The sequence below is a fragment of the Chryseobacterium taichungense genome, assembly GCF_900109935.1.
Taxonomy (GTDB): Bacteria; Bacteroidota; Bacteroidia; order Flavobacteriales; family Weeksellaceae; genus Chryseobacterium; species Chryseobacterium taichungense.
Genome location: NZ_FOBV01000011.1, coordinates 57,672 through 108,355, shown reverse-complemented (window position 1 = coordinate 108,355; position 50,684 = coordinate 57,672). Strand labels below are relative to the sequence as shown.

Genomic DNA, 50,684 nt, shown 5'->3' with positions numbered 1-50,684 from the left:
TACAAAAAAGTAAATAATTTGGGATACAAAACCGCAAAAAGGAGAATAGCTATGGAACTTCGAGATATGATTACTGCTATTTTAATCGTATTTGCAGGAGGGGATCCCACAAAAGTTTTCAAAACATAAAAAGGTCGGAATTTCTTCCGACCATGACTAAAATTGTATCGGTCTTTTTCTTTTTAAAGGGTTCTTTGTTTTTGTATAAGATTTCCCTGAATAACCAAAGCTCCCAATCCGATAATTACTTCCGCAATTCCTAAAATTCTCACAAGATTCGGTCCGCAGACAAGACATTCCGGTTCCGGAAAAGGCTTTTTGCCTGCAACGATGATCAGAACTCCGCCAATGATGATGATGACTACGATAAATGCTCTTAATAATGCTTTCATGATAATATAAAATTAGTTTTTAATGCCTACTTTTTTAGGATTTCGGCTTTCCCTTTCTGTCTTCCAAAATTGATTATAATTACCAGAAAATCAATACGTAAAATCACTATTTTACTACAGTGATTCTACGATATTAATCAAAGTAATTCCTCAAAATGGGCTTGTGTGATTTTAAGAGCTAAAAGATAAGCTTGAAGTTTAAATCATATTATTAAAAAACACTTTTGGGTCTCTTTTAAGTGAAGCGGCTTCGTGAAACTTATACACTAATAAGATCCAAAAAGCTTTGCGTGCTTTGTGTTCAAAAAACAATCAGTGAAAAACTTCCCCTTTATTACAGGCGCTTTAAATTTAAATAAAGAGATTTCACAGAATTTTCATTTTAATGTTGACCGTCTTTGTTTAAATTGTAATTTTGTGTACTCACAACGCAAATCTGGCAATGAACACTCCAAAGAAATTACAGGATATAAAAGTAGCGGTAGATGCCGTCGTTTTCGGATATTTTGACAAAGAAGACTTACATATTCTTCTTATTAAAAGAAATATTGAACCATTTAAAGGCGGATGGGCACTTCCGGGCGGACTGGTTCTTGATGATGAAAACTTGGATGATGCTGCAAAAAGAGAACTGCATGAAGAAGCCGGCATTACACCGGATTTTCTTGAGCAGCTCTACACCTTTGGAAATGTCGGTCGTGATCCCCGGAACAGGGTAGTTTCTGTAACCTATTTGGGACTCGTAAATCCTTCTTATCACCAGCTCACTGCCGATTCAGATGCCGATGATGCCCAATGGTTCAGCGTAAATAACCTTCCGGAGCTGGCTTTTGACCACAAAGACATAATTGATCTGGCCTTAAAGAGGCTTCGTACCAAGATCCAATATCAGCCGATTGGTTTTAATTTATTGAATGAAGAATTCCCGTTTTCAGATCTCGAAAATCTCTACAAAACCATTATCGGACAGGAAATAGACCGTCGGAATTTCCGGAAAAAAATCATGAGCTATGGACTGTTAAATGAAACTGAAAACGTCAAAAAAGAAGGGAGCGGCAGGCCTGGAAAACTATTTACCTTTAACCAGGAAAAATATAAAGAACTGGAAGAGCAGGGATTTTATTTTGAAATTAAATAAAAAATATTCAGCGATCAGGAATATTTTAAAGATTTAAATACATCGTATTCGATTAAAAAAAAGTAGTCACACTTAGACTACTTTTTCTATGACAAATGTAAACAAATTCTCATTACCTCCAAATAATAATCCTTTGTTTTTTAATAGGTTAATTCATTTCGAATAGTAAATTCCCTTAAAAACTGGCCGTTTCAGAGGAAAAGAAACTGCCCTCGCTTTTACCATAAAAAAAGCAATTTATATTGATTCTTAATTCATTGCTCTTAAAAGTAGTCTAAGTGTGACTACTTTTTTAAGCACAATGAAACTACAAATGATGACCCTTTCCCAGCTCCCTCATTTCCTGCGTTTTAGCGTAAGGATGCTGTGCTTGCAGGTATTTTTCATTGCTAGTTTCATCAATTCTCAGACTTCTTTTTCTTACTCCGACTCAACACTTTTTGTCTCTGAAGATTCTTATCTCTACATTGAATCACCGGTTGAGATCTCCAATACTGTGTTTCTGTCAGAAGACAATCAAGCAACAGTAAGACCGTATAATACGACTAAACATAAATCTTTTTTAAAGCTAAAATCTTCTTCCATAAGCAAAAATACTTTTACCGAATCAGATCAGGTGAGCTTTACGGTTCCAAAGAGTTCACATTATCTTGGGAATTCAAAAAATTCTTTACAGGTAGCTGTTTTAGGAAGTTCTTTTCACGTAAAACAACAACACAAAATGTGGGACTCGGCTCAGAGAGTTTTCTTAAATATCAATCTTTCCAGAAAGAAGCTTATATATCCCCTTATTAATCATATTAATCTCTTAAAAATTATCTACAATCAATTCAGCCGCCCTCCGCCCATATTTTCGATATTTTATTAAACACAAATGAACACAAATATCTAAGCACAAATAACACGAATGCTTTAATCTACATAAAATTTCACACTCCATTTGTCATCCTGAAAGGATCTCAGCAAAGAATTTTCACACAAGTATTTGTGAAATTAGTGTTTAATCCATTAGTGTTAAAAGAAAAAAACAAACAAACCCATAAATACAACAAACAATGAAAAATATAATTACACTGGCTGTTCTACTCATCAGCCTCATTATTAATGCTCAGGTGGGGATTAATAACACTTCGCCCAAAGCAACCCTCGATATTACGGCCAAAACAAATAATGGTACCAAACCCGAAGGATTGATTGCACCCAGATTAAGTGGCGACCAGATCCAGTCAGGTGATGTGCAGTATGATACCGCTCAAAAAGGAGCGATCATTTATGCCTTGTCTGCTGCCACTTCTCCAAGTACTAAAACAGCTAATATTAACGCAGAAGGATATTATTATTTTGACGGAAGCTTATGGCAAAAGCTTTCTAATTCTTCAGTACCAGCGGTAGTTGTAACTTCATCAGCCCTTAATGGAGTTTATAAAGCAGGAACCGCCATGACTGTATCAAATACATTCACCGTTACTTTGACCAATAATTCTTTCAGTACAGCTACTATTGCATTCAGCACATCAGATCTGGTGCTTTCAGGGGTTACGGGACTTTCAGTCGCTTCGGTGAGTACAGCTTCCAGTACGCTGATTGCAGGAGCAAGTGTGACGGTAACTTATACTTTATCAGGCACTCCGGCTTCTTCAGGAACATTAGCAGCAACATGGACTAAACTTAGTTTAAGCTCAGTTAAAACCGCAATGGTTTCTCCCAATGCAGTATGTGCAAGCGGACAATGGAGCAGCGTAAGCCCTGCAATAGGAACTAATGGCCTACGTACAGGAACAACATACAGTGCAGTTTATTCAATCCCTTATACAATGGGAGCCGGAAATCTTCCTGCTGAATCTTATACGTCTAATGGACTAACATTTACGCTTACCAACACTAACCCTATTTCTTCATCAGGCAATCTGACCTATTCCATTTCGGGTACTTATACCGGTACAGATAAAGGGATGATATCGTTTACGACTCAGGCAGGATGTACCGTTAAATTTGGAGTAACATATACGGCTTCCTATTCATTTAACATTTCGTCTTATAATGGTGTTAGCAATGGGACATTTAATGTTTATCAAAGCTACTCAAGTAATGACCCGAGCCTTAATTATGCCAGTACAGTACCTAAATCCGTATGGGTTCCTTTAAATGGAAATTATATTACCACAGGGTCAGCATCTTGTACTATAACAGGTTACAATCATGGTTATGTAGATTTCTTTGGCCAACATTTACTGAGCGGGCAAAATGCCAATTTTAATAATAGTTCAAATCCTTTAACACAGAATACGTATGGTACATGGATTGAGGCATGTTATGGTTGTTCACCTATTACTACAACTAATGGTTCAGGAAGTTTGACGCTTACGTATATTCATCCATAAGAATTTAATGACAAATTTTAACAACCATTTAAAACCAATACAATGTCAGCAATTCTTCACCACATCAAAGCGTATCTGTACGATAACGTTTTAATCAAAGACAAGCCCAATGATTCACGGTCCGCACAGCCAGCGAGCGAAGCCTCAATGTTCAACAGATCTGTCAGGCAGCGGTAACAAGAGGCTTGCTTCGGTGCAAGCAAGGTGATTGTTAGGTAGCAAGCAAGGGTCTTACTTCGAGGCTAACAAGGTGCTTGCTAGGGAGCAAGCAACCGGCTTGTGATAAAATGCAATAATTTGCTGGAATTATGAAAGGTAATCATTTTAGTCAGTGAAAAGGATTCCTAATGAAAGAACTGACAATCCTTCTTTTAGTATAATGGTGCTCCGGTTTGGGAAAGATTCCCGGCCGGAGTTTTTGTGCCTTCGACTCAAGGAAAGATGACTTCCGTTCCGCTCAGCCGGCTTGAGTGGGAGGGTAGAAGGGTAGTTGTGTTTTAGAGTAAATGTGCGATTTATAGGGAACGACAAAAAGTAGTCGGCTGTCGGACCTGGGGCTCTCGAAGGGTCGCGGTACACTGCCGGCTTCGGTTCCACTTAGCCAACATTGTTATTTAAGTCATGTGAATAAGACTTACATCATAAAATCAACATTCATAACAGATAATAAATTTTAATCTCAGGAAATCAGTTGCTTATCTATTTTTAGTGTAAAATTAACGCAAATTAATTTGGAGATTAAAATCATATTGCTTTAAATTTGTGTAATAATAACACAATTAAAATCAGTTCTGATTAAAATGTTATTATATACTAAGTCTTTAACTAAAAATCTAAGTTATGGGAAGTACAAGATACGACATGGACGCTCGTTTCGACAGAGCAAGAAAGATGGGATATGCATCAAAAAGTGCAGGTGAAATTTTCACTCAGAATGCTAAAAGGAGGGCACATGAATCGATGAATCCTAACGGTATTTCTTTCCTTGAAGCCAGGGATTCATCCGTACATCCAAACTCATTCCCAATAATTTTAGGACTTGATGTCACCGGAAGTATGGGACATATTCCTTACAACCTGATTCAGGAAGGGCTTCCTAAACTAATGGGTGGCATTATCCAAGGCGGTGTTCCTGATGCAGCGCTTCTTTTCATGGGAATCGGAGATCATGAGTGTGATAATTATCCTTTGCAGGTGGGCCAGTTTGAGTCTGGTGATGAAGAACTGGATATGTGGCTTACCCGAACGTATATCGAATCCGGAGGTGGCGGAAATGCCGGAGAAAGTTATCTTTTAGCTTGGTATTTTGCCGCTTTTCATACCCGAACCGATGCTTTTGAAAAAAGAAATCAGAAAGGGCTGCTGTTTACCGTAGGTGATGAACCTTGCCTGAAAACACTTCCTGCATCTGTCATCAGAGAGATTATGGGAACAGGTCAGCAGACATTTACGCATAAAGAACTCCTGGAAGAAGCAAGAAAGAAATACGAGGTGTATCATATCAGTGTTTTGCATTCAGATCAGGCGATCCGGGCAGATCGCGGCTGGAAAGAACTTTTAGGGCAATATTGTGTTTCTATTACCGATTACAGGGATGTTCCGTATGTAATTAAGGAGATTGTCTGTAAAAGGTATAAAGAGGACGGATATGGAGATCAGCAGGGATGGAATCAGATTCAGATATTTTAAAATGAAAACAGCAGATATTGTTATAGGACTGGGATTCGGAGATGAAGGTAAAGGGATCACTACCGACTTTCTGGCAGCGAAAAATCCCGATGCTATTGTCATCCGGTTTTCAGGAGGACAGCAGGCCGCACATACTGTTATGATTGATGACCGTAAACATATACATTCAAGTTTTTGCAGCGGTGCATTACGGGGATTGCCTTCTTATTTTACGGAACATTGTACCATTCATCCTGTTTTTCTGTATAATGAATATCAGGAACTGAAAAAGAAAAACGGCAACACAACCCTGTATATTCATCCGCTTGCAAAAGTAACCACTCCTTTTGATGTTCTATACAACAGAAAAGACAGCAGAAATACGGAGCACGGAACTTGCGGAAAAGGAATAGGAGCTACCATGAAACGGCATGAAAGTCCCTACAGGTTATTTGCAGCAGATATGATTGCGCCCAGAGCTATGCTGATTGAGAAGCTTAAAGGCATCGCCTTTTACTACGGTTTTACAGAAGGAGAAAAGATCCAGAAAGCATTGAATGATTTTTTATATGCCATTGATCAGATAGACTGGAAGATTCAGGGCTATGGCTTTCTCAATTCATTTGATCATTTTATTTTTGAAGGCAGCCAGGGAATTCTGCTCGATATGGACCATGGTGTATTTCCGAATGTTACGTATGCTCATACCACTTCAAAAAATGCACATGAAGTATGCAGGAGAATAGGCGTTGAGCATATTGAAATGTTTTATGTCACCAGAGCTTATGCTACACGCCATGGAAATGGCTGGATGAGCAATGAAAAGCAACTGTCGTTGAAAAATAATGAAGAAGAAACCTGTATATTTAATGAATATCAGGGCGCATTCCGTACGGGAGAGCTGGACTATGATTTATTGAATTATGCATTAACTGTAGATGAAGGATATGGAACTGCCCAGCGGAAAAATCTGGTGATTACCTGCCTGGATCAGATCGATGAAACATTGAATTGGAAGAAACTTGAAACAAGGTTTGATGCAGTATTCGGATCATACTCACCATATTCTAAAGATTTTAAAATATTGTCGAATAATATTTAAATTCAGAAGGAAATTTTAAACAATGATTTGGACAGCCTAAAGGTTCCGCAAGAAAGACCTTTGCCTGTTTGACGATGAAGATTTGAATATAAAATTGAGACTTAAATAGAATGAAAATTGAAATAATAAAAGCAGATATTACGCGAATTCAAGCAGACGCTATTGTCAATGCGGCTAATTCTTCTTTACTCGGAGGAGGAGGAGTTGATGGAGCAATTCATCGTGCGGGAGGAAAAGAACTTTTAGAGGAATGTATTAAAATTCGAAACAGACAAGGCGGATGCAAAACAGGTGAAGCCGTTGTTACGACTGCAGGAAATCTACCCGCAAAACATGTAATTCATACGGTTGGTCCGGTTTGGAATGGTGACAAAGAAAGATCATCAAAATTATTGACCCAATGCTATAAAAATTCGTTGAAATTAGCAGAAAGTCTTGAAATAAAAACCATTGCTTTTCCCAATATCAGTACAGGAATTTATAGGTTTCCGAAAGATCTGGCAGCAGCTATTGCTATAGATGTGGTGAGTAATTTTAAATCAGAAGTCATAGAAAAAGTAATTTTCGTGTGTTTTGATGATGAAAATGAAGAAATTTATAAAGAATTACTGAATAACAAAGATTAAAAATAAACCAATGAAAAAACTAACCATATTAACCGGCGCAGGAATCAGTGCCGAAAGTGGAATAAAAACCTTCAGAGACGGCGATGGACTCTGGGAAAATCACAGTATCACAGACGTTGCCAGTCCGGAAGGATGGCGTAAAGACAGAGCTCTGGTATTGGATTTTTACAACCAGCGCCGCCGCCAGCTCCATGAATTTGAGCCTAATGAAGCCCATCAATTGCTGGCAGAGCTGGAAAAGTATTTCGAAGTTCAGATTATTACACAAAATATCGATGATCTTCATGAAAGAGTGGGTTCCACAAACATTTTACATCTGCACGGTGAATTGTTCAAATCCTGCTCATGTAATGATAAAACTTTGATTTATGAACAGAAACAAGACATCAAAATAGGTAATAAAGCGGAAGATGGAGCACAATTAAGACCTTTTATCGTTTGGTTCGGAGAAGAAGTCCCTTTAATGGTAGAGGCCACAAAACTAGCCAAAGAAGCCGATATATTTTTAGTCATCGGAACATCTCTGCAGGTGTATCCCGCAGCAGGATTGATTCATGACATTAAAGATGATTGTCTTTTAATTGTCATTAATCCCAATGAAACAGGCTTCGGCTATGGAGAAAGAGCCGTTGTAATGAAAGAAATCGCTACCAGAGGCATAAAGCTGTTGTTTGATAAGCTTTTCAGTCTTGCGTAAGAATTGTTGTAAAAGATAAAGATAAATCGCATTATCAGTTATAAAAGTATAAAAGACATTTCACTTAGGAAATGTCTTTTATTATGTTGTCTATTATAGTTTATTTCGGTAGTCCTCTTTTCAAAGCAATTTCTGCTCTTTTCACGGCGATTTTCTCTTTCCAGTCCATGTACTTCTTTTTGAAGTTCTTCTTCATGATATCATCAAATTTACGCTGAACGGTAAGGTTCCATAAGGAGTGTGCTTTTACGGCCCACGATTTGTCCCAGGCTCTTAAGGATATTGAGAAACTGCCGTCAAGATATTTCATCCAGTGCCACCATCCGGTCGGCATAAATAACGTATCTCCATGCTCAAGGAAGCATTCTATTCCTTCTACACCGTCTAATGCAGGAAACTTTGTGAAATCAGGATTTTCGATATCATAATCTTCCAGGGCGTACGTTGCATAAGGAATCTGGTACAATCTTTCTTTCCATTTGTAATCGAAAAGAAGGATATGTTTTCTTCCGTTAAAGTGCGTATGGAAAATGTGTGCCATATCAATATCATAGTGAAGGAAGGTTACAGAACCTTTTCCTCCGAAAAACATCGAAGGATATTTATCTAGAAACCCACCCATTAATTCTTTTGGAGCAATATAGTCTGCCAGTAATTTTTTGGCATGTTTAATAGGGTCAAAAAAGAAAATTCTCAGATCGGTAGGCTCTCTTTTGATAAGGTCTATATAGTCTCCGAACTTCATTTTTGCTGCAGAAGCATTAATGGGAGCAGCGGGATCAGCCTTGGAACTGTCATACAACGGAACCTCCACATCTCCAACCACTTCCTTCATGTAATCCATAGTCCATTTCTGGTATGCGGGCCATTTTCTTGCCATATTTTTAATTACCACTGGCTTTCTTGGCTTTAGATACTTTTCAATGAATTCTTCCTGAGTAATATCATCAACAATATCAATAGGCTTTAAATTGATTCCCATTTGTTTTAAAATTTAATGTTACAAAATTATTAAATAAAAATGTATGTTAACGGTTTTAAGGTTTTTTTAATTTATGATTCAAATCATTTTTTACTATTTATTCTAAATAAAATTTAAATATATACAAAAACGCCCTGTAAAGTATTACAGGGCAAAAACACAATAATGAACAAAAAAGATTCATTTTCACGCTAATATAAAAACTTTATTTTATAAAGCTAATCGTTAAAAAGTTGATAAAATATGACGGAACTAATCATTTTTAAAATATTTTTCTTTATCCGAAATATATCATGATCGTAAAAAAACAGTGAGCTTCGTTTTGTATAATATTTTTCTTTTAAAAAATATTTTATAAGTATATAAAAACTAATCAGGATAAATTAATTATAACTATTTTTGTAGTGATAAAGAAGATTTTAACTTTTCTAAAATTAATCAATCTTTAAAATTGTGTAACAAAAAGCTTTAACCATTAACTAATTGAGTAAATAGTAAATTATGAAATTAAGAATTACTTTATTCCTGATGATTCTTTTCTCTACATTTTCTTTCGCACAGAAAACAGTTTCGGGGAAGATCACGGATGAAGATGGCGTGGCAATCCCTAGTGCGAGTGTTACGATCGAGGAGCCAGGCAAAGATGCTATTCTTGCCTATGCAATTACCAACTCCAAGGGAGAATACAAAGTTACTTTTACTTCTGCAGAGTCTAATGTAGACCTGAAAGTAAAGGCGTTCAATCAAAGGCCATTAACCAAGCAGATCAGCAATAGTGATCAGACCGTAAACTTTAAGATGGAGGGGGAAGCTACCGAAATCAAAGAAGTGCAGCTGAAAACAAAAATGATCACGGCAAGAGGGGACACCATCGCTTATGATCTCAAAGCTTTCGACAGTAAAAGCGACAGAACGCTGGCCGACGTCATGAAGAAAATCCCGGGAATAGAAGTAAATACCGATGGTACGATCCTATATCAGGGTAATGCCATCAATAAGTTTTATGTAAATGGTAAAGACCTTATGGAAGGCGGATACGGGACAATCAACAACTCTCTTCCGAAAGATGCGGTACAGAAAGTTGAGGTTCTTGAAAACCATCAGCCTGTAAAGATTCTTCAGGATAAAGTGCCTTCTGATCAGGCTGCCATCAACATTAAACTTAAAAATTCCGTTACCATGACGGGTAGAGGTGAAGTAGGAGTAGGAGGAAGTCCTCTTCTATGGAACGTTAAATTAACGCCAATGTTTTTCGGGCAGAAAAGCCAGTGGGTCGTTAATTACAAAACCAATAATACCGGCGAACAGGTAGAAAATGAAGGAAATATATTGGCATTCGGAAACAGATTTGAGGGAAGAAGGATCAACGCTTCCCAAAACGACTGGCTGAATGTGGAAAATGCAGATACACCCAATCTTCCGGTTAAAAGATACCTAATGAACAGCGTGCATTATGTGTCTGCCAATTACCTTACCAATATCGACAAGAAAAAAGAATGGGAACTGAAAGCCAACGCCAATTACACCAATAATGCAGTAGAAAGGGAGTCGTATGCTAAAACAGATTATTTTGCAACAACAAATGAACCAGCATCAACAGTTACTCAAAATATTTTTAACAATTTCTATACAGATAAAGCAAAAGGAGAATTAATATTTACAAAAAATGCTAAGAAAGGATTCTTTAAAAATACAACCAGTTTTTCCCAGTACTGGAATGCAGACAGGGGAATTGCAGACAGAACAAACACAGTAGCAAATTCTGACAGGCATGGAGAGCAAGCTGTTGAATCTCCTACGACGTCCTTCCAGAACTCATTGAGCACCATTGTTCCGTGGAAAGAGAAAATGGTGAATGTATTATCTTATATCAGCTATCAGAACGACAGGCAGACCCTGGAAGTATCGCCTGCTTCGTATCTGCAGATTCCGGGATTCTTTACACCATACACGTCGGGTCTCGCCACACAAAATATGAGACTGAAAACTTTTGAAGCCAACCATTCTGCGAACATTGGTTTCTCTACAAAAGGATGGACATTTACTCCGGAAATAGGATTTAATTTTAAATCAACAAATCTGGTATCCGATCTTTCTAATGTACTGACCAATCTGCCAGCTATTGATGATCCTAACCCGGTCTATACTCCGATTTCGGCTTACAGCAATGATCTTACCTATACTACAGCAACGCCTTATGCGAGTGTCGGCGTGAATTATAAAAATGATTCCTGGATGATTTATGCAAACTTCCCGGTAAATTCAAATAATATAAAGGCAGATGATCCTGCAAGATCCGTTTCAAAAGATGTGAATAAAGTGACTTTTGAGCCGAATATTTTTGCACAATATACATTTGCCTCATTCTGGAAAGCTTCCGTAAATGCGAATATAAACAATAACTTTGGAGAGGTGAATACCGCATATTCAGGATTTATGATGACTTCACCCAACGGAATCAATGCGATGGATGCAAACAATCCGATACCTCAGAATAACAATAAATCTGCAGGGACAAGAATAGAGTACAGAAACCCTCTGAACAATTTATTCTTTAACGTTAATTACAGATTTTCCGATGCAAAAAGAAATCTGATCTCTTCTCCGATCAGAAACAATGCCGGATATACCATTATGCAGTATATTGAGCAGGATAATCATGTCTTAAATAACGGTTATTCGGCAGAAGTTGGAAAATATTTCCCAAAATTTAAAACCAATGCTTCATTAAGCTACAGCAATAATACCTCAAAATCTGATGCGTACCAGAATGGATTTGCATATACGAGTAGAAATAACGCTCAATCATATGGATTCAAATTCAACAATACCTATTTCAGTTGGATGAGTATTGATTACAATTTTAATATTTCCAGAACAAAGCAGGTGAGTAAAAGTAGTACTCCACAGCTTAATAATGAAAATTCAAGAAGCGGATTCAATCATAATTTAGGAGTTTTCTTATATCCTATAGAAAATCATACGATTGGATTTAATTGGGATCAGGTGAATACAAGTGCTGCCGAACAGCATTACAACAATGGCTTCTATGATCTTTCTTACCAGTTTACATGGGCTAAAAAGAAAATTGATTTTGAGCTTAAATGGATGAACATAGCCAATAAAAGAGTGTTTGAAACATACAATATAAATCCTCAAAGTATTTCTTACACCAGAATACAGCTTCGGCCAAGCCAGGTAATGTTTACTGTAAAATTCAACTTTCAATAAAAAAGCAAAACCAATCTCAATGAGGTTGGTTTTTTTATGTTTAAAAGGGTTTTATTTAAATTTCATTGTTCTCCTGCATCGTGCTGTAAAAATTTGGGAAACGCAGTTGTACAGTCGTTCCCTGGTTCTCATAAGAGCTTACAATAAGTTCACCATGATGCATTCTTACGATATTGCGGGCTAATGGCAGGCCGATCCCGTAACCTTCATAATTATGGGTATTGGAAGCCCTGAAGAATGGGTCATAGATCTTGTTCATTTCCTGTTGAGGAATTCCGATTCCATTATCTTTAATAATGATATAGACATCATTGTCAGTAGCTCCAAGGGAAACTTTTACCTGCTGGAAATCTGAATATTTACAACCGTTCTGAATAATATTGGTGACAGCAAGATGGAGCAGTTGCTCATTACCCTGTACCTTTAGTTTTTTAGGATTTTCAGGAAGCATGCTGATGTCGAGATAAATATTATTTCTTGAATCTATCCTTCGTAAAGTCTCAATCACGTCCCAGAGAAGCTGGTCTATCCTTACCTTGTCCATTTTCTGGATTTTACCGTCGAATCCGGTTTGCGCAATCATTAGTAATGCTTTGATCTTTTTATCGAGTTTTTCGGCTTCATCCAGGATGATTCCAAGGGTTTCCTTGTATTCGCTGTTGGTTCTTGATATCGAAAGGGCAACATCCGCCTCTCCCATAATGGAGGTTAATGGAGTTCTCAGCTCGTGTGAGACATTTCCGATGAGGTGATTTTGAGTTTCAAACGAAGTTTCGATACGGTTCAGCATATCGTTGAATGTTTCTACCAGCTCGTTGAGTTCTTTATTGTCGGGTTGCGGTTCCAGTCTGAGGTGAAGGTTTTCGGAACTGATTTCCTTTACTTTACCTGTAATTTTTAAAATTGGTTTAAACAAAGTTTTAGATAAATAAAAAGAAAAGATCATACTGAAAAACAGAGAGAGAACGATGCATGTTATTAATGTTCTTTTCAGAAAGCCGAGATAATAAACCACATAATGATTTTTGGCCGAAGCAATCGCGATATAGCTTTTATCATCATGACGGAAGGTCTGGCCTATGTAATAAAATTCCTTGTCATTGTAATTGGCCTCTTTATTTCTTACAATATTCTTGAAAAAAGATGCCGGAATATGAATTTCCTGAGAGATTTTATTGAAATTGGAATCGGCAGGAACGGCGAAAACATAGTCGCGCTCCATGGGAAGCTCTTCATCATTCAACCCGTTCAGAATATAATTTTCCGGAAGATCCAGATCATCCTTGCTTTTTTCAACCTGAATGATGGTGGTGGTACGGATTTTTAAGAGTTCATAAAACCTTTGGTGAGAAAAGTTGACAATCGAAAAATACACCAGACCGCTGAACAGCAGAATAATGGCTGTAAAAACCAGCATCAGGAGTACCATGGTCTTGGTTTGATTGGTGATGACTTTATTGAACATCCGTTATGGTTTTTTTAGAACATACCCCATTCCGATGACGGTATGGATGAGTTTGTTATCTTCCTGATTATCCAGTTTTTTCCTTAGGTAATTAACATAAACATCTACGACATTGGTTCCCAGTTCATAATTGACACCCCATACGGCATCCAAAATTTCCGCTCTGGAAATTACCTTTTCGGGATTATTCAGGAAATACATCAGCAACTTATATTCTGTTGAGGTGAGTGAGATTTCTTCCCCATTTCGGGTAACCTTTTTGGTATAATCATTCAGGATAAGATCTGAAAACTGGTAAATATGTTCTTGATCTACTTCCTGCTCATGAATTTCCGGAGTACTTCCGTTGTTGCTTCTTCTGAGCAGCGATTTTATACGGGCTACCAGTTCAATGAATTTGAAGGGCTTTACAAGATAATCATCGCCACCACTTTCCAATCCCAGTACAATATTTTCTGATGCTCCTAGCGCAGTAAGGAAAAGAATAGGGACATGTTGATTGGTTTTGCGAATTTCTTTGCAGACATCAAGTCCGTTCATTTCCGGCAGCATAATGTCCAGAATGACGAGGTCGAAATCGCTTGACTGTACAAGCTGAACACCTGTTTTCCCATCAAAAGCAACGGAAACTTCATACCCGTTTTCCTGAAGTCCTTTTTTGATAAAGGATACTACGCTTGTTTCGTCTTCGATGAGAATAATCTTTTTCATTGGAGTAAGGAATTATACAAAAATAGAAAAAAGATCGGAACTGGGTTTTTGGATTAAAGTGTAAAAACTTTCCTTATTTCCTTGTGCCTAAAATAATCATCCCTACAATAATCCCCCAGCTTATAAATATAAAAGGTAAAAGGCTTGAAATTCCGTAAGCAATAATTTCGTAATATAAGAACGTACTCCAGGAAGCTTCACGGGTATCAAAAATATTGCTGTTTACCATTATTGAAAGAATTGTAAAAAATATTATAATAATTATGACTAAAGCTTTTTTACTTATTTTAAAGAATTTGATAGTTAATAAAACAAACAACATTCCAATAAAGTTTAATGAATTTGTATATAAAACCTCATCTAAAAATGAGCATTCCATACAAGAAGAGGATAAATTATCCTTTAGAGAATATAAACTGATATAACTTTGCAGACTTCCTAAAATGTAAAAAACAACACAAAAAATAATAATTTTGATATAAGTCATGGTTTTACTTGGTTTATTTATTAATCCTTTTTGGGCAGGAACCGCACCAAAATCACATTTCTCCATAATAATAAATTATCTTCAAATTTATGAATATCATTATTATATGGGATAAAATCGTAGTCTTTGGAGGCGCATAAATTATTATTTCCCTGTCCATCCATCAGATACGTATTTCCGCTCGGATCTTCGATAAATACGCTGCCTTCTGCATCATTTAAGATAATCTTCGTCCCGCTCCGGGTGTGAATGACTTTTTTATCATTGCCTACTGTGTTATACGAACTCGTCTCAGTTCAATTGTAGTGTGTTCCCATGACAAAAGGCTTCTCCGCATTTCCGCTTTCAAAACCTACAAGTATTTCCTCGCCAATTTCAGGGGTAAAGTGAAATCCTTTACAAATAGAAAGGTTTAATTATTACTTATAAAGTGCCGTGCCGCAGTTGCTCCCCTGCTGAAACCATAAACATTGACTTTTAGATGAATATCTTCTTGTGGATAGTTTACTAGCTTCTTAGCAGCCTTAATACATCCTTTAGTAACTTTAGTTTCCAAACTTCCATTACCTGTGCCCAAATCTATATTTTTAATATTATTTTAAATCCTTAAACCAATTACCTTTCAACATACTGTTTGTCCATCCGAATATCCTGATACTATCTGTTTTTAAAGGTTGATTATTTAAAAATACTCTTACCTCTTTATTGTCTTGTGAAATCTTTATCTGCATATCTATTGTATTCCCAGCTTTTTTGAAAGCTTCATTAACTTCCTCCCAGTTGAAAAAAATATTTGCCTGAAGACGTTCTGAATCCTCTTTGCCTGTCTGCCAGAATACGTACAATTCTTGAGGAATTGCTCTTTCCTTTATTGGAGGATTTGAAACCCAAGGGCGAAGCATATTTTCCTGCTCCCCATTATAATACTTATTCATGATCTCCATCACTTCAAAGTGGGGATTTTCCGAAGTTACTAAAGGATGCCAATTATATCGGATCCGGTAATTATCCCATTGCAGGGGGGAGGCATCGGAGATATGTAAAATAGTTTTTTCCTCCTCATACCGTTCAGGGTCTATGCGATACATTTTCATGTGCATTTCTTTGGTTTTGGCGATTTCTGCAGGATTGGTAAGCGCCTTGGCCTGGTATCTTCCCAATTCTATCTGGGTAGTACCAAAACGTAACCATATCACTACCATTCCTTTGGGAGCAAAACCAAAGACTAAATCTGAAAAGCTGTCGTAGGACTTTTTAGGCTCAGAATTACCTGCTTCATATCCCCTTCCCAGTATTTTGTATTCCTATGTTCCCCCATATTGGTCATCCCACCTTGGGTAGGCGCGTTCCATATAATCTTTGATGGCGTCTATGGGGAAGTTTGCATCCAAACGATAGTAAGTGTCTTCATAACCTGCATAATAGGTAATATCAGCTCCAATAGGAGTGCCATACTGTTCTGTCCAGCCTTTTCCTGAATTACCCCATGTCCCGGAGCTTCCTCCATAAGGTAAACCTGCCGGGGTACCTTCCAAAGTCTTTATTTTGTCGAAAATAGGCTCTACCCTATATTTAGTAGCTGGAGAGGATATTTCTATCTCAAAGGCTAATCTTGGATCGTTTTCTTTCATTTGTTGACATTGTATGAGTTGGGTACAAAACGGCAGTGATAGTGTATATAAAAGTTTCTTTATTTTATCCATTTTTCCCACATCTATTATTTGTAAGAATCATTGAACTTATCATTGGTCTTAAACACCCTCATGCTATCCGTTAGTACAGGATGATTATCTAATAACACTTCAAAAGAACTGTTATCAGAAGCAATTTTAAATTCCAGCTTAGCTTGATTACCTACTTTTTTAAAAACACCATTGGTCTTTTCCCAATTAAAGTATGCGTATACCGTATACTGTTGATCTTTGCCTGTTTCCCAAGTGAAATTCAATTCTTTGGGGATGGCTCTTTTTTCATAAGACGCTTCATTAATCCAAGGACGGTAAAACACTTCTTGTTCTCCGTTGAAAAAATCCATCCACATTCTAAATAATCGCAATCCTCTGTTTTCTGAAGTGAAAATAACAGTGTAATTATACCTTGCCCTGTAGTTATCCCATTCTTGCGGGGAGGCATTGGGGATAAAATCTCTTTCTTTTACTTCTCTCCTATTCATAGACCAAGACGCAAAAAGTTTTTTTTCTAATTCTATGTCATCTTTAATTACTTCTGCTTGATAACGTCCTAATTCTATCTGCACCCCAGCTCCAAAACGCAACCACACCACTACCATTCCTTTAGGGGCAAAACCAAATACCAAATCACTGAAGCTATTATAGGGATTTATGGGATATGCAAATTCTTCATATCTGCCTGATCTTTTGTATTTCTGTAATGGTTCTTTATGAAATTCGGGAAGTGCTTCGCCGTTGGCATACGCCCGTTCCATATAATCTTTTATTTTTTCTACAGGAAAATCGGCATCCAGGTGGTAAAAGGTATCTTCATATCCTGCATAATAGGTAATATCTGCCCCTATGGGTGTACCATGCTGCTCTGTCCAGCGCTTTCCAGATTGCCCCCAGTCTCCAGAAGTACCGCCATAAGGTAAACCGGCATGGCTACCTTCTAAGGTTTTAATATGATCTGATACGAATTCTATTTCATATTTATTTGCTGGATGGGATATTTCTACATGAAATTCTGGTGTTTTATTCATTTCTTGGCAGTGAATTAAATTGGTAAATACAAATAAATAAAGCAGCAGCGTTTTTAGTTTATCCATTTTTCCCACATCTATTACTTGTAAGAATCATTGAACTTATCACTGGTTTTAAACACCCTGATGCTATCCGTTGGTACAGGATAATTATCTAATAACACTTCAAAAGAACTGTTATCTGAAGCTATCTTAAATTCCAGCTTAGCTTGATTGCCCATTTTTTTAAAAACGCCATTGGTCTTTTCCCAATTAAAGTATGCGTATCCCGTATACTGTTGATCTTTGCCTGTTTCCCAAGTGAAATTCAATTCTTTGGGGATGGCTCTTTTTTCATAAGAGGCTTCATTAATCCAAGGACGGTAAAACACTTCTTCTTCTCCGTTGAAAAAGTCCATCCACATTCTAAATAATCGCAATCCTCTGTTTTCTGAAGTGAAAACAGCAGCGTAATTATACCTTGCCCTGTAGTTATCCCATTCTTGCGGGGAGGCATCGGGAATAGCCAATTCTTTTTTCGCTTCTAAAAATCTCTCTTGGCTAATGCGATAGGTTTTGAGATATTTTTCTTTTATTCCTATAATTTCTTGCTTGTTAGTTATTACTTCTGATTGATAACGCCCTAATTCGATCTGAACTCCTGCGCCGAAACGCAACCACACTACTACCATTCCTTTTGGAGCAAAGCCAAATACCAAATCACTGAAGCTATTATAGGGATTTATGGGATATGCAAATTCTTCGTATCTGCCCGATCTTTTATATTTCTGTAGCGGTTCTTTATGAAATTCGGGAAGTGTTTCGCCGTTGGCATATGCCCGTTCCACATAATCTTTTATCTTTCCTACAGGAAAATCGGCATCCAGGCGGTAAAAGGTATCTTCATATCTTGAATAATAGGTGATATCTGCACCTATGGGCGTACCGTGTTGTTCCGTCCAACGCTTTCCAGATTGCCCCCACTCTCCAGAACTACTACCATAAGGCAGACCTGCAGCATTACCCTCTAAGGTTTTTATTTTATCATAAATAGGGGTTATTAGATATTTATTATTTGGGTGTGATATTTCCACATGAAATTCAGGTGTTTTATTCATTTCTTGGCAGTGAATTAAATTGGTAAATACAAATAAATAAAGCAGTGTTTTTATTTTATCCATTTTGTATATTTCTTTTTCGGTATTTAGCTTCCAAAGCACCTTCTTTTTTCGGGGCATTGTTTTGGGATTTGGCATCCAGTCCAACTTCGTTGGCTTTTACCGACCAGTGCAGGTAGCGATGGCGAAGGTCTTTCAGGTCTTGTTCCCCTACAAAATCCAAGTACGATATTTTTTTTATTTCTGCCAGGTATTCTGCAACCAAATGTTTTCCCGTTCCAAAAGCTATATTTTTAATATTATTTTAAATCCTTAAACCAATTACCTTTCAACATACTGTTTGTCCATCCGAATATCCTGATACTATCTGTTTTTAAAGGTTGATTATTTAAAAATACCCATACTTCTTTATTGTCTTGTGAAATCTTTATCTGCATATCTATTGTATTCCCGGCTTTTTTGAAAGCTTCATTAACTTCCTCCCAGTTGAAAAAAATATTTGCCTGAAGACGTTCTGAATCCTCTTTGCCTGTCTGCCAGAATACGTACAATTCTTGAGGAATTGCTCTTTCCCTTATTGGGGGATTTGAAACCCAAGGGCGAAGCATATTTTCCTGTTCCCCATTATAATACTTATTCATGATCTCCATCACTTCAAAGTGGGAATTTTCCGAAGTTACTAAAGGATGCCAATTATATCGGATCCGGTAATTATCCCATTGCAGGGGGGAGGCATCAGGAATTAACCTTGTCTGTCTAATTTCTTTTCTTGTTACTGAGATTGTTTTTGAAAACATAACTTTCTCTAAATCTTTGTCATCTTGTATTACCTGAGCTTGAAATCTTCCTAATTCTATCTGCTGAAAATAATTGTAACGTAGCCAAACCACTACCATCCCTCTAGGAGCAAAACCGAAAACCAGTGTAGAGAAGCTGTCGTATGATTTTTTAGGTTCAGAATTACCAGCTTCATAGCCTCGTCCAAGTTTTTTATATTCCTTTGTTTCCTCATACTGGTCATCCCATCTAGGGTAAGCACGTTCCATGTAATCTTTTATCTTATCTATAGGAAAATCTACGTTTAAGCGGTAAAACGTATCTTCATATTTTGAATAATATGTAATATCAGCTCCAATAGGTGTACCGTATTGTTCTGTCCAGCCTTTTCCTGAATTACCCCATGTTCCCGAGGTTCCTCCGTAAGGTAAGCCTGCCGGGGTACCTTCTAAGGTTTTGATATGATCTGATACAAATTCGATTCTGTATTTATTTGCTGGGGCACAGATTTCTACGTGAAAAGCATTTTTTTCGTCATTCATCTTTTGACATTCTACTAAATTAATAATCAGTACAAATAAAAAATATTTCATATTATCCATATTGTATTTTTCTTTTTCGGTTCCTTGCATCTGTTACAAAGCCTACCCGGGGACCCAGGCCTGTTTTGGTAACACTGGCAGACCAATGGAGGTATTGGTGTCTCAGCTTTTTAAGGTCTTCTGGCCGGATATAATCAAGATAACTTATTCTTTTCAGTTTATCTATATAATCCCCTGATGTATTATTTTTATTGTATTCTTGTATGTAAGTATTCCTTACTTCGTTACACGCATTCATATAACCAGTAAGCTGGCTATTGATTTTTATTAAAAAGAATTCTTGTATTTTATGATTATCATTAATTATATCTTCCAAATATTTCACTCCAAATTGTTTGGAATAGTGGAACATTGAGTTGAGCGGGATTTTGTCATAAGTATTATGCAGTTTTCTTCTGCCTTTTAGGAGAAACCTTGCATCTGATCCATGTATATGCGGAGAGAGCCTTTCTATCCATATTTCTTCGGGCTTATCGTTATACCAGCCTTCACTTATTAATATGTTCCGAAATTTTTCGCATTCCTTACCACTACCTTCTTCTTTATATAAATCTGATGTTTCTTCTGCCATCTCTACATAGCATCCCCCAATATCCGAATGAACTCCCGGTAAAGTAAAAGTAAGACCTTTAACACCAGCACTGTCGATATCCGTTAAATCAAAATTATCCCGAAATTCATCGTCTGCCGCCAATTGCAAGACAAAATGGGCTTTGTTTACAGCATCTAATCCCAAGTCTATGGTATCATTAGAATGGACTGGCCCAAAAGATGCCACTGTATCATATAGTCCCACAAAATTAAATGCAATTTCTACGGGATTCACATCGTTATGTAGCAAACACGCACCAAAATAGCCATACCTTGAAAGAAATGTATTTATACTTCCATCTTTGTCAGTAAAAAGATATATTTCCTCTGATCTTCCTCCATCATATGGAGGAGAAATCTGTATTTTTTGTCCCCCTTGGGTATAAGACATTCTGGCTGTTTTGGTTGCAATATGCAGAAAGTGTCGTGCTGCGGTTGCTCCACGGCTGAAGCCATACACATTTACTTTTAGGCGAATGCCCTTTTGTCCGGCATATATGCTGAGAGCTTTTGCTCCTTTTATACAGCCTTTTGTCACCTTGGCTTCTACTCCTCTATTTCCCATGCCAAATGGTATTCCTATATTATTTGGTAATGTTGTAAAGGGAAGAGATTCGCTTTTTAAATCTTCCGTACCAATACCTTCTATATATTCTGCAACTTGATTTTCCGCTTTCGGATCCAAAGCATCATAACCTCTTGCCACATTAGAATAGTCATTTGTATAGCTGTCATCTTCATGGTTAGATTCTGCATAGTCTTTCCCCGCTTCCGTATTGGTTTTATTATTCTGCGTGCCATCAAAAAAAAGGTTCAGGCTTACATCAATCAGATTACTAGGTGTATCATTGGGATTTAATTTTTTTGCATCTTGATATTTTACACCCGTTTCTTTTCCCTGCTGTTCTACAGAACAGGCTGTATTATGAACAATATTTTCTTTTGAAAACGCCAGATAATTACCCTTTATCTGTGTTTTTATTTTACCTTCTACAAAATATTCGATGCTCATTATTAATGGTTTTTAGATTTTTCACCACTATTATTTTGCACTTCTTTTTCTGCGTGATGCTCTATCTTGGATTCGCTGCTTATTTCCATTCCTTTCACGGCGATCGTCTTATGCTCTTTATCAGCATATGTTTCCATGTCACCTTTTACGTAATGGGTCATTTTTCCAATGACATTTGTGGTGAAATCAGAACCTACCATTAGCATATTTATCATCCCTATACTTACGTTTTTGTTCATTCCAACAGTTTCTGTAGAGTTCATTCCAACATTTGTATTCATATTTTTTCCCGCCGTAATATTTATATCTTCTCCCGCCGTAAAAGTCATATTCTTCGGTGCATTCACATTAATATTCCCCTGTCCATCCATCAGATACGTATTTCCGCTCGGATCTTCAATAAAAACACTTCCTTCTGCATCATTTAAAATAATCTTCGTCCCGCTCCGGGTGTGAATGACTTTTTTATCATTGCCTGCTGTGTGATAAGAACTCGTCTCAGCTCCATTGTAGTGTGTTCCCATCACAAAAGGCTTCTCCGCATTTCCGCTTTCAAAACCAATCAGTACTTCCTCGCCAATCTCAGGGATAAAGTGGAATCCTTTTCCAGCACCGGAATGTGGCTGTATCAGCCTGATCCATGGGGTCATCTGGTTTTTATCTTCCTGCCATGGAAATTGCACTCTTACTCTTCCCATTCCCATAGGATCGCTGTTATCGGTCACTCTTGCTGACTGCTCTTCTCCTATTGGTAAGGCTTCCGTATCTATGTAAGGAGCTGCGTTAAATACATCTGGAATTCCAACAAACTCGTTATAATAATCATCACCGCCTTCGTGAATATGTCTTATTTCTATGATACGATAGGTTTCCATTGCTCTGCCGTTGAGGTCTGAAAGTTTTGCGCGACCGCCTATTTTCAGGTTGGGATCTTTGCTTTTTCCTTTTACAATCAAGAGATTTTCGCGACGTTCTTTTTCCAGACACGAGGCTTCTTCAAGCTCTTTTTCTGAATCCGGACCAATTCCTGTATGGTTGAAGTACATCCTGGGCTTTTTAGAAAATATTTTTCTCGAACTGCTGATACCTAATGTCTGAAAAATATTTTCTTTAAATTCGGATTTGAGGTTGCTGTCCTTTTCTATCTTACCACCGATTTGAGCATCAAATGAAATATAACTGAAATCCTGTGCTCCTATTTTCAGATCAAATTCAACATCGATAAGATCAATATTTTCGCTGAGGTTGACGACTGGCTGTGTTGCTGTTCCAAAAATAAGTTTCTCTCCATTGTAATAGAAAAATTCGCCGTATCTGATCGCCAGTCTTCTGATAAAACCATAATCTGATTCTTTGTATTGTACCGTATAGGGTAATGAGCGGACGGTATTTGGAAGATCCACTTTTATCCGGGCTTCCTGAGGATAATCTTCATTAATCTGTTCGATGATCTCTTCCAATGTTTTATCTTCAAAACTTTGACAATCTTTGCCGCTTTCCATTAAAATACTCGGCGCATGGCCTGTGATATAAAGATTGCCATAGCCGCCTCCTTCATCTTTCTTATTTTTAATTCCGGTAATAATTCCAGAAAAGGACTGTCTGATTTGTCCGAAACGCCAGTAAGTAACAGTAAGAGTTTTCCCCAAAAGATTTTTGGAGTTTTCCATGACGATTCCCTCAAAGCTATCCAGTGCATCATCGGGAACGGTAATGGTAAAATAATCATGATCAGATGTTTTTTGAATCAACTCTACCGAATAACTGCTTTTGGTAAGAAAATCCTCCCCATCGAGAGTAAGAAGGCAATAAACTATCGGATTGGCGGAATCGTGAAGCCAGTCCCCGAAGGAACGCGCTGTCCCGACAATTGTGGGATTATCAAAATCTGGATTTTTCATGTATTTGAGTTTTGCTATTCATAATCTGATACGGATTCAGAAGTTTTTATTCCTTATTCTCTCCACATTTTCTCGTGAATGGCGCCATTGATATTCAGCTTTTTAGCAACCAGGTGCATCTCGATCTGCAAAGGTTCTTCATTGGAAGCATTGAAATGCTCAGAAAATTCTATACAATAAGCTTTCTCAAAGACCAACTCCTGTAGTTTGCTCATTGCATCCCGACGATAAAAGATAATTTTCCCGTTTTTTACCTGATTATGATCGAGCATCCAGCCTAAAAGTTCCGGATTTCCGGTACTTTCGATACGGATGATTATTTCTCCTCCTTTAGGAATTCCTTTTGGCTTGCCGGTTCCATCAACCGGTTGTGTAAACTTGTATTTACATTCCAGAATGGTATAGGTATTACCATCCAGTTCTAATTTTGATAAAAAAGACATGATTATTTAATTTGTCAATTGGAAAAGGGTAGTGCAGGAATTTGTTCTAATGAAAAAATGGATAATATACTCATCATCCATTTTATTCTGAAACTTATACCCATTCATTTTCGTAAGCGCCATTTCCCATTTCTATTTTTCTTGAAGAAATGGTAAAAGATTCGGTAAGCGGATTTTCTCCATCCGAGTCAAATTTCTCTTTATGTTTCACAAGATATGCTTCTGTGAATTTTAGCTCTTTCAATGTTGCTTCACTATCCCTCTTGAAGAATACTATTTTTCCATCTTTTCTTTCAAAAGAATTAGTCATCCATTCAAAAAATTCTGTGGATCCTGTTCCTTCTACCGTAACATCTATTTTACCTCCTCTTGTAATGGTAGATGGGCGGCCTGTCGTGTCTGTTTCCTGGAATAAGCCGTAATTTACATTTAATATGTTGTATTTTTTTCCGGCTACTTCTAATATTGCTTTAAATGACATAATTAAGATTTTTTTTGATTAATGTTTATAATGTATTGTATAAAATACCCTTCCGAATTCTTTATTGAAATCAGAAATAAATCGTTGATTATTTTATAGTTGAAAGGAAAATTTCGAAAGAAAGCTTATATAAGATATAAATTATCTTTAATAAACTGTGGTCTTGTCTGATTTAAAAGTACTTTCATTTGTGTTAAATAAATAATAGAGGGCCTATACCCATTCATTCACATGCTTGGCATTGCCGAGCTCAATTTCTTTAGCTGAAAGAACAAAAGCTTCGGTTAGCGGATTTTCTCCGGATGCATCAAAATTTTCGGTATATTTTACGATATAAGCTTCTTTGAATTTAAGCTCTTTCAATACGGCATCACTGTCTCTTTTAATGAATTTAATGCTGCCGTCTTTTCTTTCAAACGAATTGGTCATCCATTCAAACAGGTCGGTAGCACCTGTTCCTTCTACAATTAAATGAATTTTGCCACCCCGGGCAACGGAAGATGGTCTTCCTGTTTTGTCGGTTTCCTGTAGCATGCCAAATTCTACTGATAAAACGTTACGCTTTGTTCCTGCGTATTCTAAAATGGTCTTAAATGACATAATTGATATATTTATTTTAATTATTTAATATTACCAACAATGGAATATCCCTCTATTAAAGAGGATTACAATAGCCAAAAAGCTTTTTTCAAAATTAAAATTTATTTGTAGAATAACAAATTAAATTCATAAAAAATAGATAAAAAATTTATTATGTTAATATATAATTGATGTAATTGAATAATAATTGTTTAATATTTTATTTAATTATGTGCATTTTTAATATTTTAATAAACAAGACGTAAATATTCGTTTATGGTTGTCAATAGTTAGCAATAAACAAAAAAACACAGGAACAATTAATGCTCCTGTGCAATAAAAAAACACAAATTATGAAAAACTTCAGAGGATTTTCAGTGATCTATATCCCCCTCCACACTAATCAAAGCGCGATTCTTCAATTTATTTTTGTTGATATTCCGTATTCCACTCATTTCCTTCATCACCTTTATGGCCGTCCATTTTGATCAGGAAGTTCTTTGCTGGGAAATAAGGTTTCATATGAATATCAAGGTGTATACGGTCTTTTTGTACCGGATCCTGTTCAAATTTTCTGATTTCAAAATTTTCAATCAGCTTACCCGGACCGGTAATAGCGTCTAAAAATTTAACGATCTGATTCATAATCTCTTTTCTGGTAACTGCTGTGAAATTTTCGAAAGCTCTTCTGTTTAAAAAATCCATAAGCACTTTAGTTACATAATCAAATACTCTAACAACAGAATATGTCTGCAACCCCAGGTTATCACCATTGAATAATGTTTTTCCGGAGAAAGCCATTACTTTTCCATACTCATTGACCATAGGGATAAGTCCCATATTTTCAAGGTTGGCAATTTCGCTTTTTTTAAGGTCAAATTTTACACCTTCCACTTCGTTGATTCCACCAAACTTTTTTCCTGCAGTTACCTGTGACATCAGTGTTTTATAGACTTTTCCCGCCAATGCTCCTGATGGAGGAACGAATAAATCATCCATTTCATTTATTTCTTCAAATCTTCCTCTTCCTACCAGCCAGTTACAAGTCATGAGTATATTAGAACGATACATTTCTCCACCTGTGAGGTAAGACTGATCAAACATTTCCATCACATCGTCGGGCTCGTCAAGGTGTTCAAAATCTGTGACAAGCATTACTTTGTTTTCGTGGGCAATCTTCGCCCATTTTTCAACGACTGTATTAGATCCCAAATATCCCGGGATAACCAAAAGTCCATAATTGTTTTTCAGGTCAAGTCTGTCGTAGTTATCCGAAAGTTCAGCGTGAATGGTATCTATAAAACGGGTATTATCAAGATCTTTCAGTTGTTCCAATGTAGCATTTACTACAGTAATATTTTTTACTTTATCCGATTCTGTGTTTTTGTAAAACAGAGCTACTGTGCGGTAGTTACCTTCCAATTCCCGTGTGGCATCAACAGCTTTGGAAAGATTTTTAGAAAGTAATTCTTCCGCAGATTTCCTCTGATCTTCGCAGTGTGCTACCATATCGGGTAAAGAATCGCTTTTACTAATTACACCAGCCCAGAGCTCCAGTGTTTTTTTCAGTGTATCTCTTTCTTTTTCTTTACTTTTTTCGGTAAGGAAAATTTTTCTTCTTGCCTTTCTGTCCGGATTGATATTCTGAACGTTTTCAATGGATGTTTCCAAAAGATCAAACCCTCCGTAGCGGGCCATTTTCTCCAAAGATTTCTCCAAAGATAATGATCCTCTTTTAGGCTCCAGAACAGGAGCTTCCGTTATGTGTTGAGCTTCTTGCTGTTTTTGTGACATATCGATTTGTGTTGTTGGTTATTTGTTTTCTTCGAGTTCTTTTATAAGTAATAGTAGGGTCTCATGTAATGCTTTCCTGGCTTCAGGATCTTCTAAAGCGGACTTCAGGATTTTGTTGCTTTTGAGCTGTCTTACAATTTTCTGATATTGATCTTTCTCTGTTTCCAAGCCTGTAAGAAAGTCACTTTGGGAAGTGATGCCTTTGGTTCCGAAATCTCCCAGGTTTCTGAATCTTAAATTTTCCATCCTGACCGCTCCGTTAGCATCTTCAAAATCAACTTTAATTTCGGGCTTATAGTGTTCAAAAACTTTTTCCACAGTGGTAAGACCTTCTACGAGTTCAGGCTTTACAGGATCATCTGCTGTAAGTTTTTGTGCAAAAAGGGTTCTGTTCTGCGGGATTTCCGTAATGGCTTCATTTGCATCCAATGGTACTTCGTTACCACCGATTCCGTTTTTTGATAGCATAATATTTTGTTTTAAAAATTATTTAAAGCGTTTCGTTTTTGCCGTCAAAGATGATATCGTAATCTTTCAAAGAAATTGCCGGAAGTTGAGAATTTACGGCATTACAAAGAATGGATGCGATTTCATCATTGTGTGTTTTCTTTTTTATAAATGTATAAAAAAATCTTTCAGTGTACAAAAAAATATTTACTTTTCGAATAAACGATAAGGATATATATTGGCTGAGACATTTTTAAGTTTTAATAAAAAATTTTCACATACATACTTCCACTCAGTTTCGTGAATAGTTTCTATAAGTTCTTTATTTCTGACGACGTATATATCAATGGTTCTACTAAATCCACCTTTCAGGGACACTTCTTTTTTAGTTCCTTTTTTAACATCTATTCCCGTAATGGTATTTTTAAAATGATTCATTCCAAAAGCTCTGATATCGGCAATGGTTACAATTCTTCCACGGGTAAGAAGTGCACTTCGGTATTCAAGAATTTTATCCTGAGGAGAAAGTTTTTTCCGGCCTCCTACGGAAGCGCGTATCATTATGGCCGTTTCTTTAAGTATATTTTTTCCGTTTCTTTCCGCTGTCAGAATGGTAGCTGGTTTCACATTATTGGCTTCTTCAGAGGCTGTAGACCAATAGGAGATGGTGCACCTGGAATCTCCATCCGGATTTCCGGAAGCGATGATGAGATATGGATTGCTGGTTTGTACGAATTCCTTTTCTTTCGCCACCTGATGTAATGACGCTAAATTCTGACTGATCTGTTTTAAAATTTCGGTAGCTACATTACCTCCCATACCGGCAAAAGCAGCGGTCTCATCTTTGATCAGTTCTAAAAGATACTGCAGCAATTCGGAAGCATTTCTCTTATCAAATCTCGAAACCCCTCCATTTCTAAGAAGAGCCGTAGCATCTGAATTTCCGGATTCATAATTCTTGATATCCAGTCTCTGACCATTTTCTTCTGAAACATAATCTAAATCCAGAAAATGATCTTCTTCATTAATCGGAATGATATTCATTTTTCCTGTGATCTTTCTTGTTACGCTTTTGTTTCGGATATTAAGAGCTGGAATACAGTTCAGGGCAAACCGTACATTCTGTAATATTTCGGGAACAATAGCTTCAGAAAATTGGAATTTCAGCCAGATGATATCATCTTCGTTACCGGCTTTATGGGTGGGAAAGTTTGTCAAAAACAGCTGCTCTTTTTCCGGCCTGTCCGAAAATCCGATTTTTCCTTTTAGAGTAAAAAAATGTTTGTGATAATAATGGTTGACTTCACTATAGATATAATCTAGATCAGAATGGTTCTGAGTAATAATACGATCCAGATTGAAGTTTTCGCTTTCGACATTATACCCTTCTAGAAAAACATATTCTTTTGCTCCAACAAATACTTTTACCTGTTTCAGATAATGAAAGAAGATTTCATCCTGATATGTATTGTTGATGTCTATAAAGAACATCAGATCTTCGAGGTCTTCTTTATCTGCAGACTGTATTCCCAGCCATAGCTCACCGGAGGGAAGCTGTACATCTGCTTTCCTAATCATTTCATCAAAGAAGAAATTTTCCACATGATGAAGCATTTCGCCATAAGCAAAATACTTTAACCTTGCTGTTGTGGCGATCGCTTCTATAGAAGGACTGAAATAAATTTCCTTAACAGTGTTTTCTGTCGGATTGTATATATTTTGTTTTCTTATGGAAGTTTTAAAACTGCTATATTGTGATATTTTCACATTGTTTTCAAACGGGATTACCTGAAGAACAGTTCTTGCAGGAATAATGCCTGAAACTTCTTCCGGGAACATGACCTCCAATACTCTTTCAATAATCCGTGCTCTTGAACTTTCAAGTTCAAATCCTAACTTTTCCAGTTCGGCGGCGCAAGCCGAAAGCAATAAGCCCACGATAGGGTCAAATGAACTTTCTGCTTCCAGTTCATTATATCCCCATAGGCGGGCTGCCCGTCTCAATATCCTGTTTTTTATTCTTTCCTGATTCATTTGTTGTTTTCTTTACTTATCTATAAGCAAAATTCTAAACGTTTTTCCTTAATAATTTTTATTTAATTGAAATAATTCTAATATGAAAGAGGCCCTACAAAAAAGTGGTTTCTGAAAACAAAAGGATGATTGGTTTCCAGTATGGTCCCTTTAATTCCGATTTCTACTCTTTTTTTCATCCTGTTTTTTCCGGCTGTTCCAATATTGTAATCACGGATGCTTATTTCTACCTCTTCTAAATGAAGTCTTTTCTCATGCAGGCGGATTGATTTTTTCAAAGCCCCTGAAATAAAATCTTTCAGACTGTTATCCGTTTTCAGCAAGTCAAAATCCAATTCCCAGATCTCCGTGCCATAGGCTTCATCGAATTTACATTCACCGAAAGATGTCGTTGCCAGTAAGAAAATGTGCTGACTAATGGATGTATCTAAAGAGATTCTATCAGCATCTTTTTTTGCCGTCAGACTTTCAAACTCAAGTGGTAATTTGTAGTAAGTTCCTTTCATCTTGTTATAAATAGATAAGTTTTGTTGTTTTCCCCTTATCATCATATTCGAAATGCTTAACGATCCTTTTTCTTTTGATGAGAAGCAGTTCCACTTTTGGAGTTAGTTTTAAAAACTTCTCGCGATACAGAATATCTCCAATGAAACTTTTGCCATTATTTCCGTCTACAACGATAAAATATTTTTCAATATGCTTCGGTATGCTAAAACTGTTGATATCACCCGTGTAAAGCATTAGGTTTTGCCCGTTGCCTTCAAACTCATAAGTAAGTATATCCGGGGTTAATTTTCGATATTTTGAAATGTCAAATTTTTCAATGTCTTCCTGCTGAGGTTCAAAAGCAATATTTTCATATAGAAAAGAGGTTTTATCGAATTGTTTAAAACCCAAAAATGATAAAAAGCTCTTTCTGGTTTTACTTTTCACAAACGTTAATGTATCTCTCGTAACTTGGTAAACCTCTGTTTCATTGGTTTTATCATCGGTTACTGTTAACTTATAAGTGGGTATTTCAATTTCCTTTTCTGCTATTTTGAGAGAAATTCTACCAACTTCCTGATCTGAAATGATAAGGGTGATCGTATGCTTTTTCAATTCCGAATCAGTACGGATGATTATAGGTTCTCCGTTTTCTTCAGGGAGCGCCGAATTTGTTTCACGGATCATACCCAAATTAAGATTTAGTTGAGGAAGTGGACTCATTTCAGTAGTGATTATAAGGGTTAATTATTCTTCATGTTACTGTTTATTCTTAGCCTTTACTTCATCGGATTTCTTAATTTTATATTCCGATAAGCAGTCAATATAATGATGAATATCCTGATTCTGAATGTCGTTGATATACATTTCATAATTCTTTGTATAAGTATACATTTTGATCATAGAGATTTCATTTTCCTTGATTTTCCGGATTTCTTTTTTATTCAGTTGTCGGGCAAATAATGCTTCACAATTCAACGGATATTCGTTGTTGAGCGTGATTATCTCTCCCGATTTAAAGTAGATATCAACATTTCTATCATTTTTAATACAGATATTGTCTGCTAGTATTTTAAGGTAGAGATAGATTTTATTTTTTCTTTTTCCGAGCTGAAATGTGGTATAAACCAATTCATCATTATTGACCCGAAGCTTAATTGCAGGAGCACTGGCAAAAAAAAGCTTATCCAGTTTTTGTTTGGTCTGGATAATCCCACAATCGAAATGCGCATATTGAGTGCTGTCAGCCTCCTGATTTTGTGCACTGCAGAATGCTGTTCCCAATAAAAGGTAGAATAAAAACCAATATCTCATATCTTGTCATTATTATCTTTTCGTTATTGAGCCTGGTATAGCTGTTTGCACACATCCAGATCGGTTTTCATTTTATCATATTCCTCTTTCAGAATCTTATTGATCGTACTAAGACTGTCCATTAAAGCGTGATTTCCTGAAAGCTGCTTTATTTGCTTCTTGGCATCGATCAGATCTTTGTACGTCATAATGGTATTGTTGTACATGTTTTTATTCTTCAGGGTGTCCTTTGGGAGCTGTTTGTACATATCGGCGAGGATAGAAAGCGCCAGCTTTTCATTAAAAAAGTCATTCTGTTTCGGCATCCCCATAGAATCTACCGCTGCTTTTACTTTTTCCAGCTGGAAAGAAAATTTATTTTGGGTTTCCATTTCCTTTTTCATCCTTGTATTTTCAGCTTTGAGAAGACTGTTTTCTTTAAACGGAAAATAAGCATTGAAGAAGACAGCAACCACAAGTATCGAAACGGTGAGCATAAAAAATAATACAAAAAACCAATAGGCGCTTCTCCGCTGGCTTTTATTTAAAACTTCCATGAATTATAATATTTAAGTATAACTTTATTTCTTCTAAACTTCAGATTAGTCGGCCAGGAAAGTCCTGCTTCTTTTAGCATGAATAACCGCATCTTTTTCATCACTGCTTTCCGAAACGAAGATGCTTCCATCGCGTTTTTTTCCGATGTAATCCAGTCTGCTGAGAATAGAGAACAAGTCTTCAAGCATTTTCATGAAACGAATAATCTTTGCTATAATCCTGTCCATATGATTATGATTATAATCGGAGTTAATCACATCTGAAAACAGCGTTTCAAAGTCACCCTGACTTACATTGCACCATTCTGCAAAGTAGTTCAGAAGCTCTTCTTTGCCGGCTCCGGAACGCGCATCTATAAAGTTTTTCAGTATTCTTGCGAAAGCTACCACTGACAGCAGCATGCCTGCAGGTGAGTTGTGTGGTGACATCCAACGGAAGCGGTTGATCTCCGAGCCTAAATAATTCAAAGCTTTATCAGATATTATTTCCATCATGAGCGCGAGGCTGTTAGATTGTTTTTTGGCATAAATCTTTTGAGAGATCTGTGTCGCATACAGTTCGATTTGCCCATAAAACCGGTCAATTTCGATATACAGCTCCTGAAGCTTATGATGACTGGAAATGTTGAGACTAGGTGGGATATAATTATGGTCAATTTTCGACTCTCCGGCATTTACCAAAATCTTTCCGATGGTAAGATGATGATTTCCAAGACCGATGGTGTTGTTTAATTCATCTTCTGAAATTAAGTGAAGTGAATATTCCGGATGGGTATAGGGGTAGCGTGGCGGGTTTTCTTCCGGATCTGGCTCTCCGTAAGGTGTTCTTTTAAACAGATTAACAGAAATGCACACCAGTAAAACGACATTTTCATTTTCCTTAAGTTCACGCACCGCTTCAGGATATGGGATAGAGAGGCTGAGGCTTTCTGAAGTGCCTCCTCCGATCTCAATTCTTGATCCGTTGGGGGTGATGGCATGGCATTCTTCCACTTTTATTCTGAGAAGCTTATGATTATCAATGATCAGATTAATTTTTATTGAATTTTGTACCGGCAAAAGTCCATAATCGATCATGGAAGTGTGAATTCCTACGGCGTCCCGTACCGTATCACTCACAAAATCCTGTACAGTGGTAAAGTGCGTTTTATTGATCTTCATTCCGTCTATCCAGTTGACCGGAAAGTGCGTTAATTTTTCTATCATCAAATGTTTTTTAGTTTTTAATATATGGTATAAATTTTTTCCTTCTTGGTGTTCTAAAAAACGTCGAGACGTTTTAGTGAAAACATCGAAACCTTTTGGTCAAAACGTCGAAACGTTTTCAGGAAAACGTCTCGACGTTTTTGGATGCCTTGCGAAGCCCTTACTGGAAGGCTCTGGCAGGGACTACTTTTCTTTTTCGTACTTCACTGTGGAAAGCATATCTCTCAGGTCAATGCCTGGACGGAAGAGGATCTTCGCTCCTTTGATCATAGAGATATTGAATTTTTCTGCAGTTTCTGCTCCTTCACTGCTCAAGCTGATCTGGAATGAGCCAAAGTCTCCGAAACGTACGATCTTACCATCAGACAGGTGTCTGGACAATACTTTGGTAAGGTCATTTAACACGGCCATAACATCGGTATCGCTCACGGTGGTAGAGCCTGCGGCGATCTCTTTGCTGAGGCTGCGAAATGTAACCTCTCCTGAAGACTTGGCATTAGCATAAAATTTCTTTGGGGCAGCGGGATTTCCCGGATTGCCTTTTTCGCTTAAGTTGTACTTTACTGGCATAATAAAAATGATTTAAGGTTTAAAGTTTAATATTCAGTTTAATGTATTGTTTATTTGTTCTCAAAATGATTTACGTATCATCATTCATGATGTCTAATTAATCGGGATCTCTTTCTGTATTTTGATGATCTTTCTCCTGGTTAAATTCAAAATCAACCTTTGTTTTCTTGTTGTCTTTTAATACCCGATCTGTCCTCATACAGAAGACTACGCTGTTTTCTTCAATTCCGTTCATATAGAGGGTGAGATTGGGATCAATATACTTCGTAGATTCATACCATTTGGGCTGAAGAAAGAAAACCCAGCTGAAGAGTCCGTTTTCGTCTTCTATCTCTATCTGGTCGCCCGGATGCCGCTGATTGTAGTCTGCCACAAAATTATAGAAGAGCCTTCCGAAATCTATCCTTGTCGGGCCCTTAGCCCTATACACACTGTATTTCCTGGCATTTTTATCTTTTTCCATGATATAGGTAAAAACCACCATGTCTCTCCATTCGTCATCAGACAGTCCGATATTTTCTTTATAATTTTCCGGAAACTGCCAGGTGACATACACTTTGGGAGGGATGCTCATGGCCCGGTTGAAAGTATCATTAAGAAATGTCGGAATAAAAAATACGATGAAATGACCCAGCATCAGATACATGAGATCCGGTCCGTTCAAAAACGTGTAAATAAGCATAAACGGAACGGCGGCATAGGACACTGATAGCAGGGCAAAAAGATATTCATTACCCGGTTTTCCGGAGCCGAATCTCTCGAAATAGGCACGATAGGCAGAACAATGTATAATACCGATGATGAGCGAGCAGATCTGGTAAAAAATAAATTCATACAGATTATTACCCTGAAAAAGTTTGTTATAGCCTAATAAAGCAATAATAGCATAAACAAATGCAAATGAAAAAACATAGATATAGAATCTGGACTTGTATTTTTGTTTAAACTCTTCTGTCTTCTGTGCAAATATCATTGTAAGGATAATGCAGATTGCAATCATTATTAAGGTAACAACAAATAGCTGCGGGTCAAGCAAATTGGTAAAGTATTTTTTAATCTTGCTCATATGCATGTATTATATCCTAAAAAAGCATCAGTTTTATTACTTATCTCAAATTGTTCATCTTCTTCGTGAAGAAGAATGATGGTGCTAATCTCTATTTCGATAGGGAAGAAATATTCATAAAACAGGTCTGTAAATTTTTTCTTTTTCCCTTCATGAATGAAGTCTGTAAGGGAAGAGTTTTGTAAAGGGCCGATCTTTACTTCGATATGTTCAGAATAATCATTGTATTCCGTTCCAGCAATGGAATCCAGTCCCAAACGACTGCTTCCAAGTATTGTTTCGTTGTTTTTATCACTGTATTTCTGGTATTGTCTTTCATTTACTTTTACATCTTCTTCAAGTAATGCAGAAAGAATGTGGCTGGCCTGAGAAATGTTTCCAACAATCTTATAGGCAAAAGGAAGAAGCCTGATGAATTTTGAAATAAGCATGGGCGGAAAGTCCCGGTCGATATTCCAGAATGTATAGAACATGTCTGGGGCTTTGCTTCCGTTCAGTTCAAACAGAAAGTTGCTTTCAAAGTTCTCTATTTTTACGCCGTATTCAAATATTTCGTTTTCAAAGGGCTGGAAAAACTTCCTTGCGGCCTTTTGTTGTTTTTTCTGATCAGTATGCTCCCGAATCATCGTATCCACTCCTTTACCGGGAATGTCGTTTGTTGGGCTGTGCGATATGCCTTCGGGTAATGCATCGTAGATACTATCCCGTGAAAGATTGAAGACAAGCGTTTCGTCAGCATCAATTAAAACCTTAGTATCGAGTACATCAAAACGATAGGCTCGTGCGAACTGTCCTTCTTTATGAATGATATACTCATCGGCTTTTAAGCCACCGCTTTCAATAAGATTATTGATGATAGCCTCTGCACGGATATCGTGCTGTAGAGCGTTAATGTTGGATGAAATATGTTGTAAATGATTCATTTGTGTTTAATAAAATATTTAACTGAGCAAGCTGTCCCAAAAGCTTTTTTTCTTTTTTGATGTTGGCTCATCATCTGCCAAAAAGCTATGTTTTGGTTGTTCTGTTTCTTGTTTTTCTTTTCCGGCTTCTTCTGTCGGGAGATATCCTGTGGTTCCGGCTACTTTTATAAAATCCCAACCTGAAGTATTGTAGCATATTTCTATTTTACCTTTTACAGTGACCTTGCGGGAAAAGCTTGAGAAATCTGGGCGGTCGAAGAGATGGAGAATATTCAGTTCTTTACTTTTGTTATTATCATTAGAGGCTTCATCCATTCCAGGAAGCCAAATACCTCCTGTTTTCGTCTCATCCCAAACTTGTTTAAAATCCGGAATGTTATAATAGTTTTGCTTCTTAAATTCTTCCTCAAATTCTTTTCCTCCTTCATGTATAGTGAGAAATTTGAAACATTGATAAGGCATACCGATTTTTTCTCCTATCTTTTCCCCATAGTAACTTAGTTTTCCTAAAATTTCGGCTTCTTGAGAAAAATCATTTTTTAATGCAGAATCTGTTCTCTGCATCTCTTCCAGAATATAAGCGCTAATTTGATTTAAATATTCTTCCTGCTTTCCTTTTGGAAACTGTTGAATTAAATCTATTACTTCTTTATTGAAAATTATTTTTCCGTCGCATTTTTTGTTCCAGAGGATTTTTTCAAATTCCTTTATGTTTTTATAGTTATTCTCTAATACCCATTGTAATAGTTCCTTATTTTTGACATAGCCAAAAATCTTAACCAAAGACTCCAAAAAAGTTTTGTCATTAAACTTGAGCCAAACTAAACTTGCTTTCTCGTCGTTGAAGAGATATTTATTACGGAAAATGATTGTTTGTACATTATGCTGTCTTCGCAGTATTAGATTATATGACTTATCAGTATTTTTCTCTAAATCACTCCATTTTTCTATTAAAATTGAATTTCCTTTATTGTCACGTTTTTCCGTGGGAGTACTTTCTTCTAAGCTAACTAATTGAGGAAATATTTGTTGATAATTTATTAGCTCAGGAATAAAGAAAAAGTCAGAAATAAAGTTATTTTCTTTAATAATATAAGTCCCAAAATAATCAACACCATTATTCTTATAATTTAAATACTCATGATTGCATTTATCAAGATAATTGATATACAGGTATTTATTTTTAGAAGTATAAATAATTTCTCTATTAAAAATATCTTTTATTTTCTCTTTAAACTCGTTATCAGACGGAATTTTATACCCTGATTCTTTTAAAATATTATTAACAACATTAATTTCGACTTCGATATCTTCTTGTTCAAAAAATAAAGGAATTGCAACTCCTGCTTCTTCGATATACTGATTCGCACCATTCCTTATTTGTTTCTGTAAAATTCTCTCCATACTATTTGGATTTTTAATGTCATTTTTTTGAAATGATTTTTCTAAATCTACTTTTTGGCAGCTATATAAATTAATAATTATAAAATAGCTTAAAAAGCTATTTTTTATTTTCTTCATACGCTTATCTTGAACTTTCTTTTGAGTTTTCTGCAATAATATCATATTTGGGTAGTTTTTTATCTTCTTCGGTTAAAGATGATCTCTTTTCCTGCAAGGTTTACACAATAAGCTTTAGCTCTGAGTTTTTCCATAAAGCTGAAAGTGCTGCCTTTGGTATCGTCGACATAATAAAGCTCAACTTTGTTTATTTTCGGAACCGTACTTGGTTTAGGGGTAATAATAAGGCCTCCTCCTTCAGGTTTATAAAGATAGGCTTCCAATCGATAGGTATGTTTCCAGGCTGTTTCTCCGAATGTAAATTCACCAACGCCTTTTTTCTTTATATTGGTTGATGTAAATTGGCCGTTTTTTCTTTTTTTAAAGAGCTCCCAGGTTACATCAGCAAGATTTCTTTCAGATACAGATGTATCAGCGTACCATTCTATTATATGGTATACTTGTTTTTCACCTACTACAGGAGAGATGTTGCCCGATACTTTCGATACTCCTTTTTTTGACATGTTGTAATTCTTAATAAGCGTCTAATTCCTGCTCATCCAATTCATCCATTAATTCATCAATATTCAGTAGAGAATTCATGATGTGTATTTTGGTGGAGCTGGTATTTTTCAGATTCTGCTTGCTGATTTCTACAGTTTGTCCGTGCTTTATAATCTTGATACAATCTTTTCCACCAATAGGGCAAGTGGCTTTGCTGTCTTCTAACAGTGCTTTTCCGCCTCCGTTATATGCTAATGTTATGTTTTTGTAAAAACCGCTCCATTCAGTTATTAAGGCCTGACATGGATTGTTATTCATCTTGGCGCAGCTTCCGAATGAATTTTTCTCAAACGTTTTACCGATATCTTTGTGTGTTGCGGTCAGTTTGGTTTTGCCTTCTTGATCATTAATATAATGTTTATTTTGGGTAAGCACTTTTAATGTATCGGTTGCAGAGCCGAAGTCGCATTTGCAGATAGCTCCTTGACAGACTAAATATTTTTGTCCCATATTATTGTGTTTTTGTAATTTTAAGAATCAGATGTTCCGGCATATTGAACAAGTTTATTTCTGCGTTAAGCAAAATATTACTTTTCGTATTCAGGATATAGAATCCCTTCGCTTTCATTTCATCAGAATTACGCTCAAAAATCTCTTGACGGATTTGAAAAGTTTTACCATCACCAATGATTTTTTTCTCCATTATATTGAGTACTGGAAATTTTGAATATTGATCAATAAGATTAATTTCTTTCTCACATTTTCCGTTTTCATATTTTCCTGTTATAGCACGAAATAAAAATGTCCAGACAATACTAAGATTAAGTGTACTTACAAGGCGTTCCGGTGCATGCAAATTTTCCTCAACATCATCCAGCATTTTCTTTCCAAATTCTCTTGGAAAAAATTCGTGTAAATCCGCTTTCTTATTATTCCATTTTTTTCGGACTAAGAAAACCTCATCGATTTTCCGAATACATCCTTTTTCATCAATACCTGCTTTTAGCGGATAAATGTTCTTATTGATCTCTGAAGCCAACAGTTCTACACAGCTTTTATCTGTATTTTCATTTTCATTTATTTCACTTTGTCTGATATTCAGGTAATATAATTCTTCTTCTTTTTTCACAAATTCTGTCTGTAAAGTGAAAAAAATAATTTCATCACTTCCATCTTCCTGAAGACTTACTTTATATTTATGATTTCCGTTGACAAAAGGAAATTTCAGATTCTGATTGAGGTGCTTGTTCTGCTCTATATCCAAAAATTCTTTCGCTTTTATTTTTCTTTCCGAAATAATTGAATCAATCTCTTTTTTTCCTGGAATAAAAAGCTTTTGCCCGGAAAAAATCGAAAAACCAATATGATTACTGTCTTTCGGAGCATTTTGGTTATGAAAAAACCGTAACATTTCAATCGTAGGAATATTATATAGCGAAATAATATTTTCCAATGTTTCTCCTTTTTTTACCATATGGATTTTCATAATTTCTTACTTCTTTTCCTTTAATCTTCCTGCAGCGATAAAACGCAGCTGAAAATATTCATCATTAAAATCATAAATGCTGAGACCTTTAGCTGTACACGCCAGAATGCGGTCGTTGTGAAGATAAACGGCCACATCAGAAATTGGGTGAAATTTGTCGTATCGAAAAAAGACAATATCCCCTTCTTTCAAAAAGTTTCGACCGGTAAAAAGCTGTAGCGACTTGGAACGAAATATGCCGTCAGGTGTTTTGGGGAAAGTCTCGCCATACACATCACTGAATAATGCCTGTACAAAATATGATGCATCGACTCCTTTTTGTTTTTCCAGCGATTGTTTTTTGTAAGGTGTTCCCAACCACGGATCAATGTAAGAATAGAGTTTGTAATCCCTGACTTCATTAGGCATTACCTCCATGATAATCGAATATTTTTCTTTGATCTTTAAAGTATCATCATTCAGTCCCTGTGGATTATCATCTACTATTGAATATGGTGAACTGGCCAATTTTTCATGAGATATTTCAGAAAATTCTGATGAGGAATAACTGTACGGAATTTCCCTAATGTACTTTTTGCCGCCACAGGATAGTACGGCAGTACAGAAGAGCGAATAAAGGATCATTTGAAATTTACCTTTTTTCATCTTGTGTTTTTAATGGTATTCGTTTTTTAATAACTTGCAAAGCTGAAATACTTAATAAAGTAAGTCAGGCTTATTTGACAAATATATTCATTTTGCTGTGAAATGTTTAATTTTTACGGATTAAAAATTAAATTATTTTGAAAAATTACTTATAAAAAATACGAATTTGATAAAATTAGGGTATTGTATGTCTTGACAATATTTGATTATCTTAACGATGCTTTAAAGTATAATCATCATTAAAATATACTTTTTACAACCATATTTATATTCCGTTGAAAACTAATAAATAGTCGTATCGTCTAGTTATTCTTCCATCCACATCATCCATTTTTTTATTTTATAGTGAATGTTGATGTTCTGAATACAGTTTTTAGAATCTTTACTTAATCTTAATGCTGTAATTTTAATTTTTTTTCCAGAAATTTTCTGGCAGAATTGGTCGAATGGAATTAAATTTTCATCATTAACAACTACAGGAATATTGTATTTGTCACAAAGATATTCCTTAAAATCATCCTTCGTTTTGGTTTGTGCAGCAACCTGATTGAGTAAGATCTGAAATTGTTCATTCGATATTTCAGGAATTTTATTATCTGAAACAACTGAGTCTTTTTTCAGTTTCGCTTTTGGAGAAACCGGAATATATTGCAGCATGTCTACCAACGGATCTTTTTGTGCTTCTCCCTGTGGCAAAGAAAAAGAAGAATGAGACTTTTCAAATTCATAGGATTTGATGTCGATTTTTTGTTTTGCTTTGATGACTTTAGGAGCAACGTAGATGGTTTTTATTGCTGTATGTTCCACATCACCATTTACAATGAGTGTGATTTTTTTATCTCCTGTTGTTTTATAATGATACACCGTAGATTTTTCCAATGCGTCAGTGTTGCCCGTTTCTCCAAAGCTCCATTCCCAGGATTCTCCACCGTCTTTTTCTGCATTGAAATGAACGGCCTCTCCCACAGTGGCTACATCCGGTGATGTAATGATTGGTAAATAGCCTGTTTGCTGGCTGATGCTGGTAATGGTGATCAGTTTTTCATGTATGCAGTTAGCGTTGATCTTCAGCTTTACGATATACTCTCCTGGTCTTTTGTAATAATGAATGGTTCGCTGTCTTCTGTCTATCTCAGTGCTGTCACCAAAATCCCATTCCCAAGAGGTGGCGCCTTTGGTATTATCGTTGAATTCTACAATTTTATTAACAATATATTCTTCAGCATGGATATAAAAATTGGCATTTTCACAATCGACATGACGAAAATACTGGTATAGAAAAAAAATCAGGCTAAATAAAAAAATTAATCCGAAGCTCAGGTAAATTTTTGGATCAATATCAGGCAGAAAAGCAATTCTTTTTTTCTTCATTTGTATCGTTTGTGTGGCTACAAATGTATTTATGTTTTTGGTTTTAAACAAATTTTTCTGCTGTGAGCTGTAAAATGGAATGATTTATTTATTCAGATTTAATGGGATTGATAGAGCCGAAAATCCCGGCTCCCAGGAATATTTATTTTTTTGACAGGAAGATAATAATGTGCTAATAAAGATCATACCCAAGAAGTTCAGGGTTATAAGATTTCCTTTCGTAAGGAGGGTTTTTAAATTCTTTTTCATCTGTGAATTGAGGTACGTTTGCATAAGCGAAATTATAATGATCCAACGCATCTTTTAAAGGTGAGTTGAAGTTTGCCGATAAATGTACAAAATTCCCTAAAATGTACTGAGACATTTCTGCTGAAAGCTTATAATATCCGTCATTATTTACAAGTAAGGGGTAGGTAGTGGTTTTTCCTTCTTTATTAGTCCAGCTATCCTCTGCTACTTTAATAAGAAGATCTTGGTAATTTTTCAGATCTTGCTCTTCACCATTTCCATCCGGAAGTATATATTCTTCTGGGTGAGGGGTATCTTTTACTGGGAATGTAAATGGCACGTCTGCATAATGTAAAGCTATATATTTCATGACATTCATATAGACCAACGATAATTTATTATTCAACGGTCTTTTAGATAGTAGTTTATGGTGATATCCTTGTAGTACGTAGGTTCTGTTTCCCACTGTTTTAACGGTGCTATTTCCCATAAAAGTTTCTTCCAGAAGTTCTTTTTTAGTTGTAGATGGATGTTCCCCAATTTGTCCCTCATATGATAGTACGTGATGAAAAAGTTTCCAATGTATCTGGTGGGCTTTGCAAAGATTTTGTGTAATATACCAATTACGCAACAATTCTTTCTGCTGTTCCAGTTTCTGTTTTTCTACTGAAGATGCATTTACGCCTAAATCAAAAAAATGCAGTGTATTCAGTTCTGCTTCAGTTTGCCAGTAAGCACCTCCTACATCAGAATGAGCTCCTAATACGGTAAGCTCTTTGGCGTGTACCCCATTAAATTTTCCTATAGGTGTTATCGGGAAATTATCACGCCATTCAGTTTGTGCTTTCAGATGCAATACCTTCTTGATATTAGGATTAGAAAGTGTTGGGTTTACTTTTTTTATTAATGCTACTCCTAATGCGGGACCGGAGAATATGGGAATGACGGGATTAAAAGGAGCAATCAAAGATTGTATTACAGGATTTCTTGCCTCGTCAATAATTCCTTTTTTTCCAATATTTGGGAGATTACAGTATCAAATATTCCTAAAAATTCGATACTTACATTAAATTTTGGATAATTTATATTTCTTTGTTTAAGAAATGCTCCTAAGCTTCCTCCTGTAAATACATTTGTAACAGGAGCATTGATCTGAGGAACGACCTGAGTATTGTCTTTTACTTTTTTTGTTCCGTCTGCTTTGTATTGCCTAACTTCTGCGCTAAAATCTTTCGGTGTTTCAGATTTTTTAATGACGGGCCGTCTTATATTTGTAGGAGTACTCCTGCTTTCAGTATTAGTATCTCTTCCTGTTTTCAATACCTCATTACAAAAATGCCTTGCTGCAGCTGCTCCTCTGCTGAAGCCAAAAACATCGAATTGTATGGAAATAATCTCCGGAACTTTATTGGTGATTTTTTGTCTTGCTAAGAAAATTTTTTGCTATTTCATCGGCAATGCTTTTACATGCCTGCTGTACTCTGGAAATCACACCATTCTCACCTTCTCCCATTCCTGCGCCAATCATATCATCTTCTTCGTTTCGTAGCGTACCAACACCCTCCATATAAAATTTTAACTGAAGGTTTTGAGTTTTCAAATCTTGTTCCCACTTTGTTTTTTCTTCGTAGAGGTCGTGAAGCAAGGCCACATTAGAATAAGAGTTCCAATAACTGCTTCCTGATTCTATAACGAAACTTTTAAAGTCTTTAATTTTAGGTATTTCATCTTCTTTTAACGGAAGATTGCTATATTTTGTGTTATAATAAACACTATCAGAATTATACCTGTTATTTCCTGTCCCATCAAAGAACACCCCAATACGCAGCTTTACTTTTTCTGTTTTTTCAAAAGCCTTATATTTCCTTTTATCTGTCTCATATGGATCGATATCACCGACACCAATATTCGCAAGATTTCGTATTCCTATATTTCCTGTTTTCATTTTTGTGAATTTATAAATTAATAAAAAAGAAAGCGGTGGTTTCCCACCACTTTCAACCTTAAAAATTGTCTATTTTAATTATATAGGTTTAATAATAGTACTTGGCAATGTTGTTGTCCCATCACTATGAGAAAGTTGGGCATCCTTATCCAAAGAAAAGCTTGTTTCAAACTCCAATTCTTCAGGGTTCTCACAGTTCTTCGGATCTTTTTCAATGAAGATTTGAAGCGGCTGTTCCACAGGTAATCCGGTAGAAGATGCCTGCAAAATCGTAAGCGTCGTAGGAATTCTCGTAATCCAGTATTTTCCTTGCGGTTTGCCGGTAGGCTGTCGCATTTCATCTACAATACTCATATACATTGGATCTCCGATCACAGGAACGGCCCCACCATTCCAGATGATGCCTGTTTCCATGAAAAACTGTACAGCCGTTTCAAAGCCCGGTTTTACAGTAACGATGATTCTTGCCATACTTATTGGTATAAAAAACGCTACCCTTTAAAGGTAGCGATAGGTTTGTTTATAAACTCCGAAGTTGCAAATTTCGGAGAACGGAGGCTGCCAAAACTATTTGGACAACCTATTTTTTATAATTTTACTCGTGCCATTATACAGAAGATACATTTGAATTCTCAATTCTCACAGTTTACTCACTTGATAAATACCCTATTAATCTAGATTAGTATTTAAGTATATATTCTATTTTATTTGTATTCAAATCTTTAAGATCGTACGAATGATTCATATTTTTTTCAATTAAATATGTTTTTTTAAAATTATCAATATTTATATCTATGTAAAATTCTAAATCATTCCAACTGTCGTGATAATATGGATTAGAAGAATAAATAATATAGGAAAATTTCATTACATTATTACTACAATTTACACGCCTACCATCGAAAGCACATTTTATATCTGATTCTTTATTAAGCTTTATGTTTTTAATTGAAGATAATTTTGAAAAATTAATATATCTCTTTGTAAGCAGCGTTTTTGTGTCAAATAAATCATTTAGATTTGTATTTTGATTTCTGATAAAAGTGATTTCTTTTGTTTTATATAGTATAGTATTAATATTAATAAGAATGTAAGACGCTGATCCATTCGTATAAGTATCTTTTCCTATTTTTTTTAACAATTTATATTCAGGATCAACTGTTGGTTCTACTTGATAATAATTTGCTATTTTACCTTTTGAAATTTTAAAAAACATAGGTTTCATGATTTCAAAACTTTTAGATTTTAATGAGCCATCTAAAATTGAGCTTCTAAGTTCTTTGTTGACCCAAACTCCGTCTATATTCTGCGAAAAACAAAAAGTCCACAAAATACAACAAAAAAGGATGCTTATTTTTTTCATATTCTTAATTATTATTTAATTTCCCAAAATAAAATTAGTTTAGCCTTAAACATCTGATTATCAAACCCGCTTAATAATTTCTTTCCGTCCCAAACTTCAATATGTCTATAGTTGGAACTTCTATTTGGATTATCTGTACCATCGTCCGTATTGTCTTCTTCAAAAGCTTCAAAAAATAAAATTCCTCTTTTTTTAGATACTTTATTTAAAACATTATTATCAGTCGTACCATTAAATTCCTGTGCTTTACCAAATAAATTTTCATCAATAATAAATTCTTTCAAATTATATGCTCCTAAAATATGACCATGAGAACACTTAATCTGCCCGCCAGGATTGGTTTTGTTTTTAACTCCATTTAATTTTATACCTGCTCCTAATAATGAAATACTCATTCTAATCGCACATTGATTATAATAATTTTCATTACAAGGTTTTTTACTATATGGTTTGGGATATTTTGCATATATTTTTTCCCAGAGCGTTTGTTTATTAGGAAAAAGCAATTTAAATTCCTCACTATTCGCAGAAAGTCCATCACAGGCAATGGTAGCTTGAAATAAATTTCCATCATCAAAAAAACTTTCTCTAAAATCTTTATTTTTATCAAAACTTAAAGTAATCCTTTTTGCTCCTGTTTTTAATATTGAAACTTTTGTTTTAGGGACAGCTTCATCATTTATCATTGAATCGATTTCATCAACATAAATACTAGCGTCAGCATTTTCTAAATTATTTCCAATTACATTAAATACCAAATATATCAATTTGTCATCTTTTGAGCAAGAAATATATTTTATACTCAAACTTTTTGACTGGGTTTTAACTATTCCATTTATATTCTTCAATCCTAATGCTTTTACTTTAGGAATTCCCAATGGCTTTATTATACTCATCTTTTTAAATTTAATTGTTAAAAAAAATAAAAATGGCGGCAGAAACCGCCATTCCATATATTAATTAGTCTAAAGTACTGGTTGTTATGCCACCTCCAATCATATTAATGTCTTGTGGTTTTCCAAAAGCACTGCTTCCTTCTAGTTCCAAAGGATTTTCACAGTTTTCAGGATCATCCGGGAAGATAGGCAAGGCATCATCCACTATGAGACCTGCAGAACCAGCCTGAAGAATAGTAAGCGTAGTAGGAATTCTTGTAATCCAGTATTTCCCTTGCGGTTTGCCAGTAGGCTGTCGCATTTCATCTACAATACTCATGTACATAGGATCTCCGATCACAGGAACGGCCCCACCATTCCAGATGATGCCTGTTTCCATGAAAAACTGTACAGCCGTCTCAAAGCCAGGTTTTACAGTAACGATGATTCTTGCCATACCAGCCTGAAGAAAACTTCTGAAAAGAGGATCCATACTTTCGGTAAGGTAGAATTCCTGCCAGCTTTTGCGGTTTGCCCAGTAATACGGATAGAAAGTATAATCCATGATTTCCCATTCAAACGCCTGTTCCATGAACTTGGCCAGCGCTGCATACTGGTCAAGGTTATCATTCAGATACACCTGGAAATTATCCATTTTGGTATTGTCATTCAATGCATTTGTGGTTTCCTGCCCAAGTGTATTGAGGTAATCCTGTAGCAGATAAGCGATACAGTTGTGCTTTAATGTATCATGCTCCATATAACGGTAGAAGTTTCCTTCTTTTTCTTTCGCTTCGGCTTCTTTTTCCTTATGCTCGGCATCCAGCTTTGCTTGCTCTTCCTGAAATGTTTTGTACGCTTCTTCATAAGCTTTAATGATGGCGTTAAAGTTTTCATTTTTCCACTGAAGCATAAAATCGTCAGAAAGTTCGCAGTCGAATACAAAAGAAACATTGAAAGAATCTGCACCACGCCCATGATAATTAAAAGGATACGAACCAGTTATGTTCAACCCATTCACATTATAGCTCCCGTCATTGGAGCCACGTCCTACATCCGGAAGATCAAGCATTCCGCCCTGGAAATTATCTACACTCATTCCTCGTCTGTCATATCCGTAATTCACTTTTACTTTTTTCCCGGCATAGTTTTGAGGCATGTCCAGCATCATTATTTTATTACCCCAATCTCCGCTGAGCTTGATATATTGCAATCCTATTACATGCCGGATTTTCTCCTGAGGAAGGCTAGTGAGCGTTATGCTATAGATTCCTGCCCAATATTGCAGCAATTCTTTAGTCGCTGTTTTGGGACTATTCATTGCATTAGGAGCCGGAGCTGTTCTCGGATCTACCGGGGCCGTCAATACCTGGGATTTAGAAACAGCAACTGCCAGACGATGCAGTCTTGAAGGTTCCGGCACCATGAATTCAAACATGGTACGTACCCCATAGTTGTAAATCTGGTTTTTCATCTTTTTATCAATCCATCGGTATACTCCTGTAATATGTTTAGGCTGCGCTGCTTCAGCATCATCCGTTTTGGTTACTTTTCCTCTGTTGTCATACTCATGAACATTGGTTTCTGTATATTCTTTGATGATCTTTTGTACTCTCTCGTCGGATACTTTTGTCAAGACTCTTTCCATGGCCCTTTCCGTAATTTCCTGAGATTTGGCAACTGCCTGTCTCGTGCTGTCATGCTGTGCGGTGTTGTTGGCGTAATCGGCTCCTGTCTCTAATGTCCAGCCCCAGGCTTTTCCGCTTGCTCTGGTGTGTGCCTGAAAGCTTTGTTGCTTATCCAGTTCTTTCGCCACTTCCGTCTGCATGTCTGTTCTGGACGTTTTGGAAGTATCGGAGATTTTTTCGGTTTCCTGAGATTTTGATGTCGTATCTGTAATTTCGGAGTAGTCTCTGGCAACGGAAGATTTGTGTCTCAGCTCGCTTGCCATGACGTTCTCAATATTAGATACTTCCCCTGGAACATACGCATGAACACTTTGCACCACTTTCAGATAATCTGCAACTCCTAATCTTTTAATTCCGAAATTTTTACGCTTCTGAATTTTTATGTTTTCAGGCTCTCCCGGATTTTCTGCTACACCTCTCTTTAAAGTAAGCATACCGGTAAGGCTCAGGTCTTCTTTAATAATTTGATTTCCCAGGTCTGCGTAGGCCAGGCTTCCATTATCAAAAATAATTTCTATTCGGAAAGAAAGGCTTACCCTGAACTTATTAATAAGGCTGGCAGGCAATGTAATTTTATCATTGATTACCGGAATGTTGCTGAAGCTTTCTTCAAAACTTCCTGCAGTATCAGTTGTGGCAATAATTTTTGCTGTAGCCACACTCCATGAAGTATCTTCGACTTCAAAGGAAAAATTAATAAATCCTCCGTTACCTAAAAACCCATAGGCATTATGAGCAAAAAAGCTATAGGCCATTGGCGTCCTTGCTGTACTTTGTACTACAGGGACAGATGCCCCTGCAAGATTGATATACTGCTGTTGCTGAAGGGGAGAATTTTCCAAAGCAGACTGTAAGGAAGAAGAAATATTGCTTCCGATGATATTTAAAGCATCGGTGTAAGTTTGCAAATCAGCATCAAGGTTAATATCTTGAGAACCAATTCTCAGGGTATTGTCCGAAAGGATTCTGATCCCGTCTTTTACAACTTCTTCAAAGGCTTTTTTATGATCAAATGCAGCGAAAAGCTTAATAAAAGTATCAAAAGATTCCTGTGAAAGATTTTCTTTCAGATCCGGCAAATTGATTTCTTTTTTATAAGAGAATTCAAAAGGCTTTACCTCATATCGCCTTAATTCATCATAGAGAAGGATTTTTTCTTCTTCAGGAGTTTCTTCCGTAATCTTGGTTTTAATCTCAGCCAATTTCATTGCGTAGGCATCGAGTGCCTCTCTGTTTTCTTCCTGGTATTTTGTGAACTGATCCTGATAAGCTTGATGTCCTAATTTATGATATTCTTTCTGAAGTTTTTCCAGTTCTGCATAAAGCTTTTCCAGTGATTCCTTTTGATGAATTGCTTTGTTGACCGTTATTAAAATTTGTGCTTCAAAAGCCAATCTCTGTGTTGTTTTTGTGCTTAGGACAGCGGTGGATCCGGAGGCGGTTCTTGAAGATGCTGATACTGTAGCAGCGGTATCTTCAGAGAATAATAATTTTGGCAGTACTATTTTCCCATCCAAAGCCTTTTCCAATGGCTTTTCACCGTTGATTTTGATGATTTCAGGATCCGTTAAATTCATACTTTGCGCAAAACCAAGATGAATGGCCATCAAAATATGGCTGATTGCTTCTTTCACATAGAAATCTCCCTGGGTTATAATCTGGAAAATATAGTTGTTCCATAGTGTAGAAAATATTTTGATTCCGTCGGCTGTTAGCTCTTTATAGTTATCATTGAGACTTTTATAATAATCTTTTACATAAGCCCACTCAGCAGATTGAATTTCTTCTTTTTTAGAAATCTTTCTCCCAATGATCAGAAGTCTTCCGAATTCGCCTTCTTCGATATTTTTTTCAGTTTCAAATTCCTTATTGCTGAATGTTGCCGCTGTTTTCAGCATTTCTCCAAGTTTTGAAGCTCTTGAAGATTTTCCTGCAACGGCAGTATCAAATACGCCGGTTATTTTTTCGGCCTGTGAATAAATCCTAGATTTTTTTCTTTGGTTTCCGTAAGTTGTGGGTTTCTTAAGCTTACGAATCTGAATAGCGTCTGAGACGCGTTATTATTTGTATCCATTTGTGTATATTTTATAAAGGTTAAGATTTGAAGTGCTTTTTTAGTAGTGTTACTTCAGGTTTTAGCCTTATTTTTTTAGGTGGTCTTCAGGCTAAAATATATCCACCGGAGGTTTCAATTTTGAATTTCATCTTTTGTTGTTTTACATTGCAAATATCCATCAGGAAAGCGACAGAACTTGACGTATTAAATTTGTTCTTTGAAATTTTTGAAAGAAATTGTAGTATTCTGATAATCAGATAGAAGAATTTATAAGGCATTCATAGCAGAAATTATTTGCCTTTCTATTGAGTAATTTTTTACTATTTTTATAGCGCTAGAGAAGTTGCAGTAATGCAGTTTAATGGCATTTGTGTTTTTGGCCTTCCAAATGGAAGGCTTTCTTTATCTGGCAGAGTAACACTGCAAACGCTCATATCATTTAGACGATATTAATTCTGATTTGAGTATGATCGTTGATGAATATTATATAGTAAGAATCTGCTTTTTAAAGTTAGAACATGCAGCCTGACGTCAATTTGATGCAAGAAATGTTATAAATTGGTGACTGAATTCTTGGCTACGGCAATTTTAAATGATCTGAGAACATAAAAGTATATTTAAACCCGGTAAATGTTAATGTTTGGGCATAAAAAAAGCCCTCTTAAAAAAGAGAGCTTGTATGCTGATATTCAGCTAGTACCCCAGGCGGGACTTGAACCCGCACGCCAAAAGAGGCACAGGATTTTAAGTCCTGCGTGTCTACCAGTTCCACCACCAGGGCAGGCGTGGAGCGAAAAACGGGATTCGAACCCGCGACCCCAACCTTGGCAAGGTTGTGCTCTACCAGCTGAGCTATTTTCGCAAACTGTGCGGATGAAGGGACTCGAACCCCCACGCCTCTCGGCACCAGATCCTAAGTCTGGCGTGGCTACCAATTACACCACATCCGCGTGTTTTTTGTTTTTTACTGTATTTTAAAGAGCTTCTCTCGTTTTCAGTGGTGCAAAGATAGAATAAATTCTTTTACCTCCAAAACTTTCCCGGAAAAAAATTAAAATTTTTACATTTTTTATGTCCGACCCCCTTTATTACATTTCATTTTATTACTTTTACATCGTTAATTAATATGATATGGAATTACAAGGAACGGTAAAGAAACTTTTTGATGCTCAGACATTTGCGAGCGGTTTCCAAAAAAGAGAAATGGTTATTTTGACTCAGGAGCAGTATCCACAGCCGATAAACATAGAATTTTTGTCTGATAAGATCAGTTTATTGGATAATCTGAAAGAAGGCGAAAACGTAAAGGTAGGAATCAATATCAGAGGAAGAGAATGGGTTTCTCCGCAGGGCGAAACGAAATACTTCAATTCTATTACAGGATGGAGAGTAGAGAAAGTTTCTGATAATGCTTCAGAACCTACACAGGCAGCACCTTCTCAGTCTGCATCTTCGGTTTCCAATGAAAATCCTTTCGCCGGAGACGATGATGACGATTTGCCATTTTAATTAAAAAATACTATTGAAATACAAATCCTGCTTTCTTAAGTGGGATTTTTTTTCCTGAA

49 protein-coding genes, 3 tRNA genes and 1 pseudogene are annotated in these 50,684 nt (G+C 36.3%); 9 read left to right on the top strand and 44 right to left on the bottom strand.

Annotated features, from left to right (window positions below):
- Positions 1-182: 182 nt before the first annotated feature.
- Positions 183-392 (bottom strand): hypothetical protein, encoded by a 210-nt coding sequence (locus BMW64_RS18630; RefSeq protein WP_090001899.1) that lies wholly within the window; start codon positions 390-392, stop codon positions 183-185.
- A 442-nt stretch (positions 393-834) separates the two neighbouring features.
- On the opposite strand from BMW64_RS18630, the gene BMW64_RS18625 reads away from it, so the two are divergent.
- The 7 genes from BMW64_RS18625 (at position 835) to BMW64_RS18595 (ending at position 8,004) form a co-directional block, all read left to right on the top strand.
- A complete protein-coding gene (locus BMW64_RS18625; RefSeq protein ID WP_090001897.1) occupies positions 835-1,530 on the top strand; it encodes an NUDIX hydrolase in 696 nt (231 codons plus the stop codon).
- Positions 1,531-1,831: 301 nt separating this feature from the next.
- On the top strand, positions 1,832-2,398 hold the full coding sequence (locus BMW64_RS18620) for a hypothetical protein (RefSeq protein ID WP_143052734.1): 567 nt from the start codon (positions 1,832-1,834) through the stop codon (positions 2,396-2,398).
- 187 nt (positions 2,399-2,585) lie between these two features.
- Positions 2,586-3,911: a hypothetical protein gene (locus BMW64_RS18615; RefSeq protein WP_090001894.1), complete on the top strand. Its 1,326-nt coding sequence runs from the start codon at positions 2,586-2,588 to the stop codon at positions 3,909-3,911.
- 840 nt (positions 3,912-4,751) lie between these two features.
- Entirely contained in the window at positions 4,752-5,600 is an 849-nt protein-coding gene (locus tag BMW64_RS18610) for a hypothetical protein (RefSeq protein ID WP_090001892.1), read from the top strand.
- Positions 5,560-6,681, top strand: a complete 1,122-nt coding sequence (locus tag BMW64_RS18605) for an adenylosuccinate synthetase (RefSeq protein ID WP_228400965.1) — start codon at positions 5,560-5,562, stop codon at positions 6,679-6,681. The genes BMW64_RS18610 and BMW64_RS18605 overlap by 41 nt, the downstream gene beginning before the upstream one ends.
- 110 nt (positions 6,682-6,791) lie before the next feature.
- Entirely contained in the window at positions 6,792-7,307 is a 516-nt protein-coding gene (locus BMW64_RS18600) for an O-acetyl-ADP-ribose deacetylase (RefSeq protein ID WP_090001891.1), read from the top strand.
- A 10-nt stretch (positions 7,308-7,317) separates the two neighbouring features.
- On the top strand, positions 7,318-8,004 hold the full coding sequence (locus BMW64_RS18595; protein ID WP_090001889.1) for a Sir2 family NAD-dependent protein deacetylase: 687 nt from the start codon (positions 7,318-7,320) through the stop codon (positions 8,002-8,004).
- A gap of 100 nt (positions 8,005-8,104) precedes the next feature.
- Here BMW64_RS18595 and BMW64_RS18590 read toward each other — a convergent pair whose 3' ends face one another.
- Positions 8,105-8,986, bottom strand: coding sequence for a cupin-like domain-containing protein (locus BMW64_RS18590; RefSeq protein WP_090001887.1), 882 nt, complete (start codon positions 8,984-8,986; stop codon positions 8,105-8,107).
- Positions 8,987-9,487: 501 nt separating this feature from the next.
- On the opposite strand from BMW64_RS18590, the gene BMW64_RS18585 reads away from it, so the two are divergent.
- On the top strand, positions 9,488-12,217 hold the full coding sequence (locus tag BMW64_RS18585) for a carboxypeptidase-like regulatory domain-containing protein (protein WP_090001885.1): 2,730 nt from the start codon (positions 9,488-9,490) through the stop codon (positions 12,215-12,217).
- A gap of 55 nt (positions 12,218-12,272) precedes the next feature.
- On the opposite strand, the gene BMW64_RS18580 is transcribed toward BMW64_RS18585, so the two are convergent.
- From BMW64_RS18580 to BMW64_RS18380, 42 genes and pseudogenes are all read right to left on the bottom strand, one after another.
- Positions 12,273-13,682, bottom strand: a complete 1,410-nt coding sequence (locus tag BMW64_RS18580) for a sensor histidine kinase (protein WP_090001883.1) — start codon at positions 13,680-13,682, stop codon at positions 12,273-12,275.
- A gap of 3 nt (positions 13,683-13,685) precedes the next feature.
- Positions 13,686-14,393, bottom strand: coding sequence for a response regulator transcription factor (locus BMW64_RS18575; RefSeq protein WP_090001881.1), 708 nt, complete (start codon positions 14,391-14,393; stop codon positions 13,686-13,688).
- Between the two features lie 73 nt (positions 14,394-14,466).
- Positions 14,467-14,946, bottom strand: coding sequence for a hypothetical protein (locus BMW64_RS20520; protein ID WP_143052733.1), 480 nt, complete (start codon positions 14,944-14,946; stop codon positions 14,467-14,469).
- A gap of 47 nt (positions 14,947-14,993) precedes the next feature.
- Positions 14,994-15,278: pseudogene (locus BMW64_RS20975) on the bottom strand (phage baseplate assembly protein V); the annotation flags it as partial.
- A 195-nt stretch (positions 15,279-15,473) separates the two neighbouring features.
- On the bottom strand, positions 15,474-16,172 hold the full coding sequence (locus BMW64_RS18560; RefSeq protein ID WP_228400968.1) for a DUF2931 family protein: 699 nt from the start codon (positions 16,170-16,172) through the stop codon (positions 15,474-15,476).
- Positions 16,173-16,184: 12 nt separating this feature from the next.
- Complete coding sequence (locus BMW64_RS18555; protein ID WP_143052732.1) at positions 16,185-16,415, bottom strand: hypothetical protein; 231 nt, start codon at positions 16,413-16,415, stop codon at positions 16,185-16,187.
- Between the two features lie 182 nt (positions 16,416-16,597).
- A complete protein-coding gene (locus tag BMW64_RS18550) occupies positions 16,598-17,662 on the bottom strand; it encodes a DUF2931 family protein (RefSeq protein WP_090001874.1) in 1,065 nt (354 codons plus the stop codon).
- 14 nt (positions 17,663-17,676) lie between these two features.
- A complete protein-coding gene (locus tag BMW64_RS18545; RefSeq protein ID WP_177175325.1) occupies positions 17,677-18,756 on the bottom strand; it encodes a DUF2931 family protein in 1,080 nt (359 codons plus the stop codon).
- The gene (locus tag BMW64_RS20785; RefSeq protein ID WP_177175324.1) at positions 18,749-18,916 is read right to left on the bottom strand and encodes a hypothetical protein; all 168 of its coding nucleotides are present in this window, start codon (positions 18,914-18,916) and stop codon (positions 18,749-18,751) included. The genes BMW64_RS18545 and BMW64_RS20785 overlap by 8 nt, the downstream gene beginning before the upstream one ends.
- A 76-nt stretch (positions 18,917-18,992) precedes the next feature.
- Entirely contained in the window at positions 18,993-20,063 is a 1,071-nt protein-coding gene (locus tag BMW64_RS18540) for a DUF2931 family protein (protein ID WP_177175323.1), read from the bottom strand.
- Position 20,064: 1 nt separating this feature from the next.
- Entirely contained in the window at positions 20,065-21,675 is a 1,611-nt protein-coding gene (locus BMW64_RS18535) for a phospholipase effector Tle1 domain-containing protein (RefSeq protein ID WP_090001868.1), read from the bottom strand.
- Positions 21,676-21,677: 2 nt separating this feature from the next.
- Complete coding sequence (locus BMW64_RS18530) at positions 21,678-23,576, bottom strand: type VI secretion system Vgr family protein (protein WP_090001866.1); 1,899 nt, start codon at positions 23,574-23,576, stop codon at positions 21,678-21,680.
- 53 nt (positions 23,577-23,629) lie between these two features.
- Complete coding sequence (gene tssD, locus BMW64_RS18525) at positions 23,630-24,019, bottom strand: type VI secretion system tube protein TssD (RefSeq protein ID WP_090001863.1); 390 nt, start codon at positions 24,017-24,019, stop codon at positions 23,630-23,632.
- A 94-nt stretch (positions 24,020-24,113) separates the two neighbouring features.
- Complete coding sequence (gene tssD / locus BMW64_RS18520) at positions 24,114-24,500, bottom strand: type VI secretion system tube protein TssD (RefSeq protein WP_090001861.1); 387 nt, start codon at positions 24,498-24,500, stop codon at positions 24,114-24,116.
- A gap of 213 nt (positions 24,501-24,713) precedes the next feature.
- Complete coding sequence (gene tssD, locus BMW64_RS18515; protein WP_090001859.1) at positions 24,714-25,100, bottom strand: type VI secretion system tube protein TssD; 387 nt, start codon at positions 25,098-25,100, stop codon at positions 24,714-24,716.
- A gap of 402 nt (positions 25,101-25,502) precedes the next feature.
- Entirely contained in the window at positions 25,503-26,873 is a 1,371-nt protein-coding gene (locus BMW64_RS18510; RefSeq protein WP_090001857.1) for a DUF5458 family protein, read from the bottom strand.
- Positions 26,874-26,891: 18 nt separating this feature from the next.
- Positions 26,892-27,341, bottom strand: a complete 450-nt coding sequence (locus BMW64_RS18505; protein WP_177175322.1) for a hypothetical protein — start codon at positions 27,339-27,341, stop codon at positions 26,892-26,894.
- 186 nt (positions 27,342-27,527) lie between these two features.
- Positions 27,528-29,354 (bottom strand): type VI secretion system baseplate subunit TssF, encoded by a 1,827-nt coding sequence (locus tag BMW64_RS18500; RefSeq protein WP_090001853.1) that lies wholly within the window; start codon positions 29,352-29,354, stop codon positions 27,528-27,530.
- A 77-nt stretch (positions 29,355-29,431) separates the two neighbouring features.
- The gene (locus BMW64_RS18495) at positions 29,432-29,860 is read right to left on the bottom strand and encodes a GPW/gp25 family protein (protein WP_090001850.1); all 429 of its coding nucleotides are present in this window, start codon (positions 29,858-29,860) and stop codon (positions 29,432-29,434) included.
- Between the two features lie 4 nt (positions 29,861-29,864).
- Positions 29,865-30,563, bottom strand: coding sequence for a hypothetical protein (locus tag BMW64_RS18490; RefSeq protein ID WP_090001848.1), 699 nt, complete (start codon positions 30,561-30,563; stop codon positions 29,865-29,867).
- 36 nt (positions 30,564-30,599) lie between these two features.
- Positions 30,600-31,154, bottom strand: a complete 555-nt coding sequence (locus tag BMW64_RS18485) for a hypothetical protein (RefSeq protein WP_143052731.1) — start codon at positions 31,152-31,154, stop codon at positions 30,600-30,602.
- A 23-nt stretch (positions 31,155-31,177) separates the two neighbouring features.
- Positions 31,178-31,690, bottom strand: a complete 513-nt coding sequence (gene tssO, locus BMW64_RS18480) for a type VI secretion system TssO (protein WP_090001844.1) — start codon at positions 31,688-31,690, stop codon at positions 31,178-31,180.
- Between the two features lie 45 nt (positions 31,691-31,735).
- Positions 31,736-32,896 (bottom strand): hypothetical protein, encoded by a 1,161-nt coding sequence (locus BMW64_RS18475; RefSeq protein ID WP_090001842.1) that lies wholly within the window; start codon positions 32,894-32,896, stop codon positions 31,736-31,738.
- A gap of 183 nt (positions 32,897-33,079) precedes the next feature.
- Positions 33,080-33,466, bottom strand: coding sequence for an HU family DNA-binding protein (locus BMW64_RS18470; RefSeq protein ID WP_090001840.1), 387 nt, complete (start codon positions 33,464-33,466; stop codon positions 33,080-33,082).
- A gap of 97 nt (positions 33,467-33,563) precedes the next feature.
- Positions 33,564-34,532 carry a TssN family type VI secretion system protein gene (locus BMW64_RS18465; protein WP_090001838.1) on the bottom strand — a complete coding sequence of 323 codons (969 nt, stop codon included), beginning with the start codon at positions 34,530-34,532 and terminating at the stop codon, positions 33,564-33,566.
- The gene (locus BMW64_RS18460) at positions 34,529-35,455 is read right to left on the bottom strand and encodes a type VI secretion system baseplate subunit TssG (protein WP_090001836.1); all 927 of its coding nucleotides are present in this window, start codon (positions 35,453-35,455) and stop codon (positions 34,529-34,531) included. The genes BMW64_RS18465 and BMW64_RS18460 overlap by 4 nt, the downstream gene beginning before the upstream one ends.
- 18 nt (positions 35,456-35,473) lie before the next feature.
- Positions 35,474-37,021, bottom strand: coding sequence for a hypothetical protein (locus BMW64_RS18455; protein ID WP_143052730.1), 1,548 nt, complete (start codon positions 37,019-37,021; stop codon positions 35,474-35,476).
- A 14-nt stretch (positions 37,022-37,035) separates the two neighbouring features.
- Positions 37,036-37,479, bottom strand: coding sequence for a hypothetical protein (locus BMW64_RS18450; protein WP_090001833.1), 444 nt, complete (start codon positions 37,477-37,479; stop codon positions 37,036-37,038).
- Between the two features lie 10 nt (positions 37,480-37,489).
- The gene (locus BMW64_RS18445; protein WP_090001831.1) at positions 37,490-37,969 is read right to left on the bottom strand and encodes a DUF4280 domain-containing protein; all 480 of its coding nucleotides are present in this window, start codon (positions 37,967-37,969) and stop codon (positions 37,490-37,492) included.
- A 1-nt stretch (position 37,970) separates the two neighbouring features.
- Entirely contained in the window at positions 37,971-38,945 is a 975-nt protein-coding gene (locus tag BMW64_RS18440; RefSeq protein WP_090001829.1) for a LysM peptidoglycan-binding domain-containing protein, read from the bottom strand.
- Positions 38,946-38,951: 6 nt separating this feature from the next.
- Positions 38,952-39,590: an NlpC/P60 family protein gene (locus BMW64_RS18435; RefSeq protein WP_090001827.1), complete on the bottom strand. Its 639-nt coding sequence runs from the start codon at positions 39,588-39,590 to the stop codon at positions 38,952-38,954.
- 306 nt (positions 39,591-39,896) lie between these two features.
- On the bottom strand, positions 39,897-40,961 hold the full coding sequence (locus BMW64_RS18430; protein WP_090001825.1) for a PKD domain-containing protein: 1,065 nt from the start codon (positions 40,959-40,961) through the stop codon (positions 39,897-39,899).
- 172 nt (positions 40,962-41,133) lie between these two features.
- Complete coding sequence (locus BMW64_RS18425; protein ID WP_090001823.1) at positions 41,134-42,156, bottom strand: hypothetical protein; 1,023 nt, start codon at positions 42,154-42,156, stop codon at positions 41,134-41,136.
- An 8-nt stretch (positions 42,157-42,164) separates the two neighbouring features.
- On the bottom strand, positions 42,165-42,575 hold the full coding sequence (locus BMW64_RS18420) for a phospholipase effector Tle1 domain-containing protein (RefSeq protein WP_228400967.1): 411 nt from the start codon (positions 42,573-42,575) through the stop codon (positions 42,165-42,167).
- Positions 42,576-42,594: 19 nt separating this feature from the next.
- Positions 42,595-43,134: a hypothetical protein gene (locus BMW64_RS18415; RefSeq protein WP_090001820.1), complete on the bottom strand. Its 540-nt coding sequence runs from the start codon at positions 43,132-43,134 to the stop codon at positions 42,595-42,597.
- Positions 43,135-43,212: 78 nt separating this feature from the next.
- Positions 43,213-43,605, bottom strand: a complete 393-nt coding sequence (locus BMW64_RS18410) for a hypothetical protein (protein ID WP_090001818.1) — start codon at positions 43,603-43,605, stop codon at positions 43,213-43,215.
- 208 nt (positions 43,606-43,813) lie between these two features.
- On the bottom strand, positions 43,814-44,497 hold the full coding sequence (locus BMW64_RS18405; protein ID WP_143052729.1) for a hypothetical protein: 684 nt from the start codon (positions 44,495-44,497) through the stop codon (positions 43,814-43,816).
- Between the two features lie 11 nt (positions 44,498-44,508).
- On the bottom strand, positions 44,509-45,393 hold the full coding sequence (locus tag BMW64_RS18400) for a T6SS effector amidase Tae4 family protein (protein WP_177175321.1): 885 nt from the start codon (positions 45,391-45,393) through the stop codon (positions 44,509-44,511).
- A gap of 64 nt (positions 45,394-45,457) precedes the next feature.
- Positions 45,458-48,958 (bottom strand): hypothetical protein, encoded by a 3,501-nt coding sequence (locus BMW64_RS18395; protein WP_090001812.1) that lies wholly within the window; start codon positions 48,956-48,958, stop codon positions 45,458-45,460.
- Positions 48,959-49,813: 855 nt separating this feature from the next.
- Positions 49,814-49,897: transfer RNA gene (locus tag BMW64_RS18390), tRNA-Leu, on the bottom strand.
- A gap of 5 nt (positions 49,898-49,902) precedes the next feature.
- Positions 49,903-49,978, bottom strand: a tRNA-Gly gene (locus BMW64_RS18385).
- A 6-nt stretch (positions 49,979-49,984) separates the two neighbouring features.
- Positions 49,985-50,066 (bottom strand) — tRNA-Leu (locus tag BMW64_RS18380).
- A gap of 181 nt (positions 50,067-50,247) precedes the next feature.
- Here BMW64_RS18380 and BMW64_RS18375 point away from each other — a divergent pair.
- The gene (locus BMW64_RS18375) at positions 50,248-50,625 is read left to right on the top strand and encodes a DUF3127 domain-containing protein (RefSeq protein WP_066438267.1); all 378 of its coding nucleotides are present in this window, start codon (positions 50,248-50,250) and stop codon (positions 50,623-50,625) included.
- Positions 50,626-50,684 lie beyond the last annotated feature (59 nt).

Coding starts and splice junctions, on each gene's coding strand:
- BMW64_RS18630 (WP_090001899.1), bottom strand. CDS start 392: ATGAAAGCATTATTAAGAGCATTTATCGTAGTCATCATCATCATTGGC.
- BMW64_RS18625 (WP_090001897.1), top strand. CDS start 835: ATGAACACTCCAAAGAAATTACAGGATATAAAAGTAGCGGTAGATGCC.
- BMW64_RS18620 (WP_143052734.1), top strand. CDS start 1,832: ATGAAACTACAAATGATGACCCTTTCCCAGCTCCCTCATTTCCTGCGT.
- BMW64_RS18615 (WP_090001894.1), top strand. CDS start 2,586: ATGAAAAATATAATTACACTGGCTGTTCTACTCATCAGCCTCATTATT.
- BMW64_RS18610 (WP_090001892.1), top strand. CDS start 4,752: ATGGGAAGTACAAGATACGACATGGACGCTCGTTTCGACAGAGCAAGA.
- BMW64_RS18605 (WP_228400965.1), top strand. CDS start 5,560: ATGGAGATCAGCAGGGATGGAATCAGATTCAGATATTTTAAAATGAAA.
- BMW64_RS18600 (WP_090001891.1), top strand. CDS start 6,792: ATGAAAATTGAAATAATAAAAGCAGATATTACGCGAATTCAAGCAGAC.
- BMW64_RS18595 (WP_090001889.1), top strand. CDS start 7,318: ATGAAAAAACTAACCATATTAACCGGCGCAGGAATCAGTGCCGAAAGT.
- BMW64_RS18590 (WP_090001887.1), bottom strand. CDS start 8,986: ATGGGAATCAATTTAAAGCCTATTGATATTGTTGATGATATTACTCAG.
- BMW64_RS18585 (WP_090001885.1), top strand. CDS start 9,488: ATGAAATTAAGAATTACTTTATTCCTGATGATTCTTTTCTCTACATTT.
- BMW64_RS18580 (WP_090001883.1), bottom strand. CDS start 13,682: ATGTTCAATAAAGTCATCACCAATCAAACCAAGACCATGGTACTCCTG.
- BMW64_RS18575 (WP_090001881.1), bottom strand. CDS start 14,393: ATGAAAAAGATTATTCTCATCGAAGACGAAACAAGCGTAGTATCCTTT.
- BMW64_RS20520 (WP_143052733.1), bottom strand. CDS start 14,946: ATGGAGAAATGTGATTTTGGTGCGGTTCCTGCCCAAAAAGGATTAATA.
- BMW64_RS18550 (WP_090001874.1), bottom strand. CDS start 17,662: ATGGATAAACTAAAAACGCTGCTGCTTTATTTATTTGTATTTACCAAT.
- BMW64_RS18545 (WP_177175325.1), bottom strand. CDS start 18,756: ATGGATAAAATAAAAACACTGCTTTATTTATTTGTATTTACCAATTTA.
- BMW64_RS18540 (WP_177175323.1), bottom strand. CDS start 20,063: ATGAAATATTTTTTATTTGTACTGATTATTAATTTAGTAGAATGTCAA.
- BMW64_RS18535 (WP_090001868.1), bottom strand. CDS start 21,675: ATGAGCATCGAATATTTTGTAGAAGGTAAAATAAAAACACAGATAAAG.
- BMW64_RS18530 (WP_090001866.1), bottom strand. CDS start 23,576: ATGAAAAATCCAGATTTTGATAATCCCACAATTGTCGGGACAGCGCGT.
- tssD (WP_090001863.1), bottom strand. CDS start 24,019: ATGTCTTTTTTATCAAAATTAGAACTGGATGGTAATACCTATACCATT.
- tssD (WP_090001861.1), bottom strand. CDS start 24,500: ATGTCATTTAAAGCAATATTAGAAGTAGCCGGAAAAAAATACAACATA.
- tssD (WP_090001859.1), bottom strand. CDS start 25,100: ATGTCATTTAAGACCATTTTAGAATACGCAGGAACAAAGCGTAACGTT.
- BMW64_RS18510 (WP_090001857.1), bottom strand. CDS start 26,873: ATGTCACAAAAACAGCAAGAAGCTCAACACATAACGGAAGCTCCTGTT.
- BMW64_RS18505 (WP_177175322.1), bottom strand. CDS start 27,341: ATGCTATCAAAAAACGGAATCGGTGGTAACGAAGTACCATTGGATGCA.
- BMW64_RS18500 (WP_090001853.1), bottom strand. CDS start 29,354: ATGAATCAGGAAAGAATAAAAAACAGGATATTGAGACGGGCAGCCCGC.
- BMW64_RS18495 (WP_090001850.1), bottom strand. CDS start 29,860: ATGAAAGGAACTTACTACAAATTACCACTTGAGTTTGAAAGTCTGACG.
- BMW64_RS18490 (WP_090001848.1), bottom strand. CDS start 30,563: ATGAGTCCACTTCCTCAACTAAATCTTAATTTGGGTATGATCCGTGAA.
- BMW64_RS18485 (WP_143052731.1), bottom strand. CDS start 31,154: ATGAGATATTGGTTTTTATTCTACCTTTTATTGGGAACAGCATTCTGC.
- tssO (WP_090001844.1), bottom strand. CDS start 31,690: ATGGAAGTTTTAAATAAAAGCCAGCGGAGAAGCGCCTATTGGTTTTTT.
- BMW64_RS18475 (WP_090001842.1), bottom strand. CDS start 32,896: ATGATAGAAAAATTAACGCACTTTCCGGTCAACTGGATAGACGGAATG.
- BMW64_RS18470 (WP_090001840.1), bottom strand. CDS start 33,466: ATGCCAGTAAAGTACAACTTAAGCGAAAAAGGCAATCCGGGAAATCCC.
- BMW64_RS18465 (WP_090001838.1), bottom strand. CDS start 34,532: ATGAGCAAGATTAAAAAATACTTTACCAATTTGCTTGACCCGCAGCTA.
- BMW64_RS18460 (WP_090001836.1), bottom strand. CDS start 35,455: ATGAATCATTTACAACATATTTCATCCAACATTAACGCTCTACAGCAC.
- BMW64_RS18455 (WP_143052730.1), bottom strand. CDS start 37,021: ATGATATTATTGCAGAAAACTCAAAAGAAAGTTCAAGATAAGCGTATG.
- BMW64_RS18450 (WP_090001833.1), bottom strand. CDS start 37,479: ATGTCAAAAAAAGGAGTATCGAAAGTATCGGGCAACATCTCTCCTGTA.
- BMW64_RS18445 (WP_090001831.1), bottom strand. CDS start 37,969: ATGGGACAAAAATATTTAGTCTGTCAAGGAGCTATCTGCAAATGCGAC.
- BMW64_RS18440 (WP_090001829.1), bottom strand. CDS start 38,945: ATGAAAATCCATATGGTAAAAAAAGGAGAAACATTGGAAAATATTATT.
- BMW64_RS18435 (WP_090001827.1), bottom strand. CDS start 39,590: ATGAAAAAAGGTAAATTTCAAATGATCCTTTATTCGCTCTTCTGTACT.
- BMW64_RS18430 (WP_090001825.1), bottom strand. CDS start 40,961: ATGAAGAAAAAAAGAATTGCTTTTCTGCCTGATATTGATCCAAAAATT.
- BMW64_RS18415 (WP_090001820.1), bottom strand. CDS start 43,134: ATGAAAACAGGAAATATAGGAATACGAAATCTTGCGAATATTGGTGTC.
- BMW64_RS18410 (WP_090001818.1), bottom strand. CDS start 43,605: ATGGCAAGAATCATCGTTACTGTAAAACCGGGCTTTGAAACGGCTGTA.
- BMW64_RS18405 (WP_143052729.1), bottom strand. CDS start 44,497: ATGAAAAAAATAAGCATCCTTTTTTGTTGTATTTTGTGGACTTTTTGT.
- BMW64_RS18400 (WP_177175321.1), bottom strand. CDS start 45,393: ATGAGTATAATAAAGCCATTGGGAATTCCTAAAGTAAAAGCATTAGGA.
- BMW64_RS18395 (WP_090001812.1), bottom strand. CDS start 48,958: ATGCTGAAAACAGCGGCAACATTCAGCAATAAGGAATTTGAAACTGAA.
- BMW64_RS18375 (WP_066438267.1), top strand. CDS start 50,248: ATGGAATTACAAGGAACGGTAAAGAAACTTTTTGATGCTCAGACATTT.